The sequence below is a fragment of the Janthinobacterium sp. JC611 genome (assembly GCF_018682595.1).
Taxonomy (GTDB): Bacteria; Pseudomonadota; Gammaproteobacteria; order Burkholderiales; family Burkholderiaceae_D; genus Janthinobacterium.
In genome coordinates this window covers 1-57002 of record NZ_JAFLJN010000006.1, presented here as the reverse complement: position 1 = coordinate 57002, position 57002 = coordinate 1, and the positions used below count along the sequence as shown (strand labels likewise).

At 59.9% G+C, this 57002-nt stretch carries 52 protein-coding genes, 1 tRNA gene and 1 pseudogene; 41 read left to right on the top strand and 13 right to left on the bottom strand.

Annotated features, from left to right (window positions below):
• Positions 1-34 precede the first annotated feature (34 nt).
• Positions 35-922 carry a hypothetical protein gene (locus tag J0O65_RS06720; protein WP_251373557.1) on the top strand — a complete coding sequence of 296 codons (888 nt, stop codon included), beginning with the start codon at positions 35-37 and terminating at the stop codon, positions 920-922.
• 67 nt (positions 923-989) lie between these two features.
• Here J0O65_RS06720 and yihA read toward each other — a convergent pair whose 3' ends face one another.
• Positions 990-1733, bottom strand: a complete 744-nt coding sequence (yihA, locus tag J0O65_RS06715; RefSeq protein ID WP_034778293.1) for a ribosome biogenesis GTP-binding protein YihA/YsxC — start codon at positions 1731-1733, stop codon at positions 990-992.
• A 53-nt stretch (positions 1734-1786) separates the two neighbouring features.
• Complete coding sequence (locus tag J0O65_RS06710) at positions 1787-1954, bottom strand: hypothetical protein (RefSeq protein WP_215405326.1); 168 nt, start codon at positions 1952-1954, stop codon at positions 1787-1789.
• On the opposite strand from J0O65_RS06710, the gene J0O65_RS06705 reads away from it, so the two are divergent.
• The 5 genes from J0O65_RS06705 to msrQ all read left to right on the top strand — a co-directional run bounded on the left by J0O65_RS06705 (position 1920) and on the right by msrQ (position 7801).
• Complete coding sequence (locus J0O65_RS06705) at positions 1920-2591, top strand: c-type cytochrome (protein ID WP_070221697.1); 672 nt, start codon at positions 1920-1922, stop codon at positions 2589-2591. The two genes, J0O65_RS06710 and J0O65_RS06705, sit on opposite strands and share 35 nt — an antisense overlap.
• A gap of 184 nt (positions 2592-2775) precedes the next feature.
• Positions 2776-4872: a cytochrome c biogenesis protein ResB gene (locus tag J0O65_RS06700; RefSeq protein WP_215405317.1), complete on the top strand. Its 2097-nt coding sequence runs from the start codon at positions 2776-2778 to the stop codon at positions 4870-4872.
• 64 nt (positions 4873-4936) lie between these two features.
• A complete protein-coding gene (gene ccsB, locus J0O65_RS06695; RefSeq protein WP_152252335.1) occupies positions 4937-6088 on the top strand; it encodes a c-type cytochrome biogenesis protein CcsB in 1152 nt (383 codons plus the stop codon).
• A 72-nt stretch (positions 6089-6160) separates the two neighbouring features.
• A complete protein-coding gene (gene msrP / locus J0O65_RS06690) occupies positions 6161-7138 on the top strand; it encodes a protein-methionine-sulfoxide reductase catalytic subunit MsrP (RefSeq protein ID WP_131688276.1) in 978 nt (325 codons plus the stop codon).
• 9 nt (positions 7139-7147) lie between these two features.
• Positions 7148-7801 (top strand): protein-methionine-sulfoxide reductase heme-binding subunit MsrQ, encoded by a 654-nt coding sequence (gene msrQ / locus J0O65_RS06685; protein ID WP_215405316.1) that lies wholly within the window; start codon positions 7148-7150, stop codon positions 7799-7801.
• Here msrQ and lptM read toward each other — a convergent pair.
• The gene (lptM, locus tag J0O65_RS27835) at positions 7798-8022 is read right to left on the bottom strand and encodes an LPS translocon maturation chaperone LptM (RefSeq protein WP_099409297.1); all 225 of its coding nucleotides are present in this window, start codon (positions 8020-8022) and stop codon (positions 7798-7800) included. The two genes, msrQ and lptM, sit on opposite strands and share 4 nt — an antisense overlap.
• Between lptM and cyaY the strand changes: the two genes are divergently transcribed.
• A complete protein-coding gene (cyaY, locus tag J0O65_RS06675; RefSeq protein WP_035824041.1) occupies positions 8021-8350 on the top strand; it encodes an iron donor protein CyaY in 330 nt (109 codons plus the stop codon). The two genes, lptM and cyaY, sit on opposite strands and share 2 nt — an antisense overlap.
• 64 nt (positions 8351-8414) lie before the next feature.
• Here cyaY and J0O65_RS06670 read toward each other — a convergent pair whose 3' ends face one another.
• Positions 8415-10760 carry a penicillin-binding protein 1A gene (locus J0O65_RS06670; RefSeq protein WP_215405315.1) on the bottom strand — a complete coding sequence of 782 codons (2346 nt, stop codon included), beginning with the start codon at positions 10758-10760 and terminating at the stop codon, positions 8415-8417.
• 301 nt (positions 10761-11061) lie between these two features.
• Between J0O65_RS06670 and pilM the strand changes: the two genes are divergently transcribed.
• The 10 genes and pseudogenes from pilM (at position 11062) to J0O65_RS06620 (ending at position 24992) form a co-directional block, all read left to right on the top strand.
• The gene (gene pilM, locus J0O65_RS06665; RefSeq protein ID WP_215405313.1) at positions 11062-11694 is read left to right on the top strand and encodes a pilus assembly protein PilM; all 633 of its coding nucleotides are present in this window, start codon (positions 11062-11064) and stop codon (positions 11692-11694) included.
• Entirely contained in the window at positions 11691-12251 is a 561-nt protein-coding gene (locus J0O65_RS06660; RefSeq protein WP_215405311.1) for a PilN domain-containing protein, read from the top strand. Before pilM ends, J0O65_RS06660 begins: the two co-directional genes overlap by 4 nt.
• Before the next feature lie 15 nt (positions 12252-12266).
• On the top strand, positions 12267-13292 hold the full coding sequence (locus tag J0O65_RS06655; protein WP_215405308.1) for a pilus assembly protein PilP: 1026 nt from the start codon (positions 12267-12269) through the stop codon (positions 13290-13292).
• Positions 13293-13384: 92 nt separating this feature from the next.
• Positions 13385-14710 (top strand): annotated as a pseudogene (locus J0O65_RS06650) (type IV pilus secretin PilQ); the annotation flags it as partial.
• A gap of 112 nt (positions 14711-14822) precedes the next feature.
• Entirely contained in the window at positions 14823-17003 is a 2181-nt protein-coding gene (locus J0O65_RS06645) for a beta strand repeat-containing protein (RefSeq protein ID WP_251373555.1), read from the top strand.
• A 39-nt stretch (positions 17004-17042) separates the two neighbouring features.
• Positions 17043-18662 carry a bifunctional shikimate kinase/3-dehydroquinate synthase AroKB gene (gene aroKB / locus J0O65_RS06640; protein ID WP_502793545.1) on the top strand — a complete coding sequence of 540 codons (1620 nt, stop codon included), beginning with the start codon at positions 17043-17045 and terminating at the stop codon, positions 18660-18662.
• Complete coding sequence (locus J0O65_RS06635; protein WP_502793544.1) at positions 18622-19800, top strand: deoxyguanosinetriphosphate triphosphohydrolase; 1179 nt, start codon at positions 18622-18624, stop codon at positions 19798-19800. The genes aroKB and J0O65_RS06635 overlap by 41 nt, the downstream gene beginning before the upstream one ends.
• A 145-nt stretch (positions 19801-19945) precedes the next feature.
• Positions 19946-20656 (top strand): sulfate reduction electron transfer complex DsrMKJOP subunit DsrO, encoded by a 711-nt coding sequence (gene dsrO, locus J0O65_RS06630; protein WP_152252292.1) that lies wholly within the window; start codon positions 19946-19948, stop codon positions 20654-20656.
• A gap of 3 nt (positions 20657-20659) precedes the next feature.
• A complete protein-coding gene (gene nrfD, locus J0O65_RS06625) occupies positions 20660-21772 on the top strand; it encodes an NrfD/PsrC family molybdoenzyme membrane anchor subunit (protein WP_215405300.1) in 1113 nt (370 codons plus the stop codon).
• A 10-nt stretch (positions 21773-21782) separates the two neighbouring features.
• The gene (locus J0O65_RS06620) at positions 21783-24992 is read left to right on the top strand and encodes a molybdopterin dinucleotide binding domain-containing protein (protein WP_215405298.1); all 3210 of its coding nucleotides are present in this window, start codon (positions 21783-21785) and stop codon (positions 24990-24992) included.
• Here J0O65_RS06620 and J0O65_RS06615 read toward each other — a convergent pair.
• The 5 genes from J0O65_RS06615 to mutM are packed head-to-tail and all read right to left on the bottom strand — an operon-like array spanning position 24989 to position 31361.
• Complete coding sequence (locus J0O65_RS06615; RefSeq protein ID WP_215405296.1) at positions 24989-25603, bottom strand: response regulator transcription factor; 615 nt, start codon at positions 25601-25603, stop codon at positions 24989-24991. The genes J0O65_RS06620 and J0O65_RS06615 overlap by 4 nt on opposite strands.
• Positions 25600-27405: a sensor histidine kinase gene (locus J0O65_RS06610; protein WP_215405294.1), complete on the bottom strand. Its 1806-nt coding sequence runs from the start codon at positions 27403-27405 to the stop codon at positions 25600-25602. The genes J0O65_RS06615 and J0O65_RS06610 overlap by 4 nt, the downstream gene beginning before the upstream one ends.
• A complete protein-coding gene (gene mutY / locus J0O65_RS06605; protein WP_215405292.1) occupies positions 27405-28568 on the bottom strand; it encodes an A/G-specific adenine glycosylase in 1164 nt (387 codons plus the stop codon). Before mutY ends, J0O65_RS06610 begins: the two co-directional genes overlap by 1 nt.
• Before the next feature lie 33 nt (positions 28569-28601).
• On the bottom strand, positions 28602-30503 hold the full coding sequence (locus J0O65_RS06600; protein WP_215405290.1) for a dynamin family protein: 1902 nt from the start codon (positions 30501-30503) through the stop codon (positions 28602-28604).
• A gap of 21 nt (positions 30504-30524) precedes the next feature.
• Positions 30525-31361 (bottom strand): bifunctional DNA-formamidopyrimidine glycosylase/DNA-(apurinic or apyrimidinic site) lyase, encoded by an 837-nt coding sequence (gene mutM / locus J0O65_RS06595; RefSeq protein ID WP_215405288.1) that lies wholly within the window; start codon positions 31359-31361, stop codon positions 30525-30527.
• A gap of 166 nt (positions 31362-31527) precedes the next feature.
• Between mutM and J0O65_RS06590 the strand changes: the two genes are divergently transcribed.
• The 7 genes from J0O65_RS06590 to pth all read left to right on the top strand — a co-directional run bounded on the left by J0O65_RS06590 (position 31528) and on the right by pth (position 37638).
• Complete coding sequence (locus tag J0O65_RS06590) at positions 31528-33306, top strand: tetratricopeptide repeat protein (protein WP_215405286.1); 1779 nt, start codon at positions 31528-31530, stop codon at positions 33304-33306.
• A 60-nt stretch (positions 33307-33366) separates the two neighbouring features.
• Entirely contained in the window at positions 33367-34017 is a 651-nt protein-coding gene (locus tag J0O65_RS06585) for an outer membrane lipoprotein LolB (protein WP_215405284.1), read from the top strand.
• Positions 34014-34898 carry a 4-(cytidine 5'-diphospho)-2-C-methyl-D-erythritol kinase gene (gene ispE, locus J0O65_RS06580; RefSeq protein ID WP_215405282.1) on the top strand — a complete coding sequence of 295 codons (885 nt, stop codon included), beginning with the start codon at positions 34014-34016 and terminating at the stop codon, positions 34896-34898. Before J0O65_RS06585 ends, ispE begins: the two co-directional genes overlap by 4 nt.
• An 87-nt stretch (positions 34899-34985) precedes the next feature.
• Positions 34986-35062: transfer RNA gene (locus J0O65_RS06575), tRNA-Gln, on the top strand.
• Positions 35063-35212: 150 nt separating this feature from the next.
• Complete coding sequence (locus tag J0O65_RS06570; protein WP_131688255.1) at positions 35213-36163, top strand: ribose-phosphate pyrophosphokinase; 951 nt, start codon at positions 35213-35215, stop codon at positions 36161-36163.
• A 166-nt stretch (positions 36164-36329) separates the two neighbouring features.
• The gene (locus J0O65_RS06565) at positions 36330-36938 is read left to right on the top strand and encodes a 50S ribosomal protein L25/general stress protein Ctc (protein ID WP_152256825.1); all 609 of its coding nucleotides are present in this window, start codon (positions 36330-36332) and stop codon (positions 36936-36938) included.
• 115 nt (positions 36939-37053) lie between these two features.
• Complete coding sequence (gene pth, locus J0O65_RS06560) at positions 37054-37638, top strand: aminoacyl-tRNA hydrolase (RefSeq protein ID WP_215405280.1); 585 nt, start codon at positions 37054-37056, stop codon at positions 37636-37638.
• On the opposite strand, the gene J0O65_RS06555 is transcribed toward pth, so the two are convergent.
• Complete coding sequence (locus tag J0O65_RS06555) at positions 37639-38736, bottom strand: serine hydrolase domain-containing protein (RefSeq protein ID WP_215405278.1); 1098 nt, start codon at positions 38734-38736, stop codon at positions 37639-37641. It lies immediately after the preceding gene.
• A 118-nt stretch (positions 38737-38854) separates the two neighbouring features.
• Here J0O65_RS06555 and J0O65_RS06550 point away from each other — a divergent pair, with 118 nt between their 5' ends.
• The 5 genes from J0O65_RS06550 (at position 38855) to J0O65_RS06530 (ending at position 43014) form a co-directional block, all read left to right on the top strand.
• Positions 38855-39430 carry a DUF2975 domain-containing protein gene (locus tag J0O65_RS06550; RefSeq protein WP_215405276.1) on the top strand — a complete coding sequence of 192 codons (576 nt, stop codon included), beginning with the start codon at positions 38855-38857 and terminating at the stop codon, positions 39428-39430.
• The gene (locus J0O65_RS06545) at positions 39430-39663 is read left to right on the top strand and encodes a helix-turn-helix domain-containing protein (protein WP_215405274.1); all 234 of its coding nucleotides are present in this window, start codon (positions 39430-39432) and stop codon (positions 39661-39663) included. Before J0O65_RS06550 ends, J0O65_RS06545 begins: the two co-directional genes overlap by 1 nt.
• 151 nt (positions 39664-39814) lie before the next feature.
• Positions 39815-40906 (top strand): redox-regulated ATPase YchF, encoded by a 1092-nt coding sequence (gene ychF / locus J0O65_RS06540; RefSeq protein WP_215405272.1) that lies wholly within the window; start codon positions 39815-39817, stop codon positions 40904-40906.
• A 225-nt stretch (positions 40907-41131) separates the two neighbouring features.
• On the top strand, positions 41132-42304 hold the full coding sequence (locus tag J0O65_RS06535; protein ID WP_215405263.1) for a tyrosine-type recombinase/integrase: 1173 nt from the start codon (positions 41132-41134) through the stop codon (positions 42302-42304).
• Complete coding sequence (locus tag J0O65_RS06530; RefSeq protein ID WP_215405261.1) at positions 42301-43014, top strand: hypothetical protein; 714 nt, start codon at positions 42301-42303, stop codon at positions 43012-43014. Before J0O65_RS06535 ends, J0O65_RS06530 begins: the two co-directional genes overlap by 4 nt.
• 191 nt (positions 43015-43205) lie before the next feature.
• Here J0O65_RS06530 and J0O65_RS06525 read toward each other — a convergent pair whose 3' ends face one another.
• Entirely contained in the window at positions 43206-44330 is a 1125-nt protein-coding gene (locus tag J0O65_RS06525) for a HEPN-associated N-terminal domain-containing protein (RefSeq protein WP_215405259.1), read from the bottom strand.
• Between the two features lie 393 nt (positions 44331-44723).
• On the opposite strand from J0O65_RS06525, the gene J0O65_RS28240 reads away from it, so the two are divergent.
• The 12 genes from J0O65_RS28240 to J0O65_RS06465 all read left to right on the top strand — a co-directional run bounded on the left by J0O65_RS28240 (position 44724) and on the right by J0O65_RS06465 (position 53495).
• Positions 44724-44906, top strand: coding sequence for a helix-turn-helix transcriptional regulator (locus J0O65_RS28240; RefSeq protein WP_215405257.1), 183 nt, complete (start codon positions 44724-44726; stop codon positions 44904-44906).
• 226 nt (positions 44907-45132) lie between these two features.
• Positions 45133-45747: a hypothetical protein gene (locus tag J0O65_RS06515; protein ID WP_215405255.1), complete on the top strand. Its 615-nt coding sequence runs from the start codon at positions 45133-45135 to the stop codon at positions 45745-45747.
• A gap of 5 nt (positions 45748-45752) precedes the next feature.
• Complete coding sequence (locus tag J0O65_RS06510) at positions 45753-46970, top strand: phage/plasmid replication protein, II/X family (protein WP_215405253.1); 1218 nt, start codon at positions 45753-45755, stop codon at positions 46968-46970.
• Positions 46971-46999: 29 nt separating this feature from the next.
• Complete coding sequence (locus J0O65_RS06505; RefSeq protein WP_251373553.1) at positions 47000-47317, top strand: single-stranded DNA-binding protein; 318 nt, start codon at positions 47000-47002, stop codon at positions 47315-47317.
• A 21-nt stretch (positions 47318-47338) separates the two neighbouring features.
• Positions 47339-47425: a tail virion protein G7P-2 gene (locus tag J0O65_RS28235; protein WP_353056158.1), complete on the top strand. Its 87-nt coding sequence runs from the start codon at positions 47339-47341 to the stop codon at positions 47423-47425.
• Positions 47426-47726: 301 nt separating this feature from the next.
• Positions 47727-47942 (top strand): major coat protein, encoded by a 216-nt coding sequence (locus tag J0O65_RS06495; RefSeq protein ID WP_215405249.1) that lies wholly within the window; start codon positions 47727-47729, stop codon positions 47940-47942.
• Positions 47943-48010: 68 nt separating this feature from the next.
• On the top strand, positions 48011-49543 hold the full coding sequence (locus J0O65_RS06490; RefSeq protein ID WP_215405247.1) for a hypothetical protein: 1533 nt from the start codon (positions 48011-48013) through the stop codon (positions 49541-49543).
• A gap of 23 nt (positions 49544-49566) precedes the next feature.
• Complete coding sequence (locus J0O65_RS06485; RefSeq protein ID WP_215405245.1) at positions 49567-49977, top strand: hypothetical protein; 411 nt, start codon at positions 49567-49569, stop codon at positions 49975-49977.
• Positions 49978-49987: 10 nt separating this feature from the next.
• Entirely contained in the window at positions 49988-50290 is a 303-nt protein-coding gene (locus tag J0O65_RS06480) for a hypothetical protein (protein ID WP_215405243.1), read from the top strand.
• 190 nt (positions 50291-50480) lie between these two features.
• Positions 50481-51635: a zonular occludens toxin domain-containing protein gene (locus J0O65_RS06475; RefSeq protein ID WP_215405241.1), complete on the top strand. Its 1155-nt coding sequence runs from the start codon at positions 50481-50483 to the stop codon at positions 51633-51635.
• Positions 51632-52921 (top strand): type II secretion system protein GspD, encoded by a 1290-nt coding sequence (locus J0O65_RS06470; protein ID WP_215405239.1) that lies wholly within the window; start codon positions 51632-51634, stop codon positions 52919-52921. Before J0O65_RS06475 ends, J0O65_RS06470 begins: the two co-directional genes overlap by 4 nt.
• A gap of 169 nt (positions 52922-53090) precedes the next feature.
• Positions 53091-53495, top strand: a complete 405-nt coding sequence (locus J0O65_RS06465) for a hypothetical protein (protein WP_215405237.1) — start codon at positions 53091-53093, stop codon at positions 53493-53495.
• Positions 53496-54316: 821 nt separating this feature from the next.
• Here J0O65_RS06465 and J0O65_RS06460 read toward each other — a convergent pair.
• Positions 54317-54793, bottom strand: a complete 477-nt coding sequence (locus J0O65_RS06460; protein ID WP_139842484.1) for a restriction endonuclease subunit S — start codon at positions 54791-54793, stop codon at positions 54317-54319.
• Positions 54790-56748, bottom strand: a complete 1959-nt coding sequence (locus J0O65_RS06455; RefSeq protein ID WP_215405236.1) for an HsdM family class I SAM-dependent methyltransferase — start codon at positions 56746-56748, stop codon at positions 54790-54792. Before J0O65_RS06455 ends, J0O65_RS06460 begins: the two co-directional genes overlap by 4 nt.
• Between the last annotated feature and the right edge of the window lie 254 nt (positions 56749-57002).

Below are 57002 nucleotides of genomic sequence, written 5' to 3'. Positions count from 1 at the left end.
AGCACGATTCATTTTGCATGACACGACCCATTTGATGGCTGCCGATTCCGATGTTTGCCCCACCTGCGGGCAAGTGATCCAGCCACCACCGGCCTACGGGTCCAAGACCAGCACCACGCGCAAGGTGGCGCTTGGCGTGTCCGTCTTGCTGCACGTGCTGCTGGCGGCGTATGTCCTGTTGCGCAGCGATAAGATCGAAAAGATCCCGCCGCCGAAGAAGGAAAGCGCGATGGTCTACATCGCGCCGCTGAAGGACAAGCCGCAACCGAAACCGCAGCCGAAACCCACGCCGAAACCGAAGGACACGAAAGTGACCAAGGTGAAACCGCCGCCGGCGCCGAGCAAGCGCGTGGTCACGAAAGACGTGCCGCGCGACAAGCCGAAACTGGAAACCTTCACGCCGCCGCTGGTGTCGAAAGTGCCATTGCCGCCGCCGCCGGCTGAAGACATGAGTTCGATGATCGAGCAGCGCCGCAAGCAGCGCGAGGCGCAGAACCCCGCGCCGCCGGCCGAGGAAAGCGAAAACGACCGCGCCATGCGCGTGGCCAAGGCAAATATCGCCGGCGCCCAGGGACGCAATTCGGGCAGCGACCGCGAGGATTCGGGCGGCGTGTTTTCCATCGTCAACCAGACCTCGTTCAGTGCGGAAGTCAAGTTCAAGGGCTGGAATGGCAACTTCAAACGCAACTGGCTGAAGCAGGAAAAAGTCGAGCTGGGCAATGAGCCCGATATCGAGACGGCCATCATCAAGAAGATGATCCAGCTGATCCGTGCCGAAAAGCCCGGCGATTTCGTGTGGGAATCGCGGCGCCTGGGGCGTAACGTCAACCTCAGCGCCCGCGTGGAAGACACGGCCGAGCTGATGGCTTTCCTGCGCCAGGAATTCTTTTCCGAGAAGCGCTCAGGGCCGGGACGGCGCTAGGCGCGTTGCAATAGGAAAAGGCTGCGCCGTGTGAACGGGCAGCCTTTTTGTTTGCCGCTGGAGAAAATCAGGCGGGCTTGTCGGTTCCCGCTTCCGGCTCGACGTCGTCTTCCATGTCGATCAGCTCGACCATCTGGGCCGCGCCGTCTTCGCTGATGCCGGCCAGTTCCATGATCTTGTCATTGGCTTCGTCGATGCCGACTCTTTTCAGGGCCGAGAACAGTTGCACGGTGAACGGGAAGCCCACGCCGTCTTCATCCACATAGCTGTCGAGCTTGGCTTTCGCCTGACGCAAGGCATTCACGGATTCATTGCGGTTCAATTTATCCACTTTGGTCAGGATGCAGTGGATCGGTTTACCCGTCGGCGCGAACCATTCCAGCATTTGAATGTCCAGGTCGGTGAACGGACGGCGCGAATCCATGATCAGGATCAAACCGGCCAATTGCTCGCGGCGCTGCACGTAGTCGCCCAGCAGGCGCTGCCAGTGCAGTTTCGCCGAGCCCGATACTTCCGCATAGCCATAGCCCGGCAAGTCGACCAGCAGGCATTCGATCTCTTCGACGATGGTGGCGTCCTTGCGGTGCTGCGCCACGTGGGCGCCGCCGATGGAGAAGTAGTTGATGTGCTGGGTACGGCCAGGTGTCTTGGAGGCGAACGCCAAGCCTTTCTGATTACACAGGATGTTGATGGCGGTCGATTTACCGGCATTGGAGCGGCCGGCAAAGGCGATTTCCGGCACCGTGGTATCGGGCAGGTCACGCAATTGGTTGACGGTCGTAAAGAAACGGGCTTGCCAGAGTTTTGACATGGGAATAGTAAAGCAACAAAAGGGAGCGATAAGGGAGCGATAAGGCCAAGAAGCTATTGTACAATAAGGGGTTGTTTATTGTTGCCGGCGTAGCAGCGATGCGGCTTGCGGCCCTGAAAATAAAGCAAAAATCCACAGGGCGCGGCAATGTCCACCACTAATTTCTCACTGTCCCAGGGTGCCTGAATGAATCGTGCGTTTTCACCGTTGTTCAAATCCATGCTGCTCGCTTTGCTGGCTGTCTCGGCAACTGCTTCCGCGGTCGAAGCACCGAAACCGGCCGTCAAGGCGGACGCCGCAAAAGGCGCCACCCTGTACGCCGATGGCGATGCGGCGCGCGGCTTGCCTGCCTGCGTTTCCTGCCATGGCGCGGCCGGCAATTCGACCATCACGGTCAATCCGAAGCTGGCCGGCCAGCACGAAAGCTATATCTACAAGCAATTGGTCGACTTCACCACGCCGGAGCGCAACCAGCCCGTCATGACGACGTACGCGAAGATGCTCAGCGACGCCGACAAGAAGAATATCGCCGCCTACCTGGGCGCGCAGCTGTCCAAGCCGGGCGCCGCGAAAAACAAGGACACTATCGACCTGGGCAAGAAAATTTACCGTGGTGGCATTGCTTCCAAGCAAGTTGCAGCCTGCGCCAGCTGTCATGGCGCGACGGGCAATGGCATTCCCGTCCAGTATCCGCGCATCGCCGGCCAGCACCAGGACTACACGGTGGCCCAGCTGACCATGTTCCGCAGCACCAAGGCTGACGCCCGCAAGAACAGCGCGCAAATGCACACCATCGCCGCCCGCATGTCGGATGACGAGATCGCCGCCGTGGCCGATTACATCGCCGGCCTGAAGTAAGTTTTCATAGTGGCAAGAGATTGCCAGGCGCATCAATGCGCATGAACGAGGGCGGCCGTGTCAACAGGCTGCCCTTTTTTATGGCAAGGGCCAAACAGGAGTATGCTGCCGCCTTGCGCGGAGAAACCATCTGCTCCATGCCACCTTTTCTTCAAGATTGCATATCCCGTATGAGTATCCACGTATGAGCACAGGCACGACCGGAATCGAGTTAAAGACCCAACGCCGCAGCCTGGCTGAATTTGTCGAGCTGGTCTCGTCGATGCGCTTTGCCATCAGCCTGCTGACCCTGATCGCCGTCGCGTCCATCATCGGCACCGTGCTCAAGCAAAACGAGCCCATGCCCAATTACGTCAACCAGTTCGGGCCGTTCTGGTTCGCCGTCTTCGACAAGCTGAGCCTGTATTCCGTGTATTCGGCCTGGTGGTTCCTCGTGATCATGGGTTTCCTCGTCGCCTCGACCTCGCTGTGCATCGTGCGCAATGCGCCAAAGATGCTCAAGGATATGCGCAGCTGGCGCGACAATGTGCGCGAGCAATCGTTGCGCAACTTCCATCACAAGCTGGAATGGCAGGCGCCGCTGCCGCGCGCCGTGCTGGCGCAGCAGATGGTGATGCGCCTGAAAGACGCCGGCTACGGCGCCAAGGTGGTCGAGAAGGAGGGCGCCACCCTGGTGGCCGCCAAGCGGGGCGCCGCCAATAAATGGGGCTATATCTTTGCCCACGGCGCCATCGTCATCATCTGCGTGGGCGGCTTGCTCGACTCGGAAATGCCTATCCGCGTACAGCAATGGCTCTTTGGCAAGACGCCGTTTTCCGGCAGCGGCGTGATCGCCGACATTCCCGCCCAGCACCGCCTGAGCCTGTCGAACCCCACGTTCCGCGGCAATACCATGATCCCGGAAGGCTCGTCGAGCAACACGGCCATCATTCCCCAGGCCGATGGCGTGCTGATCCAGGATCTGCCGATCACCATCCTGCTGAAAAAATTCCATATCGATTTCTACAGCACGGGCATGCCCAAGCTGTTCGCCAGCGATGTCGTCATCACGGACCATGCAACGGGTGAAAGTTTCCCTGCGACTATCAAAGTCAACCAGCCGCTGCTGTACAAGGGCCTGGCCCTGTACCAGTCCAGTTTTGAGGATGGCGGCAGCAAGCTCAAGTTGACTGGCTATCCGATGACGGGCAAGACGACGAAACGCTTCGATATCGGCGGCGAAGTGGGCGGCAGCACGCCGCTCGAGCGCAGCGACGGCAATTCCTACACGGTGGAATGGTCGGGTTTCCGCCCCTTCAACGTGGAAAACCTCAGCGCCGGCCAGGACGTGCGCGCCGTCAGCAAGGCGGAAAGTTTTAACGATCAATTCGCCGTCGGCCTGGACAAGCGCCTCGGTTCGGCCGCGAAGAACGCGCATAACAAGGATCTCAAGAACGTGGGACCGTCGGTGCAATACAAATTGCGCGACAAGACGGGCCAGGCGCGCGAGTACCAGAACTACATGCAGCCCGTCACCGTCGATGGCACGACGGTGTTTCTGGCCGGCATGCGCGTCAACCCCAGCGACCCGTTCAGCTATCTGCGCATTCCCGCCGATGACAATGTCAGCGTGAACGAATGGATGCGCCTGCGTGCCGCGCTGCAAGATCCCGCCTTGCGCCAGCAGGCCGCCACGCGCTATGCGGCGCGCGCCATGCCGCAGGCGGGGGCGGAAGCCTTGCGCAGCCAGCTGCAGGAGTCGGCGGCGAAAAGCCTGGGCATCTTTGCCGGCAATGGGCAAGAGGGCGGTTTCCTCGCCATTTCGCGTTTCCTGGAGAAAATTCCTGCCGCCGAGCAAGAAAAAGCGGCCGATATCTTCATGAAAATCCTGAATGGCAGCCTGTGGGACTTGTGGCAGGCGGCGCGCGCCCAGGATGGCTTGAAGGCCATCGAGGCCGATGACAAGCACGGCCGCTTCCTGCAACTGGCCACGAACGCGCTGTCCGACAGCTTCTTCTATGGCGCGCCCGTGTATCTGCAACTGGACGACTTTACGGAAATCAAGGCGTCCGTATTGCAGGTGACGCGTTCGCCGGGCAAGAGCGTGGTCTACCTCGGTTGCCTGTTCCTCGTGATCGGCGTATTTTCCATGTTTTATATCCGCGAGCGCCGCTTGTGGGTGTGGCTCAAGGATGCGGACGGCGGCAGCGAGGCCCTGATGGCCATGAGCACGCAACGCAAGACGCTGGATTTTGAAAAAGAATTTGAGACTTTGAAGGCAAAGCTGCCGCAATCGGCGTAAGCTGCGCTGACTTGGATGAGCTGAGTTTCGGGACGCTTGCGCGTCGCCGGGAATGGAGAAAATGATGGAATTGGCAAACAAGCAAATATATACGCAGGAACCAGGATTTTTCAAGCGCCTGAGCCTGATCGATTGGCTGTATGGCGCCGGCTTGCTGGCCGCCTCCCTGTTCGGCCTGATGCGCTTTGGCGCCTTCATGGATATCTATGAAAAAGCCATCTTGCTGGCCGCGGCGCCCACCTTCGCGTGGCTGGGCTGGCACTGGAAGCCCGTGCGCTGGCTGATCCCCCTGGCGGCCGTGCTGTCGCTGTTCGCCATCGAGCTGTACGCGGGCCACCTGGAGATGGCGAACCAGAAATTCTTCCTGAAATACATCTTGTCGAGCCAGTCCGCCATCCTGTGGATGGGCACCCTGTTCGTGCTGTCGACCCTGTTCTACTGGATCGGCTTGGTGGCGCGCTCGGAATTCGGCTCCTCCGTCGGTTCCCTGCTGTGCTGGGCCGGCGTGGTGCTGGGCCTGACGGGCATGCTGGTGCGCTGGTACGAGTCGTACCTGATCGGCGCCGACGTGGGCCACATCCCCGTGTCGAACCTGTATGAAGTGTTCATCCTGTTTTCCTTGATCACGGCCATGTTCTACCTGTATTACGAGCAGCATTACGCGACGCGCCAGCTGGGCGCCTTCGTCATGCTGGTCATCTCGGCGGCCGTGGTGTTCCTGATGTGGTACACGGTCACGCGCGACGCGGCCGAAATTCAGCCGCTGGTGCCGGCCCTGCAAAGCTGGTGGATGAAGATCCACGTGCCGGCCAATTTCATCGGCTACGGCACGTTCGCCCTGTCGGCCATGGTGGCGGCGGCCTACCTGCTCAAATCGAGCGGCTATCTGGTCGACCGCCTGCCGTCGCTGGAAGTGCTCGACGACGTCATGTACAAGGCCATTTCCGTCGGCTTCGCTTTCTTCACGGTAGCGACCATCCTGGGCGCCCTGTGGGCGGCCGAGGCGTGGGGCGGCTACTGGTCGTGGGACCCGAAGGAAACGTGGGCGCTGATCGTCTGGCTCAACTATGCGGCCTGGCTGCACATGCGATTGATGACGGGCTTGCGCGGCCGCGTCGCCTCGTGGTGGGCGCTGGTGGGCTTGCTGGTGACGACGTTCGCGTTTTTGGGTGTGAATATGTTCCTTTCCGGCCTGCACTCTTACGGAAAGCTTTAATGACAGAAGCGTCATGAACGGCCCGGGAAAACTGGTGTAAGGTACATTCAATCACCTTTTCCCGGAGCCGCCATGTTGATCAAGCGCAGTCCCAACGGCATTGAGTTGCCGTATTCTTCCGAAATCACGCCGCGCGCCGTATTCGAATCGCGCCGCAGCTTCATCAAGCAAGTGGCGCTGGGCTCGATGTCCAGCGCGGCCTTGCTGGAAATGGCCAGCCGCGAAGCCTTCGCGCAAGGCACGAATCCCAAGCTGGCTGCCAAATTGAATCCCGCCTATTCGGCGCTGGAAAAGCAGACGGCCTATAAAGACGCCACCAGCTACAACAATTTCTACGAATTCGGCACGGACAAGAGCGACCCGGCGCAAAACGCGGGCACCTTGCGCACGCGGCCGTGGACGGTCAGCATCGAAGGCGAAGTGAAAAAGCCGATGACCCTGGACCTCGATGCCTTGCTGAAGCTGGCGCCGCTGGAAGAGCGCGTGTACCGGCTGCGTTGCGTGGAAGGCTGGTCGATGGTCATCCCGTGGGTCGGTTATTCCTTCTCGGAAATCATCAAGAAGGTCGAGCCGACGGGCAATGCCAAGTATGTGGAATTCATCACCCTGGCCGACAAGAAGCAAATGCCGGGCGTGGGCAGCCGCGTGCTGCAATGGCCCTATACGGAAGGCTTGCGCATCGATGAAGCGAACCACCCGCTGGCATTGCTGACCCTGGGCATGTATGGCGAAACCTTGCCGAACCAGAACGGCGCGCCCGTGCGCATGGTGTTGCCGTGGAAATATGGTTTCAAGTCCGCCAAATCCATCGTCAAGATCCGTTTCGTCAAGGAACAGCCGCGCACGTCGTGGAACCTGTCGGCCCCATCCGAATACGGTTTTTACTCGAACGTGAACCCGAACGTCGATCATCCGCGCTGGTCGCAAGCTTCCGAGCGGCGCATCGGCGAAGACGGTTTTCTCACGCGCAAGCGCAAGACCCTGATGTTCAATGGCTACAACGATGTGGCCTCGCTGTATGCTGGCATGGACTTGAAGAAGTTCTTTTAAGGAAAGACCATGGCCCTCAACCCCACGCCGAGACAATTGTCGCTATTCAAAGGCCTGATTTTTTTGCTGGCGCTGCTTCCATTCGTGCGCATGGTCTGGCTGACGTACACGGGGCAGCTGGTGGAGCCGCTGGAATTCATCACGCGCGGCACGGGCGACTGGACCCTGTATTTCCTGTGCATCAGCCTGGCGGTCACGCCCTTGCGGCGCTTCACGCAGTGGAATTGGCTGATCAAGCTGCGGCGCATGCTGGGCCTGTTCGCGTTTTTCTACGCGACATTGCACTTCACCACTTTCTTATGGTTCGATCACTTCTTCGATGTGCAGGAAATGTGGAAGGATGTACTCAAGCGCCCGTTCATCACGGTGGGTTTTATCGCCTTCGTGTTGCTCATTCCGCTGGCCGTGACGAGCACGAACGGCATGGTGAAACGCCTGGGTGGCAAGCGCTGGCAGTGGTTGCACCGGCTGATCTATGTCATTGCGCCGCTGGGCATCCTGCACTTCTGGTGGATGAAGGCGGGCAAGCACAATTTCGCGCAACCGATACTGTTCGGCGCCATCGTCGCCGTACTGCTGTTAATCCGTGTTTATTTCGCCTGGAGCAAGCGAGTCAAAAGCGCCAGGGCGGCGCATGTCGCCACCCCGGTGCGTTCCGTTTAGGTGGCCGGCACGATCACGGGCGGCGGCGGCACGGGCGCCGGTTCGACGGGGCCTTTGGCCGGTGCGCCCTTGGCCGCTGGCGGCTTGGGCAGGTACAGGGGACCTGGCTGGCCGCAGCCGGCCAGGACGCTAGAGACCACAATGGCAATGCCGATATAAAACGCTGAGGATGACTTCACGATTAGAATCACGGTTTGATTAAGATCTTTGGAGTGTAGCATGAGCGAATCGGAATTCCTGGCCCTGGCCGAAGCCACCCTGACCCAGATCGAGGCGGCGCTGGACCGGCTGAACGATGAAGACGTGCTCGACGTCGAATGCAGCCGCAGCGGCAATGTGCTGGAAATCGAATTCATCGATAACGGCACGAAAATCATCGTCAACAGCCAGGCCCCCATGCGCGAAATGTGGGTGGCGGCCCGTTCCGGCGGCTTTCACTACAAGCGCGTTGGCGACGAGTGGATCAATACGCGCGACGGCTCCGAACTGTTTGCGGCCCTGTCGGCCATGGCCAGCGAGCAGGCGGGTGCGCCTGTCGTGCTGAAGTAATTGTTTTAGCCGCGCGCAATAAAAAGGGCAGCCTGCATGGGCTGCCCTTTTGCATGATTACCGTTTAAAACAATTCATTTTTCACGGCTTCTTTCGCTTTTTCTTCCTCCGGCGTGCCGCGCGCGGCGCCTTCCAGGCTGCCCACGCCCGTGCCCGGTGGATTTTCCGCATAGTAATACTCGTCGCCCACATGGATCAGGCCTTCCGGCACGGCGCGTTCCTCGACGGGAATGCTTTTCAGGGCTTTCGCCATGTAGCTGATCCAGATCGGCAAGGCCAGGCCACCGCCCGTTTCCCGGTTGCCCAGGTTGCGCGGCTGGTCGTAGCCGATCCAGGCGATGCCCACCAGCTTGGCCTGGTAGCCGGCGAACCATGCGTCGATGGAATCGTTGGTCGTGCCCGTCTTGCCGGCCAGGTCAGGGCGCTTCAAGGCCATGGCCTTGTTCGCCGTGCCGAAGCGCACGACGTCGTTGAGCATGCTGTTCATCATGAAGGCGTTGCGCTCGTCGATGACGCGGTTGGCTTCCTCGCCCGCCAGGTCTGGCTTGGCTTGCGACAGGATATTGCCGTCGCTATCGGTCACCTTGGCGATCAGATACGGGTTGATCTTGTAGCCGCCGTTGGCGAACACGGCATACGCGCCCGCCATCTGCAGCGGCGTCACGTTGCCGGCGCCCAGGGCCAGGGTCAGGTAGGGCGGGTTCTTGTCCGCGTCAAAGCCGAAGCGCGTCGCGTATTCCTGGCCATACTTGGCGCCGATCTTGTGCAGGATGCGGATGGAAATCATGTTCTTCGATTTCATCAAGCCCTTGCGCATGGTCATCGGGCCATCGTACTTGCTGTCGTAGTTCTTCGGTTCCCACGCCTGGCCGCCCGTCTGGCCCGCGTCGAACGAGATCGGCGCATCGTTGATGATGGTGGCCGGCGACAGGCCCCGTTCCAGCGAGGCGGAATAGATGAAGGGCTTGAAGGCCGAACCGGGCTGGCGCCACGCCTGCGTGACGTGGTTGAACTTGTTGCGGTTGTAATCGAAGCCGCCCACCATGGCGCGGATGGCGCCGTCCGTGGTGCTGGCCGAGACGAACGCCGATTGCACTTCCGGCATTTGCGTCAAGACCCAGGCATTGCCTTCTTGCATGACGCGGATCACGGCGCCGCGCTTGATGCGGCGGTTCGGCGCCGCTTTTTCCGACAGCCAGGCCGTGCCAAAGGTCAGGCCGGGGCCGGTGATCGTGATTTCCTCGCCGGCCGAGGTGACTGCCTGGATGGACTTGGGCGACGCTTGCAGCACCATGGCGGCGATGATGTCGTCGCTGTCCGGGTGGTCGGCCAGTTCCGTCTCGATCGCGTCATCGGCTTCGGCCTTGGTTTTTGGAATCTCGATGTAGGCTTCCGGGCCGCGGTAACCGTGGCGTTTCTCGTAATCCATCACGCCCTTGCGCAAGGCGATGTAGGCGGCGTCCTGGTCGGCCTTGGTGATGGTGGTGTAGACGTTCAGGCCGCGCGTATAGGTATCTTCCTTGAATTGCTCGTAGACCAGCTGGCGCGCCATTTCCGACACGTATTCCGCATGCACGCCGAAGGCGCTGCTGTCGGTTTTCACTTTCAGCTCTTCATTTTTCGCTTCTTCGTACTGCGCCGGCGTGATGTAGCCCAGCTGTGCCATGCGCTGCAGGATGTATTGCTGGCGCATGCGCGCGCGTTTCGGATTGACGACGGGATTGTAGGCGGACGGCGCCTTCGGCAAGCCGGCCAGCATGGCCGCTTCGGCCACGGTCAGGTCCTGGATGTTCTTGCCGAAATAGATTTGCGCGGCCGAGGCGAAGCCGTAGGCGCGTTGTCCCAGATAAATCTGGTTCATATACACTTCGAGGATCTGGTCCTTGCTGAGGTTTTTCTCGATTTTCCAGGCCAGCAAGACTTCATACGCCTTGCGTTTCAAGGTCTGTTCGCTGGACAGGAAGAAGTTGCGCGCCACCTGCTGCGTGATGGTCGAGGCGCCTTGCTTGGCGCCGCCCGTCAGGTTGTGCAGCGCCGCGCGCGTGATGCCCAGGTAATCGACGCCGCCATGTTCATAGAAGCGGTCATCTTCGATGGCCAGCACGGCTTTCTTCATGACATCGGGAATATCCTTGATGTGCACCATGTTGCGCCGCTCCTCGCCGAACTCGCCGATCAGCACACTGTCGGACGTGAACACGCGCAGCGGCATCTTTGGCTTGTAATCGGTCAAGGTATCGAGCGCCGGCAGGTTCGGATAGGCCATGGCCAGGCCAAAGACCACCAGCAAGACGCCGACGATGCCCAGGCCCAGCAGCGATACCAGGGCCATCAGCAGGAAACGTTTGGGTTTGCTGCCCTTGGCGGGCGGCTTCGAGCCAGCGGGGGCGGCGGATTTTGAAGATGTCATGCGTCGTATGTCTTTCGGTTAATTATGCCGGCCAATTATAAGCGAGCTTGCCGGGGTGGCAGCGCGCTGTGGCGCTTGCCGGGGGGACAGTCGGAACTTGCCGATACTCTATATAAGCGTGTATTGGCCCGCTGGCAACCAGGATTTGGTAACAATTATTCTGCGCCAGATCACGGCCCCGCCAGATAGGCGCCGCGCGCCGCAGGCTGCGGCGTGAAATCCATTTACAAGCCAGCGCTGCCGGGACTAGGCTTTCGGATGGCGCTCACTCCTCCCACGCTCACGTTTCTCCATGAAAAACATGTCCATCAGCAATTTTCTTGGCATCGGCTTGCTGGGCGTCGATATCGCGGACGATGCCGTGCGCATGGTCGAACTGAGGCGCCGGCGGGGAAAACTGTCGTGCCGGCATTGCGGCGCCGCCGCGCTGGCGCCCGGCGTGATGCTGGAGGGCAATGTCGAGGACATGGCGGGCCTGGCCGATGCCTTGCGCCAGGCCCACCGCGACAGTGGCAGCGCCTGCACGCGGGTGGCGCTGGCCATGCCGGCCACGGCCCTCATCACGCATGCGATCCGCCTGCCCGTCGGATTGCCGGAGGAACAGCTGGAAATCCTCGTGGAACTGGAGGCGGCGCAATACATGCCGTTTGCGCTGGAAGACGCCAGCCTGGATTTCTTCATTCTCGGCCCCGCGCCGTCGCTGGCCGGAGCGCCAGGCAAGGAGGTCGAGGTGTTGCTGGTGGCGGCGCGGCGCGCCAGCGTGCAGCGGCGTATCGAGGCGGCGACGGCGGCGGGCTTGCTGGCCGTCGTCATGGATAGCGAGGCGTTGGCCTTGCAGGCGGCGCTCGCGCAGGGGGGCTGGCAAGTCTTGCCTGACGGTGGCGTGGCCTACCAGCTGGCCTGGGGCCTGGCCTTGCACCGGTACGCCCGATGATGCGCCGGGCGCAAGCGCAACGCATCAACCTGTTGCCATATCGCCAGGCGGCACGACGCAGGCATATTCAGCTGTTGCTGTGCCAACTGGCGGGCGGGGCGTTGCTGGGACTGCTGCTGGCCCTGGCGACGGGCGCCTGGCTGCGATATCAGCTCGACGTGCAGCTGCGCCGCCAGGAGGGCTGGCGCAGTGCCATGCAGCAAGTCGATGCCGTCCTCGCCAGCGGCAAGCGGGTGCGGGGCGAGACGGCGGCGCTGCTGCTGCGCCAGCAGGCCATGGCCCGTTTGCAAGCGCAGCGCAATGCCTGGGTGCGCATGCTGGACGCGCTGGCCCGGGCGATGCCGGCCGGCGTGACCTTGCATAGCGTGCGCCAGGAAACGGCGATGGTGCGCCTGCAGGGGCAGGCCGTGTCGCAGGACAAGGTCGCGGCGTTGCTGCTGGCGCTGGAGCAGGCGGCGCCCTGGTCCCGGCCGGAATTGTTGGAAGTGCGGCTGGAAGTGCGCGGCGCGGCCGATGGCGCCGTGGAATGGACGGTACGGCTGGCTTTGGCACCCTAGTCCTGGAGGTTGATCATGCTGAGCTTGAAGACCGCGTCGCTGTGGCCGCTACCCGCGCGCCTCGCTTGCGCCGCCCTGGCCGGTACGCTGGTGGCGGTCCTGCTGCACCTGGCGTGGCTCGATGGACTGGGTGCGGCCCTGCAGGTGGCGCAAGGCGAGCAGGTACGCTTGCGCGCCGCCCATCTGTCGGCGCAGGCCAGGGCGAAGCAGTTGCCGCAATGGCGCGCACAGCAGCGCCAGGCCGGCGCCGAGCTGGCCTTGCTGGAGCAGCAACTGCCCGACCAGCAAGCGATGGCGTTGCTGTTGACGGATATTAATACCGCAGGCCAGGCGCGCGGGCTGCAATTTTCCCTGTTCAAGCCGGGCGCGGCCCGGCCGCAGGCGCCGTATGTCGCCTTGCCGATCGCGCTACAGTTGCGCGGCGGCTACCACGCCATGGGCGCGCTGCTGGCGGACCTGGCGCGCCTGCCGCGCATCGTCACGGTGCACGAACTGGTCTTGACCCTCGGCAAGGATCGTCTGCTGACCCTCGACGCCGTGCTGCAGGCGTATCGCTTGCCCGAAGCGGGGGAGCTGGCGGCGCAAGCGGCTCTGGCGCCCCAGGCGGCCGCTCCCGCGCCGGCATGGCGTCCGCTTGCCGCTGTCGCGCCGCATCCTTACGCGGCCGCCGCCCTGGCCGATCCTTTTGCTGCCTTGCCGTCGGCCGGTGCGCCGGGGCAGCGGGGCGCTGTGGCGGGGCCAGACCCGCGGCGCGCGCGCGAACCGCTGGAAAGCGTGGCATTGCCGGCCATCAGCATGGTCGGCAGCGTGCAACAGGACGGTCGCCTGAGCGCGCTGCTGCTGGTGGGCCAGCGCGTGTACCGGGTGGCGGTGGGCCAATATCTGGGGCAAGACCACGGCGTGGTGACGGACGTCAGTCAACAGGCCGTGCAGTACCGTGAACTGTTGCGCGAGGCGGATGGTCCCTGGCGCGAGCGGCGCGGCAGCCTGGCCTTGCAAGTGACGGGGGCGAAGGCCAGCCTGCCCGAGGCGGCGCCATGAGGCCGCGCCGCATGCTCGTGGCTGCCATGCTGTGTCTGCATGCCGGCGGCCTGGCCCAGGAGGCGGTGGTGCACGTGTCGGCCCCGCGCTTGTACGCGGGCGAGAAGATTTCCGTCGATTTCCAGAACGTGGGGGTGCGCGCCGCCCTGCACATCCTGGCCGATGCGTCGGGGCAAAACATCATCGCCAGCGACAGCGTGGCGGGCAATGTGACCTTGCGCCTGCGCGACTTGCCGTGGGACCAGGCGCTCGACGTGCTGCTGCAGGCCAAGGGCCTCGACATGCGGCGCAACGGCAACGTGCTGTGGATCGCGCCGCGCGAGGAAATGCTGGCGCGCGAAAAGCTGGAGCTCGAAACGCGCGCGCAGATCGCCGAGCTGGAACCCTTGCAATCGGCCATCTTCCAGCTCAATTACCAGAAGGCCGAAGCATTCCGCACCGTGTTCGGTCTCGATGCGGGGGAAGGGCGCAGCCGGCTGCTGTCGCGCCGTGGCAGCGTGCTGATCGAGCCGCGCACCAACCAGCTGTTCGTCACCGATGTGCCGGCGCGCCTGGAGCAGATCCGGCAGCTGATCGCCAAGACAGATATTGCTACGCGACAAGTGATGATCGAGGCGCGCATCGTCGAGGCGAACGACAGTTTCAGCCGCAACCTGGGCGCGCGCCTGGGCTTTACGGACCAGCGCCTGGCGGCGGGCCAGCTGCCAGGCTTTTCCGTGGGCGGCGGGGGGCGCCGCGCGGCAATCGGCGGCAGTTATCTGGGCGTGGGCGAGGCGACGGGGCAAACGGTGGCAGGCAGCGGCGCCTTCGTGCCGAACACGCAATTCGTCAACTTGCCGGCCGCCAGCATCAATGGCTTGCCGCCGGCCAGTTTCGCCCTGAGCCTGTTTTCGGCGGCCGCCAACCGCTTTTTGAACCTGGAACTGTCCGCGCTGGAAGCGGACGGCAGGGGCAAGATCATTTCCAGCCCCCGCGTGGTGACGGCCGACAAGGTGCTGGCGCTGATCGAGCAGGGCATCGAGCTGCCGTACCAGGTGGCCACCAGCAGCGGCGCCACGTCGATCACGTTCCGCAAGGCGAACCTGCGCCTGGAAGTGACGCCGCAGATCACGCCGGATGGCAATGTGGTGCTGGAAGTGGACGTCAACAAGGACAGCGTGGGCCAGGAAACCCGTTCCGGCTTCGCCATCGACACCAAGCACGTGCGCACGCAGGTGATGGTGGAGGACGGCGGCACGGTGGTGCTGGGCGGCATCTATCAGCTGTCCGAGCGGGGCACGGACAGCAAGGTGCCGATTCTCGGCGACATCCCCGTGCTAGGTGTTTTTTTCCGCAGCACGGGCCGCAGTCAAGAAAAAACGGAACTGATGGTGTTTATTACGCCGAAAATAGTGGCAGATCGGCCAGCAACACGTTAATGTCACATCTTTACGTTTAAGTAACAATGCAAACGAAAGCGGACTGATGGCGACTATGCGGAATGTATCTTGGGGCAACACTTATTGGAGTCGGATAGCGAATTGGCTGGTCTTGCTGGCGCTGGGCGTCTTGCTGGCCGCGTGTGGCGGCGGTGGCGGCGATCCGACCCTGGGCGTCAAGGATGGCGCCAATGCCGGCGTTGGCAGTGTGGTACTGGTTGCTGGCGCAACTACAATTGTTGCCTCGGGCGTGGATGGCACGGAAGTCGTGCTGACGGCCGTGGTGAAAAATCCTGGCAATAATGCCATGACAGGCCAGACGGTGACCTTCACCGCCAGTTCCGGCATCATTAGCAATACCAACCGCGTGACGGATGCCAATGGCACGGTGACGGAGAAACTCAGCGTGAAAGGCGATGCGAGCTTGCGCGACATTACCATCAGGGCCAGCAGCGGCGGCGTTGAATCGGCTCCCGTGGTAGTGAAAGTAGTGCCCGTCACCTCCGGCATTGCCAGCTTGCTGCTGACGTCTTCCGGTGGCACCCTCGCTTCGTCCGGCGGTACCGCCGTCAATGTCATCGCTTTTGTGAAGGATGCCAACAATGCCGTCGTGCCCAACGCCAGCGTGACGTTCAGTGCCGATTCGGGCGCGCTGGGTGCGACCAAGGTCAATACCAATGCGCAGGGACAGGCACAGGTCAGCCTGAATACGGGGGGCGATGCCAGCTTGCGCACGATCAAGGTCACGGCCAGCGCAGGCGCGCAAACGGCCAGCACGGACATCGGCGTCAGCGGCACACGGCTGGTCATCAGCGCCTTTTCGACGGTGAACCTGAAGACGAGCACCGACATGGTGGTCAAGCTGGTCGACTCGAGCGGCAATCCCCTCGTCGGCAAGCCGGTGACCTTCAGCGCCCGCAGCAATGCCATCACGGTCAAGGGCGGCGGCGCCAGTCCCGCGCTGACCGACAACAACGGCCAGTTGGTGTTGAGCTACAACGCCCAAGCGGGCAGCGGCGACAGCATCAGCGTCAAGGCGCAGGGCGACAGCGTCGTATTGCCAATTGCAATTAATGCATCGAACTTCACGATCAATGCCGTGTCGGGCAGCAATGTGGCGTTGACCACGCTGAACACGAACACCTGTTATGCGGTGACGGTGCATAGCGATGTGGCTGGCGTGCCACAAACGGGCAATGTGCGTTTCAGTACGTCGCGCGGCGCCATCTACCAGGATGCCGCCTGCGGCACGCCATTGCAGGCGCCGCTGGCACTGGTGGGAGGCAATGCCATCGCCTACGTACAGGCCAGCGGCGCCGGCCTGACCGCCCTGACGGCGCAGTACGAAGGCAGCGGCGCCTCGGTACAATCGGAAGTGGAGTTCGTTGCGCCATTGACGGCCCAGGCCACGATCAGCCTGCAAGCCGACCCGGCGGTCATCGGCGCCAATACGGCCGGCAGCACGGCGCAGCGCAGTGCTTTACGCGCCATCGTGCGCGATGGCACGGCGGAAAACAACTTGGTCAAGAATGCCCAGGTGAGCTTTTCGATCCAGACCGATGCCAGCAATGGTTCCCTGAGTTCGCCTTCGCTGGTCGTCACCGACAGCGACGGCGTGGCCACGGTCAGCTACATCGCGGGGCAGGGCACCACCGGTGTCGATGGCGTCGTTGTCAAGGCGCAACTGCAGGGCGTGTCGAGCAATGCCGCCACGGTCAAGCTGACGGTGACGAAAAAGGCGCTGTTCATCAGCGCCGGCAGCGGCAATGCGCTCGACGCCTCCGACAGCAGCACCTATCGCAAGACGTATAGCGTGTTTGTGACGGACGCCGCCGGTAACCCCGTGCCGGACGTGATCATCACGGCCGCGGCCTGGCCCCGCTACTATTACAAGGGCTATCTGCAATATTCGCAGGCTGCCCAGTCGTGGATAGTCGTGAGGACAGCGAACGCCTGTGACAATGAAGACCGGGACCGCAGCGGCACCTTCAATCCGAATAACGACTTCAACCTCAATGGCCGTCTGGACCCGGGCATTCCGCTCAATTTGTCGACCGGCGGCAAGACCGACAGCTCGGGAACGGCGATCGTTACCCTGACTTATCCGCGCGACAGGGCCAACTGGCTGGACGTCGAATTGACGATTCGTGGCAATAGTTCCGGGACGGAGGCAACTTATGTCGGTTACACTTTGCTTCCGGGGCTGGCTACGGACTTTAACCGCGTGGATGTTTCACCTCCAGGTGTCCTGAGTCCGTATGGTCAAGCCACTGATTGTCGTAATCCAAATTAACTGTCGCAGCACATGCAAAATCTGTTTTTAGTAGGCCTCATGGGCGCAGGCAAAACCACGATCGGGCGCATCCTGGCCCGCAAGTTGGGCTTGCGCTTTGTCGATTCCGACCACGAAATCGAGGCACGCACGGGAGCGACCATCCCGTGGATCTTTGAAATCGAGGGCGAGGCCAGCTTTCGCCGGCGCGAGGCCGAGGTGATCCGCGACCTGAGCGCCCAGGAAGGCATCGTCATGGCCACCGGCGGCGGGGCCATCCTCAACGCCGACAGCCGCGCCTACCTGAAGGAGCGGGGCACGGTCGTCTACCTGCGCGCCAGCGTCAGCAACATCCTTGCGCGCACCAGCCATGACAAGAACCGCCCGCTGCTGCAGACGGCTGACCCGCGCCGCAAGCTGGAAGAATTGACGGCGCAGCGCGAGCCCCACTACATGGAAGTGGCCGACATTGTGATCGACACGGGCCGTCCTAACGTACAATCGATGGTTCAGACCATCCTGATGCAGCTGGCCAGCCTCGAATGTGAGGCTTCGCCCAACTGCGTCATTCATGCAGAGCCTTCGATGAACGAGCAATCCAAAATGTTGTTGAGCGTAGACCTCGACGAGCGCAGTTATCCGATCGCCATCGGGCCTGGCCTCCTGGCCGACGCCGATGCACTGCTGCGCCATATCAGCGGCCACAAGGTGGCCATCGTCACCAATACCACCGTCGCCCCGCTGTACCTGGAGCGCCTGCAGGCGGCGCTGGCCAGCGATGGACGCGAGGTGATCAGCATCGTCCTGCCGGACGGCGAAGAATATAAGAACTGGGCCAGCCTGATGCAGATCTTCGACGCGCTGCTGGCCAACAAATGCGACCGCAAGACCACCCTGGTGGCGTTGGGCGGCGGCGTGATCGGCGACCTGACCGGCTATGCGGCGGCCAGCTACATGCGCGGCATCGGCTTCGTGCAGGTGCCCACCACCCTGCTGGCGCAGGTCGATTCCTCCGTCGGCGGCAAGACGGGCATCAACCACCCGCTGGGCAAGAACATGATCGGCGCCTTCTACCAGCCGCGCGCCGTGATCGCCGACACCTCGACCCTGGAAACCCTGCCGGCGCGCGAGCTGTCGGCCGGCCTGGCCGAAGTGATCAAGCATGGCGCCATCATCGACGCGGCGTTTTTCGACTGGATCGAGGCGAACATCGCCAAGCTGATGGCGCGCGACAAGGGCGCGCTGGCTTACGCGATTGCCCGCTCGTGCGAAATCAAGGCCGACGTGGTGCGCCAGGACGAGCGCGAAGGCGGCTTGCGCGCCATCCTGAACTTCGGCCACACCTTCGGCCACGCCATCGAGGCGGGCCTGGGCTACGGCCACTGGCTGCATGGCGAAGCCGTCGGCTGCGGCATGGTGATGGCGGCCGACCTGTCCTGCCGCATGGGCTATATCGACCAGGCAGCCGTCGAGCGCGTGCGCAAGCTCGTCGCCGCCGCCGGCCTGCCCGTCAAGGCGCCTGACCTCGGTGTCGAGCGCTGGCTGGAATTGATGGAAGTGGACAAGAAGAACGAGGGCGGCGCCATCAAGTTCATCCTGTTGAAACCGTTGGGCAGCCCGTGCATCACGTCCGCGCCGCATGAACTGGTGCTGGCCACCCTGGCCGCCGGAGTGCAGTAACATGCTGCCCGAAGACTTCCTCGCCCCGTATGCGGCCCATTCGGCGCAGGGGCAGGGACGTCGCTTTGCCGAGGCGCCGCACGCCTCGCGCAGCCAGTTCCAGCGCGACCGCGACCGCATCATCCATTCCTCGGCCTTCCGCCGCCTCGAATACAAGACCCAGGTTTTCCTCAACCACGAAGGAGACCTGTTCCGCACGCGATTGACGCACAGCCTGGAAGTGGCGCAGGTGGGCCGCTCCATCGCGCGCAACCTGCGCCTGAACGAAGACCTGGTGGAAGCCATCGCGCTCGCGCACGACCTGGGCCACACGCCGTTCGGCCACGTGGGCCAGGACGTGCTCAACGAATGCATGCGGGCGCACGGCGGCTTCGAGCACAACCTGCAAAGCCTGCGCGTGGTCGACACCCTGGAAGAGCACTACGGCGCCTTCGATGGCTTGAACCTGATGTTCGAGACGCGCGAAGGCATCTTGAAACACTGTTCGCTGGCGCATGCGCGCGAACTGGGCCCCGTGGCCCAGCGCTTCATCGACCGCACGCAACCGACCCTGGAAGCGCAGCTGACCAACCTGGCCGACGAAATCGCCTACAACAGCCACGATATCGACGACGGTCTGCGCTCCGGCCTGATCACCATCGCGCAGCTGGAAGAGGTGGAGTTCTTCGGCCGCCTGTGGCGCGACGTGCAGCAGGCGTTTCCCGGCCTGTCGGGCCGGCGCGCCATCTACGAAACCCTGCGCCGCCTGATCACGGCCCTGGCCGACGATCTGATCGTCACGTCGAATGCCCTGATCCTCGACGCCGCTCCCCGCGACGTCAGCGAAGTGCGCGCCAGCCCGCCATTGATCCGTTTTTCGGACGCCATGCGCCGCGACGCGACGGAGCTGAAACGCTTTTTAAGGGCGAACCTGTACCGCCACTATCAGGTCAACCGCATGCGCGTGAAGGCGAGCCGCATCGTGCGCGAACTGTATGACAGCTTCATGGCCGAACCGGCCCTGCTGCCGCCCGACTATCAGGTCAATGGCGATGATGTGACCAAGCAGGCGCGCAAGATCGCCGACTACATCGCCGGCATGACGGACCGCTACGCGATCCGCGAGCACCGCCGGCTGTATTCGCTCGACGAGCTGTAAGCGCACTACCCCCATTCATTCCGCCTGTCAATTGGCATGATCATCTAGGTCTCCACCCGATCACCCCAATATCCCCGCAGCACCTTCTTTTCTATCATGGCAGCAAGTCAACAAGGGCTTGCCGCCCATCGTCAAGGAGAGTGTCATGATCGAATCGCGCCGCAGTTTCTTGCGCGCCTTGCCTGCCGTAACCATCGGGGCGGCCATCGCGCCGCTGCCGGGCAAGGCCGCCACCAAGGGCGAAGGCGGCCAGCGCTGGGCGATGGTGGTCGACGTGCAGAAATGCATAGGCTGCCAGGCCTGTACCGTCTCCTGCATCATGGAAAACGCCGTGCCGGAAAACAGCTTCCGCACCGTCGTCTCGACCTATGAAGTCAAGGAAGAGAACCGCTGCGGCACCTACATGCTGCCGCGCCTGTGCAACCACTGCGCCAATCCTCCCTGCATCCCCGTCTGTCCCGTGGGCGCCACTTTCCAGCGCAAGGATGGCGTCGTCGTCGTCGACGGCGACCGCTGCGTGGGCTGCGCCTACTGCGTGCAAGCCTGTCCGTACGATGCGCGCTTCATCAACCACGAGACGGGCAAGGCCGACAAATGCACGTTCTGCGCGCACCGCGTCGACGAAGGCTTGCTGCCGGCCTGCGTGGAAACCTGCGTGGGCGGCGCGCGCATCTTCGGCGACCTCAATGACCCGGACAGCATGGTGCATCAGCTGCTCACCGAGAACAAGGTGAAGGTGCTCAAACCCGAGCAGGGCACCCAGCCCCACGTGTTCTACCTGGGACTCGATACGCGCTTCGCCGGCCACGTCGAGGGCGAAGCGACACTTTGGCAACCGAGCAAACACGGGAAATAAACCATGGACAGCCACATCACCGAGCTTCTCAACGTCACGCGCGAAGCGGCATGGCTGCCGTGGGCGGTGCAGTATTTTTTCCTCATCGGCCTCAGTTACGGCAGCTTCATGCTGACCCTGCCGTACTTCGTCTTCGGCCGCAAGGCGTATGAGCGCCTGGGACGCATCGCGCTGCTGGCGTCCCTCGTCTGCGGCGTGACGGCGCCCGTGGCGCTGCTGGCCGACTTGCACGGGCCGGGCCGCTTCTACCATTTCTATATTTACTTCCAGCCGCAGTCGTGGATGTCGTGGGGCTCGTTCTTCATCCCCCTGTATCTGGGCTGTCTGATGCTGTACGCGTGGCTGGCGCTGCGCGTGGACTTCGCCGCGCGGGGGCAGGGCCAGGACCGTCTGGCCTTCGCCTACCGCCTGCTGGGGCGCGGCGGCGCCGCTTCCTTGCGGGCCATCCGCATCGCCGCCGCCTTCACCTTGCTGGCCGCCTTTGTCGTCGGTCTGTACACGGGCATGGAAGTGATGGTGGTGCGCGCCCGTCCCCTGTGGTTCACGCCTTTCCTGCCGGCGCAATTTGCCGCCACGGCCTTTGTCGGGGCGGTGGGCATGGCGCTGCTGTTCAACCGCTTCCTGCCGGGCCGCGACCAGGCGCTGGAAGTGTCCTTGAACCGCGCGCTGGCCCTGTCGCTGGCGCTGGTGCTGGCGCTGGGCGGCGGCTGGCTGTTCGTCAGCCTGTCCGGCGTGAGCGCCAGCCACAGCATGGCTTTCACCCAGGTGGCCGGCATGCCGCAATGGCAGTTCACGGCCGTGTGGGCCGTGCTGTCGTCCATCGTGCCGATGGCCCTGGCCATCTGGCGCCCGGCCACGAGTGGCCTGGTCAACGGCCTGATCGCGCTGCACAGCGCCTGGATGATGCGCTGGACGATTTTCATCGGCGGCCAGACGATCCCGAAAACGGGCGCGGGCCTGTACGACTACCACCTGCCGATGGGGAACGATGGCTTGATGGGGATCATCGGCACGGCCGGCCTGTGGATCGCGCTGCTGTTGCTGATGCTGGAATTTTTGCCATGGGCCGGACGCGTCGTCGCCGCACGCAGCCGTCCCGCCATGGCCACGCACTGAGGAGAGAATAATGAACGAACAAAAAAACAACGACGTCCCTGACGACGAAAGCGAAAAACGCCGCAAGCTGCTGCGCTACGGCGCCATCGGCGGCGGGCTGGCCGCGTTTGCCGCCAGCTTTTCCACCACGGCCGGCCGCATGGTCGACCATGCGCTGGGCAAGGACAAGCCCGTGCAGAAACTGCACGGCAATTCGCTGGCGCCCGAGTTTTCCGTCGACACGGCCACGGGCAAGCTGACGGTCAACCCGGACCAGCAGGTCAGCTACACCATGTGCATGGGCTGCACCACGTTTTGCGGCGTGCGCGTGCGCCTCGATAAAAAAAGCGGCAAGGTGCTGCGCGTGGCGGGCAACCCGTACAGCCCCCTGTCGGCCGATCCGGCGCTGCCTTACCAGACCTCGATACGCGACAGTTTCGTGTCGCTGTCGCGCTTCCAGGAAAAGGGCTTGAAAGGGCGTTCCACCGCTTGCGGCCGCGGCAACGGCGTGCTGGAACAGATGGAGTCGCCGTTCCGCGTGCTGGCGCCCATGAAGCGCGTGGGACCGCGCGGCGGCGGCCAGTGGGAACCGATCGCCTTCGACCAGCTGGTGAAGGAAGTGACGGAGGGCGGCGACCTGTTTGGCGAAGGCCACGTGCAGGGCTTGCGCGCCTTGCGCGAGCTGGAAAAACCGATCGATCCGGCGCAGCCGGAACTGGGACCGCAAGTGAACCAGGTGGGCCTGATGTGCAGCACCGACGATGGCCGCCTGGCGTTCGGCACGCGCTTTTTCAAGCAGTCGTACGGCAGTCTGAACCTGGTCAACCACGGTTCGTATTGCGGCGGCGCCTACCGCAGCGGCTCGGGCGCCATGTTCGGCGACATGAAGAAAATGCCGCACGCGAAAGTGGACCTGGAAAATACGGAATTTTGCATCTTTGTGGGTACGGCGCCCGGCAATGCGGGCAATCCGTTCAAGCGCCAGGGCACCTTGATCGCCAAGGCCCGCTCGGGCAAGCGCGAGTTCAGCTACGTCGTCGTCGACCCCGTGCTGACGAACGCGGACAGCCTGGCCGCGGGAGACCGCAGCCGCTGGGTGCCGATCAAGCCGGGCACGGACGGCGCGCTGGCCATGGCGATGATCCGCTGGATCATCGAACATGAACGCTATGACCGCAACTTCCTCGTGCAGCCGAATCTGAAGGTGGCGGAAGCGGCGGGCGAAGCCGCCTGGTGCAACGCCACGCACCTGATCATCAGCGAGAAGGGCCATCCGCGCGATGGCCGCTACCTGCGCGCGTCGGACATCGGCGCGGTGGAACTGGCGGAAGAAGAGCGCTACAAGGATGGCGACGCCTTCTGCGTGATCGACGCCGCCACGCAAGCGATCGTGCCGCACCATGCCGCCAAGGGCGAGGCGCGGCTGTTCTTCGACGGCCCGCTGGACGTGGCGGGCGCGCCGCTGCACCTGAAGACGGCCATGACGATGCTCAACGAGGAAGCGCAGCGCCACAGCATGGATGAGTATTCGGCCGCCTGCGGCATCGCGCGCGACATCATCGAGGGCCTGGCGCAGGAACTCACCAGCCACGGCAAGCGCGCCGCCGTGAATGCGCATGGCGGCATGATGTCGGGCGCGGGCTTCTATAACGCGTATGCGCTCGTCATGCTCAACACCCTGATCGGCAATTTGAACCGCAAGGGCGGCACCCTCGTCAACGGCGGCAGCTTCAAGGATGCGGGTCCCGGTCCGCGCTACAACCTCGAAAGTTTCGACGGCGAGATCAAGGCGACGGGCATGCCGATCGGGCGCAATGTGCCATATGAAAAAACCTCGGAATTCAAGCTGAAGAAGGAAGCGGGCAAGGCGTATCCTGCCAGGGCGCCGTGGTATCCGAACGCGCCCGCGTTGGCGACCGAATGGCTCACCAGCGCCATGAACGGCTACCCGTACACCCTGAAGGCGCTGATCCTGTGGAGCTGCAATCCCGTCTACGGCATCACGGGCTTGCGCGCGCAGATCGGCAAGGAGCTGGCCGATCCGAAGAAGATCCCCCTGATCGTCGCCATCGACCCCTTCATCAATGAAAGCTCGGCGTTTGCCGACTACCTGCTGCCCGATACCCTGCTGTACGAAAGCTGGGGCTGGGCTGGCGCGTGGGGCGGCATGCCCGTCAAGATGAGCACGGCGCGCTGGCCCGTGGTCGAGCCGCGCGTGCAGAAAACGCCGGACGGTCAGACGATCTGCATGGAATCGTTCTTCATCGCGCTGGCGAAAACGATGGCCTTGCCCGGCTTCGGCCCGGACGCCCTGCAAGACATGGATGGCCAGCGCTTCCCCTTGCAGCGCGCGGAAGACTGGTATCTGCGCGGCGGCGCCAACATCGCCTGGCAGGGAAAAACGGCGGTGCCGGAGGCCAGCGACGACGACATCGCGCTCTCCGGCGTAGCGCGCATCCGCCCCGAACTGGAACGCACCCTGAAGCCGGAAGAGTGGCGCAAGGTGGCCTTCATGCTGGCGCGGGGAGGGCGCTACCAGAGCTATGGCGAGATGTTCGGCCTGCGTCTGCCGCCGCCGGCGAATCCCAAGGCGCCGGCATCTCCTGTGCCGGTGGCCGACGACACGCCGTATCCGCAGGACTGGTCCACGCACCGCTATCTGAAACCGATGATGCTGTACAACGAGGGCCTGGGCGTGAGCAAGAACAGCTTGAGCGGCAAGCGCTTCCCCGGCACGCCCGCCTGGCGCGTGGCGGCGTTTGCCGACGGCACGCCGGTGCGCAAAACCTATCCGGCCAGCGAATGGCCATTCGAGTTGATCAGCTTTAAATCGGCGCTGCAGAACTCCTACAGTATCGGCGCGCGGCGCTTGCGCGGCATCCATCCGGACAACCCGGTCGCCGTGCATCCCGACGATGCGGCGCGCCTGAAGCTGGAAAATGGCGATGCCATTTACCTGGAAACGCCGGGCGGCAGGGCCAGGGCCACGGTGATGCTGCGCCATGGCGTGCAGCGCGGCGTGATCGCCGTCGAACACGGTTTCGGCCACAAGGAGCACGGCGCGCGCGCCCACCGCATCGGCAAGTCGCGCCAGCCCGACGAGCCGGCCATCGGCGCGGGCGTCAACCTGAACGACCTGGGGCTGACGGACCCGAGCCGCGGCGACAAGAACGTGTTTGTCGATCCCGTCTCGGGCACGTCGGTGCGGCAGGGACTGCCGGCGCGCATCGTGCGGGCCTAGATTTGTCCCCCCGCCATCAGCAGCCGGGCCACCTCGGCTGCTGAATGCAGGCCCAGTTTTTCCATCGTGTTATGGCGGTGCACCTGCACCGTCTTGTCGCTGATGCCCAGCTCGCGGGCGATGACTTTCGACGCTTTGCCTTCGGCCATCAGGAGCGCCACTTCGCGCTCGCGCGCGGTGAGCCTGGCCAGCGCCGCTTGCGCCGTGTTCGCGCTGGCGGCGCTGCGGCTATCTTCCACGCTGCGCGCCACGGCGCGCGAGACGGCGTCCAGCAAGACCTGGTCCTTGCACGGTTTTTCCAGAAAATCGCAGGCGCCCGCCTTCATCGTCTGCACGGCCATGGCCAGGTCGCCGTGGCCGCTGAGAAAAATCACGGGCAAGGAGATCGCATGGCGCGACAGCTCCTGTTGCAGTTCCAGCCCGCTCATCATGGGCATGCGCACGTCGAGCAGCAGACAGCCGGGCGCATGGCCGGCATAGCGCTGCAGGAAATCGCGCGCCGATTCAAACGTCTGCACTTGCCAGCCGGCCGAATCGAACAGATAGGCCAGCGAGCGGCGCATGGCGGCATCGTCGTCGACGACAAAGATGATGGCATCGCTTTCGTTCATGGTGTTTCCTCTTGTGTTTCCTGATGTGCTGCCATGCCGCTATCTTCGGGCAGGCGGAACCAGACCGTCAAGCCCGGCGCATCGGCGTTGGCGTGCGCCGACAGGCTGCCGCCGAACGATTCGATGATGCTCTTGCTGAGCGACATGCCCAGGCCCAGGCCTTCTGCCTTGGTGGTGAAGAAGGGCTCGAACAGGCGCGCCATCTGCGCCGCCTGCAGGCCGCAGCCGGCGTCGCGCACGGCCACCGTGCAGGCGCCGTTTTCGCGGTGCAGCAGCACGCCGATGGCATGCTGCGGATGGCCGTTTTCCACCTGCGCATCGAGCGCATTTTTCAGTAAATTGAGCAGCACCTGCTGCACTTGCTGCGGGTCGGCCAGCACGCGCGGTGCCGCGCTGGCCGCCTCGTGGCGCCAGCTGATGTTGGCTTGCGGATGGGCCGCGCGGAACAGCGACACCGCCTGCTCCACGGCGTCGGCCAGGGCGAAGGCCGTGCTGTGCGCGGGACGCTTTTGCGCCATCGCGCGGATGTGACGGATGATGGCGCCCGCGCGTTCGCTTTGCGTGGCGATTTCCTGCGCGCCGTCGAGCAGCGGCGCCGCGTCGAGCCGGCCCGCCGTGATGCGGCGCGCCATGCCGCGCGCGAAATTGCCGATGGCCGCCAGCGGCTGGTTCAATTCGTGCGCGATGGCGCTGGCCATCTCGCCCAGAATCGCCAGGCGCGCCGTGTGGTCGAGCGTGGCCTGGCGCTGGCGCGCCTGTTCTTCCAGCGCGCGCTGCTGGTGCTGGGCGGCGCGCAATTGCTCCGTGCGCCGGCTGACCAGGTATTCCACGCGCACCGTGTGCACGGCCCAGGCCACGAGCAGGGCCAGCACCAGCAGCATCCAGCCCCAGTAGCGGCGCAGCGCCGTCTCGAACGTCAGCTTGTCCAGATAGGCGTAGGGACCGATGCGCAGGTCGCGGAACAGTTCATCGACGATCTGGTAATCGCTGGGCACCGTCCAGCTGTAGCCTTCCCCGGTGCGCGGCATGGCCAGCAGAGCCTGCGCCACTTTTTTTGCCAGCGCGGGCGGCGTCTGGCGCAGCGCCACGAAAGGCCAGTCCGGATACAGCCGCGACGAGCTGGCGCAGCGAAAGCCGGGAATCGGGCGCGTGGTGATCACGCGCAGTTCCTCGGCGCGCACTTCGCCGCGCGCCACCATCTGTTCCAGCAGGCAGGTGCGCACGATGCCCGCATCCATGCGCCCGGCGCGCACGGCGTCGACGATCTGCTGCGAGGGAAAGCCGCTGTAGCGCAGGCTGGCGAAATCGTGGCCCGGGTCGACGCCCGCTTCGCGCAGTTCGCGCGCGGCGATCTGGTAGCCGCCAAAGGCGTCGGGCGCCACCGCCATCACGTTCTTGCCCGCCAGGTCGGCCAGGTCGTGCAGCGGCGACGCGCTGCGCACGACGATGGCCGAGCCGATGGCCAGGCGCGGCGAGTCCGTCCATGGTGATTCGAGCGTGGCGATGCGGCTGGCGCCATCGCTGTGTTCGAGCGTCACGTAATGGCCGCTGCTGGTGATGGCGAAGGCGATGGCCTGCGCCTGCACGGCGCGCGTCAATCCCGCCTGGTCGTAGTCGGCCAGGATGAAACGGATGCCGGGGATGCTGGCCTGCAGGTGGCGCGTCACGTACGACCAGTCCTGCTGCACGGCGTCGCCGCCCTTGTAGGCCAGCACGCCTATTCTCACCTCGGGCAGTTCGTCGGCCGCTTGAACGCCGTGCCAACACAGCGCCGTCAGCGCGAACAGTAAGAAACGCCGCACTAGAACATGCTGCGCTGCGCCGAACGCGCATCGCCGAACAGGTCCAGCAGCAGTTTCTTGACGGGCGCCGGCAGTGGCGCGTCGGCGATGTTCGCGCCGTCGTACCAGACGTGCGTGGACTCTCCGGCCAGCGCCAGGCGGCGCGCCAGGGTGATGCGGCAGGGGACGATGTGCAGCTTGTAGTGGGTGAACACGTGCACGATGGGCAGCAGCCGTTCCTGCGTCTCGATGGCGCCGAAGGGCGCCACGGCGCGCGCCAGCGCATCCTGGTCGATATCGCGCGGGAAGTCGGCATCGGCCAGCACGTGGCCATCGAGTTCCGGCAGCGACAGCAGGCCGCCCCAGATACCGGAACCGGGACGCTGTTCCAGCAGCACCTGGCCATCGTCGATGACGACGAGCATGACGGCATGTTTTTCCGGGCTGGTTTTCTTTGGTTTGCGCACAGGTAAGTCTTTCACCCGCTGGGTGGCGTAGGCCACGCAGCGCGGCTGCAGCGGGCAGCGGCCGCAATCGGGGCTGCTGCGCGTGCACAGGGTGGCGCCGAAGTCCATCAGGCCTTGCGTGTAGGCTTCGATGCCCGTCTCCGGCAGCAGCGCTTCGGCGCGGCGCCACATGGCTTCCTCGACGCGTTTTTCGCCGGGATAGGCATCGATGCCGAACGCGCGCGCGAAGACGCGCTTGACGTTGCCGTCCATGATGGCCGCGCGCGTGCCGCTGGAAAACGCGGAGATGGCGGCGGCCGTCGAGCGGCCGATGCCGGGCAGGTCGGCCAGCAGGGCCGGGTCGCTGGGGAAGACGCCGTCGTATTCGGCCACCACGCGCTGCGCGCACTTGTGCAGGTTGCGCGCCCGCGTGTAGTAGCCAAGGCCGCTCCATTGGGCCATCACGTCTTCCACCGGGGCGCTGGCGAGGTCGCGCAAGGTGGGAAAGCGTTCGAGGAAGCGCGCGTAATAGCCCAGCACGGCGGTGACCTGCGTTTGCTGCAGCATGATTTCGGACAGCCAGATCAGGTAGGCGTCGCGCGTGTTTTGCCACGGCAGCGCGTGGCGGCCATGCTGCTTTTGCCAGGCGATGACGGTGGCGGAAAAACTCGGGTCGATATAGTCTTCCAAAGGTGCCGCGCCCGTGGCGGGCGAGAGCGGATGCAGCAGACGTTTCATGCAGGGTTCCAGTGTTCGGTGGTGTGATGTGGCTCAGCTTGCGCTGGCGGCGCGCAAGGCGGCCAGCAATTGCGCCAGCTGCGCCTTGTCGCGTTCGAGCGCCGCCAGGCTCGCTTCGAAGCCGGCGATTTTCTGTTCCAGGCTGCCCGTGGCGTCGTGGATGCGCTGGATCGAGGCAAAGCGCAGTTTCAGCTGTTCCTTGTATTCGACGATCTGCGCTTCGAGCGGCGCCATGATGACTTTCAGCCAGGCGCTGGCGTCGTCGTTGGCGTTGGTGAAACTGCGGCGCACGCGCGAAGCGATGGTGTCGAAGAATTTTTCCATCAGCACGACGCGGCTGGTGGTGAGCAGGGTCGCCGTGCCGAACTGCTTGTGATACACGGCTTCGATGTCGGCGATTTCCTGGCGATAGCGGGCCAGCGAGAACGGCATCGGCAGGGCCAGCGCCAGGCCATGTTCGGCGGCGAATTTGCGGTACATCACGTTCATCATTTCCGTGATCTCGGCCGTCTTGCCTTCCGAGCGGTCCAGGTTGCTGGCGATGCGCTCGAAGTACTGGCGCACGGCTTCGCGCAGGCCCGTGAAAAAGCGGCTGCGCTGCATGGCCGCGCGCACGCCATCGATATCGTCGCGCACGATGTCCATGCCCAGGCTCGTGTACAGCTCCGTCGACAGGCGGGTGAACACGGCGCGCGTCGCCTGCAGCTTGAACAGGCTGCTGTCGAATTCCTTCTTCTCGATATCGATGCGCCGCATCATGTGCGCGATCACGCTCTGGTTCTTGCCGCGCAGGCTGTGCAGCTCGTGCAGCTGCTCGGCGATGCCGCGCGCGCGCGCCGCCGCCTGCACCTGCTGCGCCGCTTCGATGGCGTCCAGGTCGAACGCCAGCTGGCGCCGGATGATGTCCTTGCGCGCGGGGATCAGCTCCTCGAACAGGGCCGTCTCCAGCGGCAGCAAACGGCTCTTGTCCAGCAGCGCCGCATCGTGGTTGATCTTGCCCACCAGGGCTTTTTGCGCCGAGACGGGAAACACCTGGCCGGCGTCCAGCGTCAACAGATGCGCCACGCTGGCCTGCTGGCGTTCGATCGCCTGCGCCACTTCGGCATCGCCGCGCAATTCATCCCACATGCTGTCGATCTTGTTGAGCACCACCAGGCGCCCCGCGCCGGCGCCGATATGGTTGCGCCATACCTCGATGTCGCTGCGCGTGACGCCCGTGTCGGCCGCCAGGATGAACAGCACCGCGTGCGCATTCGGGATCAGGTTCAGGGTCAGTTCCGGTTCCGTGCCGATGGCGTTCAGGCCCGGCGTGTCGAGGATGACGAGGCCCTGCTTCAGCAACGGATGGGGGAAGTTGATGATGGCGTGGCGCCACATGGAAATTTCCACCTGGCCGTCCTCGTCGAGCATGGCGGGAGCGTCCGCGTCGCCGGCGTCGTACAGGCCGTAGCGCGCCGCTTCTTCCACGCTGACTTTTTTCGTCAGGCTGACCTGGCGGATGGCTTCCTGCATGTCGCCACCCGCCTCGATGTTCAGGGGCAGGACGGTCCAGGCGGCGGGCAGGTCGCGGTAGTCGCTGGTCGACAGGTTCTGCGCGCGCGTCTCGATGGGCAGCAGGCGGATCGATGGCGGCCAGGCCGCGTCGTACAGCAGCTCGGTGGGGCACATGGTGGTACGGCCCGCGCCGGAGGGGAGGATGCGCTGGCCGTAGCCGGCAAAGAAGATGGCGTTGATCAGCTCGGATTTGCCGCGCGAGAACTCCGCCACGAAGGCCACCGATAAACGGTCATCGGCCAGGCGGGAGCCACAGCGCGCCAGGCGCAGCGCGGAGGCGCCGTCGACCAGGCCGGCCGCGCTGGCGGCTTGCCGGTATGCCTGCAAGGCGGCCTGCACGTCCTGCCGCCATGCGCTGTATTGTTCCAAGTCCCTGACCATCTGGCTCCCTTTGCGTATGGCTTACTTTTGACAATTCACGCAGTAAAACGTGGAACGCTGTCCCTGCACGATCTGGCGGATCGGCGCGCCGCAGACGCGGCATGGCTTGCCCGCGCGGTTGTACGTGAAATACGTCTGCTGGAAGTAGCCGGACTGGCCGTTCACGCCGATGAAGTCGCGCAGGGTGCTGCCGCCTTGCACGATGGCTTCGGCCAGCACGTCGCGGATCGCCTGCGCCAGTTTCTCATAGCGGGCCAGGCCGATGCGCCGGGCCGGCGTCTTCGGGTTGATCCCCGCGCGGAACAGGCTTTCGGAACAATAGATATTGCCCACGCCGACGACGATGTCGCCCGCCATCAGCACCTGCTTGATATTGCTGCCCTTGTTGCGCGTTTTTTCGAACAGCAGCTGGCCCGTGAAGCCGCCTTCCAGCGGTTCCGTGCCCAGGCCGCGCAGCAGCGCGTGGCCATCGAGCGGGCCGTCGGCCTCGTCGTGCCACAGCACGGCGCCGAAGCGGCGCGGATCCGTCATGCGCAGCACCTGGCTGGCGCCGTCCGCGTCTTCCACGACGAGGTCGAAATGGTCGTGCTTTTGCGCCTCGGTTCCCGGCGGCAGCACGCGCAAATGGCCCGACATGCCCAGGTGGATGATCAGGGTGCCGTGGCGGAAGTGGATCAGCAGGTATTTGCCGCGCCGCCCCGTCAAGCCGATGGTTTGCCCCGACAATTGTTCGCCCAGGGCAGGGGGGAAGGGCCAGCGCAGGCCGTCGCGGCGCAGCACGACGGCGCGCACGGCGCGGCCTTCGATGTGGGGCGCGACACCGCGCCGTGTGACTTCGACTTCTGGCAATTCTGGCATAGGGTTCGAATGGTGGAAAACCGGGTAAAAACAGGCGGATTGCCGGCGAATGGCTGGCCCGGGCACGCTACGCCGCCGCGACGTATATATTTCGTTACATACGTGAAGTACGCGATAGCCGCGTTGGGCGTAGAATCAAACTTTGCCGTTTAGCCAGGATCAGCCTTTGAAAAACGCTTTCGCCATTGTAACCTTGTCCGCCCTGATGGCCACGCATGCCATGGCACAGACGCCTGTCGCCCCTGCCGATGCCGCGGCCAGCCCCTCTGCGGCCGCGCCCGCCGCGTCGCAGGAAGCGGGCGCCGAGTCCAAGGCGGAAGGTTTGCCAAAGGTCGAGTTGAGCAGCGACTTGCTGTACAAGCTGACCAAAGCTGAAATGGAATTCAAGAGCGGCCAGTGGCAAGGGCCGTACGTGACGATGATGGTGGCGGCGCAGCAGACGCGCGACCCGCGCCTGGCGCGCCGCGCCTCCGAAATGGCGCTGGCCGCCAAGCAGGGCAGCGAAGCGCTGGCGGCCATCCGCCTGTGGCGCGAGCTGGCGCCCGAATCGGACGAGGCAACGCAATTCTTCCTCGGCTTCGTCGTCCTGACGGACAAGATCGACGAAGCCGAACCGATCTTCGCCGAGCGCCTGGCCAAGGCGCCGGCGGGTGCGCGCGGCGTGGCCCTGTTCCAGATGCAGCAGATTCTGTCGCGCTCGAATGACAAGCTGTTCGCGTATGCCATGCTCACGCGCCTGGTGCAACCCTACCTGGACATGTTCGAGGCGCACCTGGTGCTGGCGCAGGGCGCCTTGTCGCTCGGCGAGCGCGAGCGCGCCATCGGCGAAGCGAACAAGGCGCTGGCGATCAAGCCGAACTCCGAGCTGGCCGCGCTGACCCTGGCACAGGTGACGGGCGAACCCGAGGCGGCTGGCAAGGTGCTGGCCACGTTCCTGCAAAAGAATCCGGACGCCGTCGAAGTGCGCGGCGCGTATGCGCGCCTGCTGGTCGAGCAAAAACAGCTGGAGCCGGCGCGCGACCAGTTCCTGCTGCTGCTGAAAAGCCAGCCCGACAACGTGGGCGGCCTGTATGCGCTCGGCATCGTGGCGCTGCAGCTGGAAGACACCAAGGGCGCGGAGCAGTACTTCAAACGCTTCCTCACCGTGCTGGAAAAATCGCCTGGCGACGCGCGCGATCCGTTCAAGGCCCTGATGATCCTGTCGCAGATCGCCGAGACGCGCGGCGACACGGCCGGCGCCATCGCCTGGCTGGACAAGGTCGACAACAGCGCTTCCGCCGGCTATGTCGAGGCGCGCTTGCGCCGCGCCCAGCTGATCGCCCGTGGCGGCAATCTCGATGCGGCGCGCAAGGCGCTGACGGAAATCGACACGGACGATCCGGCAAGCCAGGCGCAGGTGCTGCTGGTCGACGCGCAATTCCTGCGCGACGCCGGCTACGTGCAAAGCGCCTGCACGGTGCTGGAAAACGCCTTGCTGCGCTTCCCCGACAATCCGGAACTGCTGTACGACTACGCCTTGCTGGCCGAGCGCCTGGACAAATTCGAGCTGATGGAGGCCAGCCTGCGCCGCGTGATGGCGCTGGCGCCCGACAACCAGCACGCGTATAACGCCCTTGGATATTCGCTGGCCGAACGGGGCATCCGCCTGCCCGAAGCCCATGCGCTGATCGAAAAAGCCCTGCAGATGGCGCCGGGCGACCCGTTCATCATGGACAGCATGGGCTGGGTGCAGTTCCGCATGGGTAACCTGGCCGCGGCGGAAACCGCGCTGCGCCGCGCCTACGCCGTGCGCAGCGACCCGGAAATCGCCGTCCACCTGGGCGAAGTGCTGTGGCAGAAGGGCGACAAGGCCGAAGCGCAAAAACTGTGGCGCGAGGCGCAAGGCAAGGACCCGAAGAACGACGCGCTGAAAAGCACTCTGGCGCGCTTGAATGTCAGTTTGTGATTGAACCGATTAACTCCACTATCCAAACCAGCGTCGCGGCGCTGGTTTTTCCTTTTGCCCATGTCTAAACATCTCTTGCCCCTGGCTGCACTGTGCTTTGCCCTGTCGGCCTGCTCGACCATGACTTCCCCCTTTTCCTCCGGCGCCGCGCCATCGTCGCAAGCGGTGGCGCCTTACCGCGAGCAGGTGGAGCTGACGGGCCGTTTGAACGTGGTGTACCAGAAGGATGACAAGCCCGAATCGGCCACCGTCAATTTCCACTGGCAGCAGACGGCGCAGCGCACGGACGTGACCCTGTATTCGCCCGTCGGCAGCACCCTGGCGACGATCGCCGTCACGCCGCAGCAGGCCGTGCTGACGCAAAGCGGCAAGGCGCCGCGCAGCGCGCCCGATGTCGATACCCTGAGCGCGCAGATGCTGGGCTGGTCCTTGCCCGTATCGGGCTTGCGCGACTGGCTGCAGGGCTATGCCGTGGGCGCCGATGGCAAGCGTTTCGTCGCGTCGCCGGCCAACGACAGCGTGACGACCAGGGACGGCTGGCGTTTGCGCTATGTGTCGTGGCAGGAAGTAGGGCAAAATGCGGGCGACAAGACACCGGGCGCCTTGCCCCAACCGCGGCGTATCGATGCCGATCGCAATGCCAGCGCGCAGGCCGATGCCGTGGCGCTGCGCATCGTGCTCGATGCCGCCCCATCCGCACCTGCACCATGACACTGACGACTTTGAATAACTGCCCGGCACCGGCCAAGCTGAACCTCTTTCTGCACGTCAACGGCCGCCGCGCCGATGGCTACCATCTGCTGCAGACGGTGTTCCAGTTGCTCGACCATGGCGACACCCTGCACTTCGCGCTGCGCGACGACACGCTGATTCGCCGCGTGACGGAATTGGCCGGCGTGCCGCAAGAGCAGGACCTGATCATCCGCGCCGCGACGTTGCTGCAGGCCGAAGTCCTGCGCCGCACGGGCGTCTTGCCGCGCGGCGTCGATATCGCCATCGACAAGGTGCTGCCCATGGGCGGCGGTCTCGGTGGCGGTTCGTCCGACGCTGCCACGGCCCTGATGGCCTTGAACCGCCTGTGGCAGGCAGGGTTGACGCGCGAGGAATTGATGGCGCTGGGCTTGCCGCTGGGCGCCGATATCCCGTTTTTCATCTTTGGCGAAAACGCCTTTGCCGAAGGCGTGGGCGAGGCCTTGCAGCCCGTCGCCACGCCCGAGTGCTGGTACGTGGTGATCGAGCCGGGCGTACAAGTGCCCACCGCCGCAATTTTTTGCGCGGAAGGCTTGACGAGGAATTCCGAACCCGTCACAATAGCGGACTTTTCCAGGTACCTCGCAGCAGGAAACGATGCGGGCGGGTTTGGTAAGAATGATTTACAGCAAGTGGCATGCAGTCTTTTCAAGCCGGTAGCAGATGCGGTAGAATGGCTGGGTGCTTACGGTGAGGCCAGGATGACTGGTTCCGGTGCTTGTGTGTTTAGTGCGTTTGGCAGTCAGGAAGAAGCGGATGCGGTGCTCAGCAATGTGCCACCAGTCTGGAACGCCTGGAAGGCAAAAGCGCTGAATCGCCACCCGATGCTCGCCATGTTGTGAAGCAAAGCAGGCAGCAAAAAATATTTTGCTTAACGTCAAAAAGTCGGTATAATGCTGGCCAACATGACGGCAAGCAGTCAGTAACGTAGGGGAATCGCCAAGCTGGTTAAGGCACTGGATTTTGATTCCAGCATGCGAAGGTTCGAATCCTTCTTCCCCTGCCACCATTTCACCGTAGTCTGTCGATGCGAAGTTAGCGTCCAGTACGGGAAAAAGCAGATATGTCGCCACGCGGCATATTCTAAACAATGACTGACCGGGCCTATGCCCGGTTAGTGCTTTTCAAGACTTCTATATCACCTCTTGGGACTCCCATGGCTTACGAAAACCTGATGGTTTTTACCGGCAACGCGAATCCAGCGTTGGCAGAGGGGGTCGCAAAAAACCTCGGCATCCCTCTCGGTAAAGCAAACGTTTCGAAATTCTCCGACGGCGAAGTAATGGTCGAGATTAACGAAAACGTGCGCGGCAAGGATGTTTTTGTTTTGCAATCCACCTGTGCTCCAACCAACGACAGCCTGATGGAAATCATGCTGATGGTTGATGCCTTGAAACGTGCTTCCGCTGGCCGCATCACCGCCGCGATTCCTTACTTCGGCTACGCCCGCCAAGACCGTCGTCCACGCTCCGCGCGTGTGGCGATTTCGGCCAAGGTGGTGGCGAACATGCTGGAAGAAGCCGGTGTCGAGCGCGTCCTGATCATGGACTTGCACGCTGACCAGATTCAAGGTTTCTTCGATATCCCAGTCGACAATATTTACGCTTCGCCAATTTTGCTGGGTGACCTGCAAAAGAAAAACTACCAGGATCTGCTGGTGGTGTCGCCGGACGTCGGCGGTGTGGTACGTGCGCGCGCCCTGGCTAAACGCCTGGGCTGCGACCTGGCCATCATCGACAAGCGTCGTCCAAAAGCGAACGTGTCCGAAGTGATGAACATCATCGGTGAAGTCGAAGGCCGCAACTGCGTGATCATGGATGACATGGTCGACACGGCAGGCACGCTGACCAAGGCTGCCGAAGTGCTCAAGGAGCGCGGCGCGAAGAAAGTCGTGGCGTATTGCACGCACGCGGTGCTGTCGGGCCCGGCGATCGACCGTATTTCGGCGTCGTCACTCGATGAGCTGGTCGTGACCGACACGATCCCCCTGTCCGAAGCGGCCCTGGCCTGCGGCAAGATTCGTCAATTGACGTGCGCGCCACTGCTGGCCGAGACGTTCAAACGCATCATCAAGGGTGACTCCGTCATCTCGCTGTTCATCGACTGATTCGATCAGCAGTAACAGACGTACTGCCTGCGGCGCGACCGGCTTTTTGCCTGTTGCGCCGCAGTGTTTTAATTTTCGGGGTGTTTTGCACCCCATTTTCGAGGATGCCTGGTCGCGGGCATCCTCATAACACAAGGCGCAAGCCTTGTTCTTCTTGGAGTTTCACATGAAAGTTATCGCATTTAAACGCGAATTGCAAGGTTCCGGAGCGAGCCGCCGCCTGCGCATTTCCGGCCAAACCCCTGGTATCGTCTACGGTGGCGCTGAAGCCCCGGTGCTGATCTCGCTGGATCACAACGCCCTGTACCATGCGTTGAAAAAAGAAGTGTTCCACTCGTCGATCCTGGACCTGGAAATCGACGGCGTTTCCCAGCAAGTTCTGTTGCGCGACTTCCAAGTCCACGCATACAAACAACTGGTTCTGCACGCTGACTTCCAACGCGTTGACGCTAAGCAAGCTATCCACGTGAAAGTGGCGCTGCACTTCACGAACGCTGACGTTTCCCCGGCAGTCAAACTGCATGGCGCGACCATCAGCCATGTAGCCAACGAAATCGAAGTATCGTGCCTGCCAGGCCAACTGCCAGAATTCATCAACGTTGACCTGTCGAACATCGACGTCGGTCACTCGCTGCACGTCGGCGACCTGGTCCTGCCAGCTGGCGTGACCGCTGTCACCCACGGCGCCAACCTGACCATCGCTACCGCTTCGGTACCGGCTGGCCACGTTGCCGCTGAAGCCGCTGCTGCTGAAGTTGCTGCTGACAAGAAGTAATTTTGGCGCCGCAGCAATGCGGTAGTCGCAAGGAAAAACCCGCCAGGTTCGCCGCGCGGGTTTTTTTCCGCCTGTTTTCACCGATAATGCTTTCTTTTACATTGCAGACACAGCCATGCCCATACGCCTGATCGTCGGCCTCGGCAACCCGGGACCCGAATACGAACAAACCCGCCACAACGCCGGCTTCTGGCTGGTGGACAACCTTGCCAACAGCTTGCCCGGCACGCGCTTGCAGCGTGATTCGCGCTACAACGCCATGCTGGCCAAGACTTCCATCGGCGGCAACGAAGTCTGGCTGCTCGAACCGCTGACCTTCATGAACCGCTCGGGGCAGTCCGTGGGCGCGCTGGCGCGTTTCTTCAAGATCGCCGCCGATGAGGTGCTCGTCGTGCACGACGAACTCGATCTGATGCCCGGCATCGCGCGCCTGAAAAAGGGCGGCTCGGCCGGTGGCCACAATGGCTTGAAAGACATCACGGCCGCGCTGGGCACGCAGGATTACTGGCGCTTGCGCCTGGGCATCGGCCACCCGCGCACCCTCAGCCTGCAGCAGCAGGTGGCTGACTTCGTGCTGCACCGTCCGCGCCGCGAAGAGCAGGAACTGATCGAGCAAGCGATAGAAAAATCCTTGCAGGTCATGCCGCAGATCGTCGAGGGCAAGTTCGAGGCGGCCACCATGAAATTGCACACCGCCTAGTTATTTCCCCGCCTTGCCGAAGCCGGCCATGATGGTTTTCGCCATCTGCTGCTGGCTGGCCTGGGCGCTGCTGCCTTCGCCCGCGTTGGCGGCGATCAGCAAGCCGTCGCCGCTGCCGGGCGCCAGCGCGATCAGCGCATGCCAATAGCCGTTCGACCCCAGGTGCGTGAGCACGCGCTGGGGCGCTTGTGGTGGAAAGTGCATCACGCCCCAGCCCAATGCCGCATTCGTGTCGCCCTGCGCCGTATGCAGCAACACATACGTTTCCTGTTTCAGCAGCTTGCCCTTGCCCTGCTCGCCGTGCAGTTGATCGAGCGCAAACTTGGCCCAGTCTTGCATGCTCAGGTGAATTTCCCCATCGGGCGCCATCATCAGCGGATTGCTGGCCATCAAACCGGCGATCGGCTTGTTTTCCTTGTGGCCCAGGTTCTGTCCCCGCACGGTGGGGCCGAAGGCGGCCCGCATGCCCAGCGGGCCGAACACTTCCGCCTGCATCAGCTCTTCATACGTCTTGCCCGTGACCCGCTCGGCGATGGTCGCGGCGATCATGGCGCCGCTGTTCGAGTAGTGCGATTCGCCGCGTGGCGCGGCCACCGGCGCGTCGGCCAGCGCGCGCTGCGCGTATTCCAGGCGCAGCACGGGCAAGGGACGCGTGTCCGTGTAGGTGGAATTGATCCATGCCTCATCGGGATTGGGCGGCAGGCCGGCGCGGTGCGACAGCAGATCCATCAGGTTGACGTCGCGGTACTCGGCGCGCATGCCGCCGGCCAGCGCGGGCAGCATGCTGGACAGCGGCGCATCCCACGACAGCACGCCACGTTCCACCAGCCGCGCGATCAGGGTCACCGTCATGGCCTTGCCGTCGGAGCCGATATTCCACACGTCATCGGCGCGTACGGCATCGTGGCCGTCATTGGCGCGCACGCCCGCCTGCGCCTGCGCATCGATCTTGCCATCGCGGATCACGAGTATGGCCATGGCCGGCACGCTCTTGTCGGCCAGCGCCTGCTGCAGCATGGCATGCAAGTCATGGGCGCGGGCGGCGCCGCTGAGCAAAAAGGCGGTGCTGCAAACGAGCGAGGCAAGCAGGGTTTTCATGGTGTCTCCAGTCGATAGGGTAGGGTGAATATGTTAAAATAGTCGCAAAACATGATTTAATTATTGTTTTACGATAATTTATTCTAACCATACTTGACGCTTTCGTATACTTTTAAATATGCAAAAAAATCAGACGGGGCCGGCGGCGCTGAGCCGGCGCGTGCGCTACGGCGTTTCGGGATTCTTTCTGCTGTACCTGTTGCTGACGGTGCTGGGCTGGCTGGCGCCCGCGCCTGCCGTGCAGGGAGCGGTCGGCGGCGCCGGCATGTATGAATTGTTGCTGCAATTGCAGAGCCAGCCATTCGAGCGCCTGGCCGCCATGACCCTGTGGCAGCGTGGATTGGGCCTGGCGCTGGCCTTGCCAGCCTTGTGCGTGCTGGGCGACGCCGTGCGCCAGCTGGCCCTGGTCTTGCGCCAGTTCGAACAGGGCGTGTATTTCACGCCGCAGGTGGCGCGGCACTTTCGCCGTTTCGCCGGAGGTTTGCTGCTGGGAACGGTGTTGACCTTGCTGGAACCCACCGTGCGCGGCATGCTGTTTGGCTTGCTGGAAGAGGGGACGAGCCAGCTGCGCCTGGTCGTCGACATCACGGGCGGCGACCTGTGGACCTTGCTGCTGTGTTCAGTTTTCTTTGCGCTGGCGCAAATCCTGCATGAAGGCCAGCGCCTGGCCGATGAAAACAGCGAGTTCATCTGATGGGCATCGTCGTGCGTCTCGACCTGGTACTGGCCAGGAAAAAAGTGAAATCGAAAGAGCTGGCCGCCTTTATCGGCATCACGGAACAGAACCTGTCGCTCTTAAAGTCGGGCAAGGTGCGCGGCGTGCGCTTCGATACCCTGTCGAAAATTTGCGAAATGCTCGAATGCCAGCCCGGCGACCTCCTGGAATTCGATGCGTCGCAGCCGGACGACGGAGATGGCGACAGTTAGCGTCGCCATCCCGGTTTTTTTGAAGAGTAGGGTGCATAGAGGTACAATTGACCCTTAGAGCATGAATACAGCAAGATTATCCAGAAAACGCCCGCAACGGCCGTTTTGCACCAGCCGCTTGCCGGCAATATTGATTATTTAAAGGTTTTCCATGAGTCTCCAATGCGGTATCGTCGGCTTGCCGAACGTCGGCAAGTCCACCCTGTTCAATGCACTGACGAAAGCCGGCATCCCGGCTGAAAACTATCCGTTCTGCACCATCGAGCCGAACGTCGGCGTCGTCGAAGTGCCGGACCCGCGCATGGATGCGCTGGCCGCCATCGTCAAGCCGGAACGCATGGTCAACGCCATCGTGGAATTCGTCGACATCGCCGGCCTGGTGGCTGGCGCATCGAAAGGCGAGGGCCTGGGCAACCAGTTCCTGTCGCACATCCGCGAGACGGACGCCATCGTCAACGTCGTGCGCTGCTTCGAAGATGACAACGTCATCCACGTGGCCGGCAAGATCAACCCGCTCGACGATATCGAAGTCATCCAGACCGAACTGGCGCTGGCCGACATGGGCACCGTGGAAAAAGCCATCCACCGCGAAAACAAGAAAGCCCGTTCGGGCGACAAGGACGCGGCCAAGCTGCTGGCCATCATGGAACGCATGATGCCTTACCTGAACGATGCCAAGCCCGTGCGCGCCATGGGCCTCGATGCCGATGAAATGGAACTGATCAAGCCCTTGTGCCTGATCACGGCCAAGCCGGCCATGTTCGTGGCCAACGTGTCCGATTCGGGTTTTACCGACAACCCGCTGCTGGACCAGCTGACCGAATACGCGAAATCGCAGAACGCGCCCATCGTCGCCATCTGCGCGGCGCTGGAAGCGGAAATCGCCGACCTGGACGACGCCGACAAGGGCGCTTTCCTGGCCGACATGGGCATGGAAGAGCCGGGCCTGGACCGTTTGATCCGCGCCGGCTACAAGCTGCTGGGCCTGCAAACCTACTTCACGGCGGGCGTGAAGGAAGTGCGCGCCTGGACCATCCCCGTCGGCGCCACGGCGCCGCAAGCGGCCGGCGTGATCCACACCGACTTCGAACGCGGCTTCATCCGCGCGCAAACCATCGCCTATGACGACTTCATCGCCTACAAGGGCGAGGCGGGCGCCAAGGAAGCGGGCAAGATGCGCGCCGAAGGCAAGGAATACGTCGTGAAGGATGGCGACGTGCTGAACTTCCTGTTCAACGTCTAACTTGTCACTGCTGTTTCAACGGGTATCATATCGTTTTTCATACCCGTAAAAAACAACATTTTTACCCATGAAAAGCCGCGAATTTCGCGGCTTTTTTGTTTCCAGGTGTTTCACGATATTTCATGTGTATTCACAGAAATCACGGGTATGTAGGTGGGTACAACCTCTTGTTGTTGTGAAAAATGGTGGGTACAATCAAGAATCATCTCTAACCTGTGAAACTTGATGCTGACTGATGCACACTGTCGCAACGCGAAGCCCCGCGAAAAGCTGTACCGGCTCAACGATTTTAAAGGTCTTTACCTTGAGATAAAGCCTACCGGAGTGAAGGCGTGGCGCTATCGTTTCAAGTTGAACAGCAAGGAGTCCTTGTTTGCACTGGGGAACTATCCTGATGTCAGTCTGGCCGATGCGAGGGATGCGTGTGGCGAAGCTCGTAAGCTCGTTAAACAGGGCATAAGCCCTGTTCAGAACCGGCAGCTTGAACTTGTGAAGCGGGAACTGGACTCCGGCAATACCTTTGAGGTAATTGCTCAGGAATGGTTGGCGCTGAAGGACTGGGAGGATGTCACTAAGACGCGCCGGCTGGACATGCTTCAGAGGGTGGTATTTCCATCAATTGGCAAGTTGCCAGTGCGTCAGATTACGTCCGCACATATCCTTGATATCCTAAATAAAACGGTCGCACGTGGTGCACCAACGGTTGCTGCTGAGGCGAAGCGAACCATGTCATCAGTGTTTGAGCTTGCAGTTGCAACGTTGCGTGCAGATACGGACCCCGTATGGGCGGTACGTAAGGCGTTGCCACCAAATAAAACACAACACAAACGAGCTTTGTCGGTTGAGGAAATTGGCAAGCTGCTTGTTGATTTTGACGGTCACGGAGGCAACTTTCAGACGCTTAATGCATTTCGCTTGATGTGGCTCACATTGGTGAGACCTAACGAGTCAGTCCAAGCTGAATGGGAAGAATTTGATCTTGATAGTGCGCTTTGGAAAATCCAGGCACAACGGATGAAAGCACGTCGCGAACATGTGCTGCCGTTGCCTGAGCAAGCCGTAAAGTTGTTAAAAGCAATGCGGCCAATAACGGGCCACACTAAGTACGTATTTCCCAATCGTGATGATCGTGCCCGCCCTATGGCAGACGCTGCATTGCGGCAGGCGCTTAAAAAATTAGGTTGGGCAAAGAAATATAGTCCGCATGGCACTAGGACCACTGGAAGCACTCGTCTAAATGAGCTGGGCTATCGACATGATGTAATTGAGGCTCAACTCGCGCATGCGGAACCGAACGCAGTACGGCGTACCTACAATCATGCGACATACTTGGATGAACGCCGAGGCATGATGCAGGATTGGGCTGATCTACTGGATACTTGGAAAGCAAAAATATGAATTTTCCGAAGTTCGCGTCGCAACTTGGGATCGATGTTGATAGTCCAATGGCCGGGCTGGTCGAGAGTGTATTGAGAGCTTGTGAAACCTACAAGGTTCCTAAACGTGAAGAGTGTGTGCGCGCTTTCGTGTCGCTTGCTGATTACGCAAGGATGCTCCTTGAGGGGCGAGTCGAGTTCACTTCGAGGCAACGAGATAAATTTAGTGATATTCGTGACCTTGCCGGAAAGCTCAAGGAAAAGATGGATGAACTAAGCGACTCCGAGGCTGACGCCTTAGCACTTTGCAACTTGTCTTCGCTAAACCTCACGCATGACTTTGCTGGAGCACTAAATGTTGCCAGCAAAGCAGTCTGTGGGCTTCGAAGCAAGCGTGAGGTGATTACCTTTGTCGGGAAGCGTTTTGTTGTCTTATGTCACGAGTATCAAATACCCGTTAGGTGGAGCAAAGATCTTTATAACTGTTCCAAATACTGTTCAGCGCAATTTCTTGCTGCATTAATTGAGGCGGCTCACGTACCTTTTAGTGGTGATGAGGGGAAACGTACAGCCGCCCACAGCGCTAATAATTGTCTATATACACTGTCAAAGGGCTTCGAGTGGAGCTTCGCCGATGAACTTCACGGAGTTCTCGAATTCGGAGTCGTTTACCTGGATAGGATTGTTCGCGAAAATGACCTCCTTGAAGATTTGCCACGGTTTGCTCGCTAGGTTTAACGGCCAGCGGGTCTAGATGGGTTATGAATATGAAATTTCCAGTTTGCGATGCAGCTGAACTGGTCCACGACATTCGCGACTGCCCTAATTTTTACAAGGGGGAAATCGTCGCCATTTCAGCATCGATGTGTATTCGTTCAGACTTGAGCTGACACATCACGTCAGGGAACTGGCCTCAAACGCCCCTAAGCAGAAGTAGTCCAGGTTGCTTTGTCGAACGTAAAAAACGGAGGGGGAGTAGCACCCCATTCAGGAGTTTCAAGTCCCAGCTCGATTGGCCCGAGAAATAATGCTACGTTCCAACCACGTCTATGGACGGTGCTGCCGTACGCAACTCCATCCAGAGCTCCGCCTGAAAAGTCATAGTCACGCATGAACTCGGTGACAACTTGAGAGGGTAGGTAGTCGATGTGAACTTGGTTATTGCGCGCTACTGGCTTCATGATGTCGTTAGCGAAGTCATGCAAGAAGCTCAATGTAAGGGTCAACGTGCGCGCTTCTTCTGAGAACAGGGTCGGCACAGGCGGCAGGTCGCGTAGGTCCAGAATTCGTATAGGGCGAATCGAGCGCCAGAGCCCCATCTTTGCTTTCTCAGCACGTGTCTCCTTCAAAGCAGTGATTGCCGATGATGCGAGATAAAGCATCGGAATACCCGCTGGATTCATACGATTGCTCTGAAGAGCAAACTCGAGAGGAGGTGGGCCGAAATCCGACGCACTGACGTGCCCGCCTTTTGGAAGGTCTGGTCGCGCGCGCCAAAGCCTCAAACCGGCAGGAAGCTCCACAATCAAACCGAGTGCTTCACTTGCTCGTGCAATGCTACTCAGCAGTGACGCCGGGGTGAATGAATCTTGGTCATCTCTGCCGCTATTGTGAAAAAAGAATCTTCGTCTGTGCTTTACCGTATGGCAAAATGATTCCCAACTGCTCCACAACGCATGGTCAAGTTCAAGTGCGCCCACATCAAAGTCACACCACTGTTCGTCCGATATGGCGCCAGCGATCGCCGAGAACAGACTACCAGTATGGTCCCGAGGCAGTTCCAGCCCGACTCTGTCGAGCATCTCCCACGAATCCCAATGGTCCCCCAAATATCCCCCTTCTGCTGAGCAATACCCAAGCTGATTAACGGCTTTCCCGTAATAGCGCCCGATGCACTGATCAATGTAGGCCGCCACTTTGTGGAACTCCACTGTTGGGGAGTCGAACTTGCCACAGAATCCGCAACCACGAGGTCCTTCATGGTCCCGAATCCAGAGACGTAAATCTTGGTTGGAAAAGCAAGAGGAGCAGACGCGGTGTGGGTTCATATGTAGGGAAATGGTTGAAAAGGATATATCGCTTCGACTTACTGAGCTAGGACAACTTCATCCTATCTCGCAAAGCAACGACTTCAATAATTGTAGTAGGGTTCGCCTACCTTGAACGCAGTGATTGGCGTCCAAAAATGACAAACTTTCGCTTCCCTTGGCCTCTATTAAAGTGGAATTTGGGCGACCGGCTTATAGCCGGTAACGGTCATGTCAGAACTTTAACTCATCTGACAGCTTGTGTTCGGCCAAGTCTCAACGACTACAATTGCTGTGTAAATTTTCTCCACCCAAAGCCCCCTATGGGGAGAAATATTTTTTTTAAAACTACCTCTTAATTTTCGTCGTCCATAGCCAGAATGCCGCCACGATCAACTTGTTTCACGGTGGCTCATGCAAATCTTGCGTATCCCAGCTGTATGTCAAATGCTTGGTTTGTCTCGCGTTACCGTATGGCGACGTGTCAAACTTGATCCATCTTTCCCTCGCCCGGTACGCCTGGGCGCTTCCGATAAGTCTGCAGTTGGCTTTCTTCAGCACGAACTAAACGCTTGGATTGCGGGGAACCGTAATTGAAGCACTCTCAACTCAAGCCTGAGTGCTCGTTATCCGTCCTTCACGGAGAAAACGTTCTTACGCAGAACCGCGTTGGCCAAGCGATCAGTAGGATTGCGCAGTATTCCAATAATCAATCAGTCACCAGGTTGGAGTGGTGGTCGCACTCTGACCGTGCCGCTATGCGTGATGAGCCGCATTGGTCGCTGGTCTTCTCTCACATTTCACATGCTATTGGGGCCTCAGAATGAATTCTCCCCAAGACAACCTCCCGATCTGGAAGCGTAATTTGAAGAGCAACGGCTCCTCTATTCCTCCTGCTTGGGCAGCGTTTGCGTGCGACAGAAAATTTGAACCGCGCCTGTCTACGTTACTAATAAAAACCTCGTATTCCCAGATTTTTTCCTTTCGGATTATGTGTGGTGCAGACGTAATCGTGCAAGGGGAGGTGGAGGACTTCTTAGTATGCATCGCTTCTGCACAGGAAAAAAAGGCCGAATTGACCCATCTATTGCCGTTTAGCGATCTGCGTATTCAGTTCTACTACCCAAATGGCAAATCTATCCAGTTTGAGGTAGTTAAATTTGGTTTGGACGCACTGGATGCGCCCCCGCCGATGGATAAATCAGGCACTGCCACAGGCCCAAGTGTTGGGGAGGCTGTTGCTCGCCGTCGTGCCGTTGCACCGCAAGGTTCGAACGTACGCGCGTTAGCGCGTGCGGTCGAATTTTGCGGTGCGTCCGCCAAGGGCGGACGTGTTGGTGTTGACGTTGTTTTTTGTCAGGCGGGCGTGGTAGCACCGCCTGACAGTCTCACCGGTGAGACTTTTACTATTTACCGCGATGTTGGAAAGCCGGTTTAAAACTCATGGCATACGACACCATAAAACTTCGTTCTCCGTCGATGGATACCTCAATCATCGAACTCATTGAGCAGCAATGTTTGCGACGGTCTGGCGTGGAAATGTCCACGGGTGTTCTGAAGTACGAAATTTTCGCAGGCGAATTGTCTGGCTCATGGGATGCACGTATTTCCGTCATCCCGAAATACGACGAATTCGTCTATGACGAGCGCACTGGACGCACTGATCTCTGCCCGTGTGAGCCTTACGTGCTTATCGAGGCTTCTGTGCATAAGATTTTTCTGGGCCACAACGTTTATGGCGGTTCGTCCGATTTTCGTAAGGTTTGCAGCGACTTCGTCGCCTTGGTTGGCGATTTGCTACAGGTAGATTTTTTGCCTGCTTCTTATTGGACGGTACATCGAGTTGATGTCGCACAGACTTTTCGCTTGTCTATGCAGCAATGCAAAGAGTTTTTCCAGGGCATTCAGTTGATGAGCTTTCCACGTCGCAGTAGAGGGGCTGGCAAGTTTGATATGGCTTTTCACTTCCCGGGTAAGACCACCACAGTAAAGGGCTATCACAAGGGTACAGAGTTTCGCGTCCATGACAGGGGACGGTTACGAGGCTTTTTTTCGGAGCTGTTCATGTATCTGTACGTCACCGGTGATGCTCGGCGCACTGGCTCCGCTGATGTGAAGAAGGGCGATTGGGTGGAGCGTAAATTGGAAGCGCTTCAGCGATTGGCGGATAAGACGCTACGCCTAGAAGTGGGTATTCATAGCGATAAGTTTAAGTACGATTTTGGAAAAAATCCTCTGGTTTCTGAGGTGAATGACGCCTATTTAGAGGGTGTTTATGACAAGGAAGTGGAGAAGCTTCTTCGTGAAGGAAAACAGGGCATGGATACCGTACGCAAGACGACAGCGGTTTTACAACGATTAAAAAACATGTACGGCGATTCTAACGGCCTGCGGTTGTACGGCTTTTGGACCGTGATGTGTACTTTGGGTGACGAAGTGGCGAGAAAGCAGGTTCCGAAGGCTACTTTCTATCGTAATCGAAAGCTGCTTGAGGAGGCAGGTGTGTCATGGCGCGGAAGCGATGTCGTAGTTGTCGCAAATGACGGTGCCTTGCCCGCTGATTTTAGTCCAGTTAGGACAGACAAGCGGTTGCGTTTTATGCCGGCGCGCAATCGAGACGAGTATCAAGTAAGCCGGGAAATGATGCGCCTCGCGGCGTGAAAGGAAATGATATGGCAGAAGGCAATGTAATGAAGATCGAAGACAAGAAAAGCATGGCAGCGATGAGGTCGATGCACCTCGTTGTGTCTGGTCGTATCGAAGGCTCCAAGACCTACGAAGGTAAGCGTTACACCCAAGTGATGACGCCAGCAGCCGATGCTTATTCGCGGCCGCAGATGGTTGAGATTCGTAGCAAAGCTCGTCTGGGCGATAAGGGCGAGGAAATCTCCGCCCCCTGTGTGTTGGGCGGTTTCCAGCGCAAGCCGTATGAAACGAAGGATAAGCAAACCGGTGAGGTTGTGAAGGTAGTGCCGGTTGAGCATACGCTCGATCTCATCGAAGAATAATGGTTGCTAGGCGAGGAAGACATGGATGCTGTTTCATCTGAAGTTGTGATTTCAATTGGAGTTGTTGTCTTGTTCGCTCTCGGTTGGATTGCTGGAGGACAGCGGTGACTGGCCTGTTCAAGTCGCTCGGGTCGATCCTATTCCAGACAGGACTATTTGTGGCCGCCGTTTATCTTGTCAAGTACGTCATTCATCGGATCGTGGACCACAAATGACCATTTACCAAGTTGTAAGTTACTGCCTTACCGCGTTCGGCTTGGGGTACGCGGGTGGTGCGATTCGACGTATTGCGCGTCAGGCTATCGAGTCGCTTGATTAAGCCTGTGATTTTTCACGATAAAGCTTTCGAAGCACTCCCCGGCATTGCCAAACCGGGGTTTTATTAACGGCATTTTTTAGAGAGTCACACATGAAAGTAATCACTAAACAGGCGCTGGTCGCCGCTTCCGCAATGGCCGCTACCGGTGCAGCCTTCGCAGCTGGCGACCCTGGCGTCGAGGCCATTACCGCGTTGTCCGCGGTTGGGCAGACGTATATCACCGCCGCTTTTGCTGTCGCCGTGACGGTCGCTGGCGGCTTCTGGGGTATCAAGATGATGAAGAAGGCTTTCGGTAAAGCTGGCTAATCCTATTCTGGGATTCTACCTTCGGCCAGCGTTTAGCGACCCTGGCCGTTTTTTATGAGCTTCACGCTATGGCATCTATCAAGAAAATCATCGCTGTCACTCTTGTTTCCGCCGCGCTTGTGGTCGTTCCTATGCGCTCGCAGGCTATCGTCCCCATCATCGCGGCTTGGCTGCTTGAGCTGACTGGCGGTTCTATTCTGATCGGTGACTTGATTGCGGGCCAGACCGGCATCATTAGTGCGATTCTTTGGTGGGACTGCAATAAGTTCGCTTTGAGCGCGCCTTGCACCAGTAAGACGCCTATTGCTTCAACCCAGCAGCCGAAACCGGCGATTACGGTGAGTCTCAAGCCCGATAGCAAACGTCAGAATCCTGATCCGAAAAAGTTCAGTGATCCGGCAGCCGGTAGTGCCAAGCGCGATGTGACTCCTAAGTCCGTCATCGCTGCTTCTGGTAAAGGTCCTCCAGCTAGTGCCCAGGAAGTTCCTGGTGTTCCAGTTGGACCTTCCGATATCGGAGTGCTTAAGCAGGCGAATATCGGAGTCGCAGGTACGGATGCTGAAGTGCAGCGTGCTCAATACAACGGGTCATATTCCGCTGGCGGTCTTGTTACCGGGATTTTGGTCGTTCCCCAAAAATTACCGGCATCGCCGCTAGCCATTCCGTTCATTGCATTGCAAACCACGTGCGTGACTAAGAAGGATCAGGATTATCCAGATTGTGTCGGCCCTATACGTGCCACAGAGGATTATCTTCAGCAGTTCAACGGTGGCAAGTCTATCAGCCTGGCTGTGATCGAGTGCTGCACCGGTAATGTTTATCGTTATGTTAGTGTCGCCTACTTGTTCGATCGGGCTACAGATGTGACTTTGGCGTGTGATCCTGGCTATGTTGATAGTGGCCAGGACCGTAGCGGTAATTATCAGTGCAGTTTGACCGACATTAGCAAGGTAAAAAAGCCGATTGATACCACTTGTGAAGTGTTATTTGATCCGGCTACAAAGCTATTCATGACTGACAGGGCTAATCCAGCCTGTGACGGCATTGACGATACGTCCAAGCTGACGCTCTCATCTGCTGACGGTTCCAAGTCGGTTGAGGTCGGAGCAAACGTCGGTAATGGTTTTGATATTGGCATCACAAAGCAGGATGGTAGTAAGACCGGCCTTGACACTGGTGTATACGATCCAGGCACCGGTGGCTATGTCATCGTTCACGTCAACATTACGCCTCCCGAAAAACCTGACAACGGCTTGGGTTGTGGCGGTCCCGGTCAAGGCGCGTGCAGCGTTGAGTTTGCGCGTGACGATGTCACTAATATTAAGTCCAGTGATACCAACGCCGCCAACCGTACTGCGGACACGGGCATGAAGGGCAAGCTCGATGCGATTAGTTCAAGTCAGTTCAGCTGGTCTTTCATTCCCTCAATACCTACGGCGGTCTGTAAAAATCCGTCGCTCAAAAGTCCCATAGGCAACGTTACCATCAACATGGATATTTGCGTCTGGTTTGACCGTCTCTCGTTCTTTATCAACGCTGTGCTTGGTGTGCTGTGTGTTTACGGCTGCGTTAACCAAATTCAATCTGCCATTCGGGACTGATCGTGAGGCGACTCCCTTTCCTAATGCTGGGTTTGTCCGTCGTAGGCCTTGCAGCGACGGCCTCGGTCAATGCCCAGACCACTAGCACGGCATGTGGTGGTTCTTCGCAGCCTCGCTGTCAAATCACAGCACCTGCCGATCAAGCGACAACCGATTACACGAAATCGAACACGGACAATATTGGCGCTTGGAATACTTATTCTCAGTCGCAGATAAATGTCGCATCGAATCGTTTCACTTGGTCGTTTGTACCGAAAATTCCAACTGCGGCCTGCGTCAATCCCATGATCGACGGTCCCAATGGTAGTGGGGCTGTGATGATGGATATCTGCTCCCCGCTTGCCATCTTCCAGACGTTCATTAATGGCGTCTTGGCTTTCTTCTGTCTGCTGGGCTGTGTCCAGCAAATCCGGGCCGCACTGGCCGTCAACTAGGAGCATCATCATGTGGGCAACTCTTATTGGTTATCTCGGCTTCGAGAACACCGCCAAAGTTGGGATGCGCGTTTGGGCAGTCACCACGCTAACGGCGATGGTCGCCGCGCTGTGGGCCGCTGGCCAGGTCTGCGCAAACGTTGTTTGCGGTCCCGTCATTCAAGGCATTAGCCAGTCTCACCCTAACTTCGCAGTGGGCTTGTCGCTTGCATTCAACTCGGTCACGTACACGCTCGCCAGCGTTTATTGCAGCGTGTGGGCAGCATGCGCCCTATACACGTACAAGAAAACCATCCTCGACAAGCTGATTTGACATGTTCGTCTCTACGAGCTGGCGCGCCGCTCTATATGTCCGTCTAAAGGCGTGTCAGCTTTACATCTACAAGAAACTCACTTTGGATAAATGATGATAATTTTAAAATTCTTTCTGGTCTTTTTGTCTGGCTTGATTGTCGGTTTTATTTTCGGCTTGTTCTCGTCTAAGCGCTATTGGAGACCGTGACATGGCCGTCTACGCAATCACCGGAAAGCTCGGAAGCGGCAAGGGCAAGGGCGCGATGAAGTTGTTGCGCGACTACCTGCGCGCTGGCAAACGCGTTGCGACAAACTGTGACGTGTTCATGGAGCATATGATGCCGGTGAGGTCGAGGCAGCCCGTTATTCGTGTGCCGGACAAACCCACGGCAGCGGACCTGTACGCCATCGGCTCAGGCAACCGCTTCATCGACTTCGAGCCTGTGCTCAAATACACCGCCAAGGGGTTCGAGTACACGCCGCCCGCGCCGCAGCTTCTCCCCGGTTTCGACGAGTCGCACAATGGGGCGCTGTTCCTCGACGAATGCGCGTCCTGGTTGAATACCCGGGACTTCCAAGCTGGCGGACGGAAGGAGCTGCTGGAATGGGCGATCCATGCACGTAAGTACGGATGGGATGTGTACTTCATCTGCCAGAACATCAGCCAGATTGACAAGCAGTTGCGCGACAGCCTGTTCGAGTACGTGGTGCGTATGAGCCGCCTCGACCGGATGAAAGTGCCGTTTGTTTCGGCCGCCTTCAAGCTGATCACGGCTGGTTTCATCGACGGCTCACTGCCTCGTATGCATTTCGGCGTGATGCGCCTCGGTTGCTCTCCGGATGGCGTCGTAGCCGACCGCTGGCACTTCCGGGGTGATGACCTGAACCGGGCCTATAACACCACACAAGTGTTCTCGGACAGCTACCCGCATGCTATCCATTGCTTGCTGCCTAGCTGGCACTTGCAGTCACGTACCGGCATCCGTCCTGGCTTCGTTGGCCCTGTACGTATTCCCCAGGACTACGAACTTCTCGCAGTCCGCCCGATTCCTCCCGAACCACCGCATAAGCACATGAAAAAGTTTCTCGCAATCGCTCTAATACTTGGCCTCGTACTCGGGGGCGTAGGCTCCCATGTACTTGGATCGATGTTTTTTACCCCCTCTGCCACCGTGGCCGATGCTGCCAAGCCTGTCAAGTTTTCCGAGACCGTTACCGGCAAGGGGTTTCTCACTAATTCCGGTTCGGTGAGCGTGGTTCTTTCCGATGGCCGTGTTGTATCGCCGCTGCGCTTCAAGTCTGGTGCCAGCGGTTGGGAAGCCGAAATCGAGACAGGTCTGTGGGTCAGAGGAGGTGCGCAATGAGACGCTTCCTGTCTGCCCTGATCCTCGCCCCGGTCTTGGCGTTTGCCGCACCTGCTTCGGCTCCGGTTTCATTGAGCTTCGATGCCACGCCGCTGATGGCGTTCGGCGAAGCTATGTTTAAGGCTATCATGCATCGGGACTTCGTGGTATCACCCGACGTTATCGGAATCGACAAAAGAATTACGATCAAAGTAAAGAACATCGACCTCGCCGAGCTGCCACGCTTCGTTGAAGACCTACTGCTTCGCGAAGGAATTGCGACAACGCTCAAGGGCGGTATTTACTACTTGTCGCTGAACCGTGAGAGCGGCCCTCAGGATGTCATTGCAAGCCAGCAGCTACCTGCTCACTCCGCTAGTCAGGCAATGAGCCTCAGTAGCCCGCAAATCGCGCCGATTGGTATCGATGGTCACGTGATGCAAGATGCCGCAGGTTTTCAAACGCGGAAAGAAGACGAAGAATCGGAACTCTTTGCTCCCATTCACCGGACCAGCGAATTTGTGAGCGCAGTTGTCGCCGCTGGTTTCGGTGCTAAGGCAGCCACCGTCGCTGGCGAATTGGTGGTGCTTACTGGCTCAAAAGCAGCTGTTTCTAAGATGCTTTTGTTGTGCCGCAGTCTTGATACGCACGCCAAGATGGTCGACGTCTCCGCATCGTGGATTGAAGTCACTAACAGCAGCGGCTCTGGACGTGGCATTTCATTGGCGGCATCCTTTCTGGGGGCCAAGCTGGGAGCCTCGCTCGGTACAACTAATTCGGGTTCGGTCATCAGTCTGAAGAACACACGCTTTGAGCTGGTGATCGATGCGCTGAACAGCGATACACGTTTCAAACAGGTTACGAACAGCCGTCTTGTTGGCTATGACAGGACCAAGCTTAAATTGACGGTGGGTGACAAGACGGCCACTGTTTCCAGTAGTGGCAACGATAATGCAGGCAATCGGGTTCAAAACATCGTGTATACGCCGTCCGGGGTCATCATTGACGCCTTGCCTCGCGTATTGGGGAGCGGAGAGATTAGCCTGGACGTGGATGCGCAGATCAGTAGCTTTAAAGCAAATAGTAGCGGGCTTGTCGGGTCCCCGACACTCATCCTGCGCCAGTTGACCACCACCGTAGGTCTTAAAGATGGTGACGTAATGCTGCTGGGCGGATTGCAGGATACCCAGTCGTCGGAATCGAAATCCGGGTTGAGTTTCCTGCCTGCATCCTGGTCCGCTGGGTCGGACAGTAAGACTCAGACCGATCTAGTGCTCGTGGTATCTGCAAAGGTCTTAGAGGACTAGGGTAAATTGTATTGCTATTTGCAATAGCTGCAACAGGCTGATGAACGAACGTTTCATCGCCGTATGTTGTTGCAATTCTGGGATTATCATGGGATGGTTGGACGGGGTAAAGGCTCAACTAAATGAGGATGGCAACTAGGCTCAATCACGACGCGCACTCGACTTCTGAGTGTTTATTCGTACATATTTCGGGCTTCGTCCGTCAGGAAAATTAGAAGGCCTTGACCGGTTTTATCAACGAGAATTTGCCGTGAAAAGTCGCGAATGCCTAGCTGTCGGCACTGACGCCGATTCGACCAATGCTAGGGGAAATCGTTGCCCTATGCCAATTATCCAAGGGGAAATAATGAAAACATATGTTCACCTGACTGATGCCGGTTTCGCTGCCAAGATGGAAGATGGGCGTTGCATCGAGCGCTTCGATTTGCTTGACCTGGCTCATGAACTACATGTCGCTGGTGTAAATGCTGACGATGTGTCTTGTGACGATTGGCGCGAAGGAGAACATGTTTTGATGTCAGGCCAACAGGTAGCCTTGAAATCTGAGTTGCACCGACTCGGGTTGCGCACATGATTCTATTCTTGGGTGTTGCGGCTGAAGTCGAGTTGTCCCTGAGCGTCAAACCCGAGTGGCCCTAGTAATCTGAGTGTTTATTCGTTGCATTCTGAGTGTTTATGCGTATACCGTCTCAGCCTCATCGGTCATCTTAATCTTTAATTCGCGCGCGATGCGCGACACCGAAGCGCCTTCGATCAAGGTACGCAGCGCACCGCTTCGCGTTTGAAGCCATCGCTGTGCTGGCGATACGGGCCGCGTTTGGCCTGGATGGGGAGTGGTTGAATTATTGTGTCCATAAATAAATTTGTGGACACAATCAATTTGCATCCCAAACGCCGTCATGGGCGGCAAGGCCGTTCACGTACAGACGGCGCTGGGAGGACACCCTCGAACTATGTTCCAGACGAAAGGTTCTGTTTTCAGTACTGCGGAACTGAGCTACGATACCTCGCTTCTCTCTGGACTTACGAGATAGAAAGGGCGTCGTTGCAGCAGTGACGGGTACCTTATTTTGCAAAACTCGGGGTAAAAGGAGAGGAGACAAGAAAGCGCGCCAGCGGGCCGGTCTTTCGCTTTAGCGGCCTGATCCCCGTGAAGGGGATCACTTGATGCGTCATGGCGCCCCTCCAGGGCGACAGCCGTTGTCTGGGGAATCGTCAACTAAGTGCCAACCGCATCAGAGAAACGTTTGACGCGGCGACTAGCTTCTATAGTGAGACTGAAGCGCCCCCACTTTTTTGGGGCAAATGGTCAACTTAGGGCATTCAACAGTTGACTTTGATGACGACGATTACTAGTAATATACTCGGCACTGCGTTGTACAGTGCTGAGCAGTTCTATGGTTTGACAAGACTGCCCAAAAAACCGCTCCATTCTTTCGCTACTCCTTCGAACGAATCATGCACCCAAGTCGGAATTTCGCTAATCGCAGGAATCGGTATGTCCTTTAGAGTTCGATTGGCTTGACGACCGTAATTGAACCTGTATTTATTTGCGCGAATGCACATGCAATAGTACAGTTTTTGCTCGAGCGACATCTCTAACTTAGGACGTAAAAAATATAAATCTCGGCCGGAGTAAAAAGGCTCTAATTGCACAAACGTTTCGAGAACAGAGCCGCCTCCGGCTACAGTTAGCACACCTGCTTCGATAGGGGTGACATCGGAAATCACCTGAACTTTCCCTGTGACGCCATTATTCTTTGCAGAGCGTCCAACAAAATTGATGCCGTTTGCGTCGCGAATTAATTTATTAAGTTCTAAGTTAACGCCGTATATAACATCAAAAAGCTCTGATATCGGAACGAGTTTCATTCGTCCTCTCCCTCTATTTCTTCATCTGATTCTGCCGCTTCGTTTACCAAACGGCTCAAAAGGAATTTCTTTACTGTACGCTCGAAGGAAGCCTTGCCTAGGTGAGCGTAATCTGTTTCAAGATATGCCTCAGCGCACCACTCATCGGATGCGGATACATGCTTTGTTACACTGGTTCCGACGATAACTTCACGATTCCTGAACATGTCTACCCAGCTGTCTCTAATTAAAGGCCAGCGCTGGTCTGGGTCAATGCGACCTCGGTGCCTAACTACTGAGTAGCCGTCGTCTTTCCAGTAGCCAAACCAAGTCTTCTTCTTGCTAGTAGCATGAGGGACATGGGCCGTAAATACCATAATGCATGTTATCGTGCCGACCGGATAAAATAGCAGGTCGGGCATAGACATTACCGCTTCGAGTGTATGATGTTTCAGTAGTTCCCCCTTGGCGGTATGAGGGGCTATTGCGCATGACATCGGCATAATTGCTACGCCAACACCATGTGGCCCTAGGCAGTCCAGCATATGTTTCGTAAAGTACAGCTCATGCAGGCTCGCGTCGCTTTGCGAAAACGGAGGATTTAACATCCCCGCCGTCGCTGCATGTTTTTTTATTGCTTTGGTAATGGCAGTGTCAAAGCAGGAGCCTTGATAAAGATTTGCCTTCCCATCACCCCGAAGAATCATATTACTAGCTGCAAGCGCGAACATATTCGGTTGCTGCTCGACACCTATTAAGCCATTTGCTTTAATGGTTGCTCTATCTACTTCGGTAATTGCATCTCGAATCATGTGGTGCATAGCAGAAACAAGGAACCCGCCAGTTCCCGCGCAGATATCTAGCACTTTGCTATTTTTGTCCACGTTCGCCAGCAGGGCAAATAACTCAGTAATGTGGCGTGGTGTTAAAACTATACCAAGTGCCTTTTTATCGCCACTGGTATATTTCAAGAATTCGCCGTAGAACTGCCCTACCACATCGAAATCGTGGTAAACACTGATGAAGGGCCAGACTCTTTCGTTTAATGCCTTCACCAATTCATGCAAAATTCCTTTTGGAAACTGGGAAGTCGCACGACCAAGCTCAGGGTGCACCGCAATACTTGAGTATGGCTGCACCATGTTGTCTTTTTTAGCTTCCGGTATATCCGCAGAACGAATTTCGTCTTTTATGACACGCATCCATTCGCGTTGTAAGTTTTCCGGGCTGTGAGCGTGATAGCTTACTGAAAACGCTTTGTTACGAAGAGCTATGAGAGTGCCACTTACTAGCAACGGCTTCTCACTCTCTGTCAGTTTTGCGTGGTCGCGCATGAATGCATGAAGTTCACCAGCAAAGCTCATCAATTCACCAAAGCGCAGCTTTTGCACTTTTGGGTCGAAAGTAGCATGTTCGACATAATCTGACCATCCGATTATGTTATTGATACTTTTCCCGTCTTTTGTTACCAGTGGCGAAGGGCGCGGCGCACCCTTTGTATGAAGATATGTCGATACCTTCATGCTACTTTTCGTCTCTCCGCTTACTGCCACGGCTATAACGTTAAATTCCTTGGATAAATGACGCGCGTAATGTAAAGCACCATCAGCTGCGAAGCGTTGAATTCGTTTGACAGCGTCTACATCAGTTTCAGACAGGTCTATACCTTCGATGAGTTCATCTATTCTCGAACTAGCGTGATCTTTAACGTCGGCTTTGCATTCAAAAATAACAATAATATCCGGAGTAACGATATCGCTAATTATAAATTCCGGGGCGCCGATGCCACCCTTCCCTGATTTGCTGGCCGCCTTGAGCAATTTTCGGACTGCATCGGAGTTGCTTTTCTGCTCCTCTACTGCGATGGTGCCTTCTTCATCATAGTAGTTTAGTGCCATCAATGAATTGCGGACTAAGTTCTCGGTTTTCCTCTCATTTTTGGACTTCGAGAGTGGTTTTATTGTGGGAAGCGACATGGATTTCTAGAGTGCTGGCGGCTTACATGCGGATTGCTTGGCACCAATTGTGAACGCGTAAGTATATAGCAGATAACTACGTCGTTAGCTAGGGGTAAAGCGCTGCCATGACCCCGGCGGCGAGGGTGGAGCACTTGCGTAGCACATCCGCCGCGCCTAGTCTCGGTATCATTGAGCAAGCTGGAGCTAGTCAAAATGCCCGGACATATGCCCTCCGATATCGTAGCCCGCGCAGTCGCCGGAAATTTGCATTG

Bases quoted from the DNA above. Each gene is read 5' to 3' on its own strand.
- J0O65_RS06720 (WP_251373557.1), top strand. From the start codon at position 35: ATGGCTGCCGATTCCGATGTTTGCCCCACCTGCGGGCAAGTGATCCAG.
- yihA (WP_034778293.1), bottom strand. From the start codon at position 1,733: ATGTCAAAACTCTGGCAAGCCCGTTTCTTTACGACCGTCAACCAATTG.
- J0O65_RS06705 (WP_070221697.1), top strand. From the start codon at position 1,920: ATGAATCGTGCGTTTTCACCGTTGTTCAAATCCATGCTGCTCGCTTTG.
- J0O65_RS06710 (WP_215405326.1), bottom strand. From the start codon at position 1,954: ATGGATTTGAACAACGGTGAAAACGCACGATTCATTCAGGCACCCTGG.
- J0O65_RS06700 (WP_215405317.1), top strand. From the start codon at position 2,776: ATGAGCACAGGCACGACCGGAATCGAGTTAAAGACCCAACGCCGCAGC.
- ccsB (WP_152252335.1), top strand. From the start codon at position 4,937: ATGGAATTGGCAAACAAGCAAATATATACGCAGGAACCAGGATTTTTC.
- msrP (WP_131688276.1), top strand. From the start codon at position 6,161: ATGTTGATCAAGCGCAGTCCCAACGGCATTGAGTTGCCGTATTCTTCC.
- msrQ (WP_215405316.1), top strand. From the start codon at position 7,148: ATGGCCCTCAACCCCACGCCGAGACAATTGTCGCTATTCAAAGGCCTG.
- cyaY (WP_035824041.1), top strand. From the start codon at position 8,021: ATGAGCGAATCGGAATTCCTGGCCCTGGCCGAAGCCACCCTGACCCAG.
- lptM (WP_099409297.1), bottom strand. From the start codon at position 8,022: ATGCTACACTCCAAAGATCTTAATCAAACCGTGATTCTAATCGTGAAG.
- J0O65_RS06670 (WP_215405315.1), bottom strand. From the start codon at position 10,760: ATGACATCTTCAAAATCCGCCGCCCCCGCTGGCTCGAAGCCGCCCGCC.
- pilM (WP_215405313.1), top strand. From the start codon at position 11,062: ATGTCCATCAGCAATTTTCTTGGCATCGGCTTGCTGGGCGTCGATATC.
- J0O65_RS06660 (WP_215405311.1), top strand. From the start codon at position 11,691: ATGATGCGCCGGGCGCAAGCGCAACGCATCAACCTGTTGCCATATCGC.
- J0O65_RS06655 (WP_215405308.1), top strand. From the start codon at position 12,267: ATGCTGAGCTTGAAGACCGCGTCGCTGTGGCCGCTACCCGCGCGCCTC.
- aroKB (WP_502793545.1), top strand. From the start codon at position 17,043: ATGGGCGCAGGCAAAACCACGATCGGGCGCATCCTGGCCCGCAAGTTG.
- J0O65_RS06635 (WP_502793544.1), top strand. From the start codon at position 18,622: ATGAACTGGTGCTGGCCACCCTGGCCGCCGGAGTGCAGTAACATGCTG.
- dsrO (WP_152252292.1), top strand. From the start codon at position 19,946: ATGATCGAATCGCGCCGCAGTTTCTTGCGCGCCTTGCCTGCCGTAACC.
- nrfD (WP_215405300.1), top strand. From the start codon at position 20,660: ATGGACAGCCACATCACCGAGCTTCTCAACGTCACGCGCGAAGCGGCA.
- J0O65_RS06620 (WP_215405298.1), top strand. From the start codon at position 21,783: ATGAACGAACAAAAAAACAACGACGTCCCTGACGACGAAAGCGAAAAA.
- J0O65_RS06615 (WP_215405296.1), bottom strand. From the start codon at position 25,603: ATGAACGAAAGCGATGCCATCATCTTTGTCGTCGACGACGATGCCGCC.
- mutY (WP_215405292.1), bottom strand. From the start codon at position 28,568: ATGAAACGTCTGCTGCATCCGCTCTCGCCCGCCACGGGCGCGGCACCT.
- J0O65_RS06600 (WP_215405290.1), bottom strand. From the start codon at position 30,503: ATGGTCAGGGACTTGGAACAATACAGCGCATGGCGGCAGGACGTGCAG.
- mutM (WP_215405288.1), bottom strand. From the start codon at position 31,361: ATGCCAGAATTGCCAGAAGTCGAAGTCACACGGCGCGGTGTCGCGCCC.
- J0O65_RS06585 (WP_215405284.1), top strand. From the start codon at position 33,367: ATGTCTAAACATCTCTTGCCCCTGGCTGCACTGTGCTTTGCCCTGTCG.
- ispE (WP_215405282.1), top strand. From the start codon at position 34,014: ATGACACTGACGACTTTGAATAACTGCCCGGCACCGGCCAAGCTGAAC.
- J0O65_RS06570 (WP_131688255.1), top strand. From the start codon at position 35,213: ATGGCTTACGAAAACCTGATGGTTTTTACCGGCAACGCGAATCCAGCG.
- J0O65_RS06565 (WP_152256825.1), top strand. From the start codon at position 36,330: ATGAAAGTTATCGCATTTAAACGCGAATTGCAAGGTTCCGGAGCGAGC.
- pth (WP_215405280.1), top strand. From the start codon at position 37,054: ATGCCCATACGCCTGATCGTCGGCCTCGGCAACCCGGGACCCGAATAC.
- J0O65_RS06555 (WP_215405278.1), bottom strand. From the start codon at position 38,736: ATGAAAACCCTGCTTGCCTCGCTCGTTTGCAGCACCGCCTTTTTGCTC.
- J0O65_RS06550 (WP_215405276.1), top strand. From the start codon at position 38,855: ATGCAAAAAAATCAGACGGGGCCGGCGGCGCTGAGCCGGCGCGTGCGC.
- J0O65_RS06545 (WP_215405274.1), top strand. From the start codon at position 39,430: ATGGGCATCGTCGTGCGTCTCGACCTGGTACTGGCCAGGAAAAAAGTG.
- ychF (WP_215405272.1), top strand. From the start codon at position 39,815: ATGAGTCTCCAATGCGGTATCGTCGGCTTGCCGAACGTCGGCAAGTCC.
- J0O65_RS06535 (WP_215405263.1), top strand. From the start codon at position 41,132: ATGCTGACTGATGCACACTGTCGCAACGCGAAGCCCCGCGAAAAGCTG.
- J0O65_RS06530 (WP_215405261.1), top strand. From the start codon at position 42,301: ATGAATTTTCCGAAGTTCGCGTCGCAACTTGGGATCGATGTTGATAGT.
- J0O65_RS06525 (WP_215405259.1), bottom strand. From the start codon at position 44,330: ATGAACCCACACCGCGTCTGCTCCTCTTGCTTTTCCAACCAAGATTTA.
- J0O65_RS28240 (WP_215405257.1), top strand. From the start codon at position 44,724: ATGCAAATCTTGCGTATCCCAGCTGTATGTCAAATGCTTGGTTTGTCT.
- J0O65_RS06515 (WP_215405255.1), top strand. From the start codon at position 45,133: ATGAATTCTCCCCAAGACAACCTCCCGATCTGGAAGCGTAATTTGAAG.
- J0O65_RS06510 (WP_215405253.1), top strand. From the start codon at position 45,753: ATGGCATACGACACCATAAAACTTCGTTCTCCGTCGATGGATACCTCA.
- J0O65_RS06505 (WP_251373553.1), top strand. From the start codon at position 47,000: ATGAAGATCGAAGACAAGAAAAGCATGGCAGCGATGAGGTCGATGCAC.
- J0O65_RS28235 (WP_353056158.1), top strand. From the start codon at position 47,339: ATGGATGCTGTTTCATCTGAAGTTGTGATTTCAATTGGAGTTGTTGTC.
- J0O65_RS06495 (WP_215405249.1), top strand. From the start codon at position 47,727: ATGAAAGTAATCACTAAACAGGCGCTGGTCGCCGCTTCCGCAATGGCC.
- J0O65_RS06490 (WP_215405247.1), top strand. From the start codon at position 48,011: ATGGCATCTATCAAGAAAATCATCGCTGTCACTCTTGTTTCCGCCGCG.
- J0O65_RS06485 (WP_215405245.1), top strand. From the start codon at position 49,567: ATGCTGGGTTTGTCCGTCGTAGGCCTTGCAGCGACGGCCTCGGTCAAT.
- J0O65_RS06480 (WP_215405243.1), top strand. From the start codon at position 49,988: ATGTGGGCAACTCTTATTGGTTATCTCGGCTTCGAGAACACCGCCAAA.
- J0O65_RS06475 (WP_215405241.1), top strand. From the start codon at position 50,481: ATGGCCGTCTACGCAATCACCGGAAAGCTCGGAAGCGGCAAGGGCAAG.
- J0O65_RS06470 (WP_215405239.1), top strand. From the start codon at position 51,632: ATGAGACGCTTCCTGTCTGCCCTGATCCTCGCCCCGGTCTTGGCGTTT.
- J0O65_RS06460 (WP_139842484.1), bottom strand. From the start codon at position 54,793: ATGAAACTCGTTCCGATATCAGAGCTTTTTGATGTTATATACGGCGTT.
- J0O65_RS06455 (WP_215405236.1), bottom strand. From the start codon at position 56,748: ATGTCGCTTCCCACAATAAAACCACTCTCGAAGTCCAAAAATGAGAGG.